The following is a 55209-nucleotide window of genomic DNA, read 5'->3' as shown; positions in this document are numbered from 1 at the left end:
CCGCAGCTTCGATCCGTGCCGAGCTGAGCTCGCAACTGGCGATGCTGAAGAAGTTCGACAACGAAGCGCTGCTCAAGCGCCGTTATGATCGACTGATGAGCTACGGTCTCTAAGTCGAAGCGCAATACCCATGTGGGAGCGAGCCTGCTCGCGAAAGCGGTATAACACTCGACGAATGAGTTGAATGTTAAACCGTCTTCGCGAGCAGGCTCGCTCCCACAGTTGTTTGGGGCAAAGAGAAAGGTATGAGTCAGTCCATGATTGATTTGCCCTCACGGCTTTTGCGCAACCTTGAGCCTTGGCGCGACGCCGCTCATTGGCGCATCGCGTTTTCCGGTGGTCTCGATTCCACCGTCCTGCTGCACCTGCTTGCCGATCTGGCAAAAACCGAATCACTCCCTGCGATCAGCGCCATCCATATCCATCACGGCCTCCAGGCTGCGGCTGATGCGTGGCCGGCGCATTGTCAGTCGGTCTGCGATGCGCTGGGCGTCCCATTGCAGGTCGTTCGGGTGAAGGTGCAACCCGGCGCCAGCCTGGAGCGGGCGGCGCGGGAGGCGCGTTATGCGGCGTTCACCTCGCTGATCGGGACGGGGGACCTGCTGCTGACCGGGCAGCACCGTGATGATCAGGCCGAAACCCTGCTGTTTCGCTTGATGCGCGGTGCCGGCGTTCGCGGACTTTCGGCGATGCCGACGCAGCGCCCGTTGGGGCAGGGCACGCTGCTGCGGCCATTGCTCGACGTCACGCGTGCCGAACTTCAGGCTTACGCTGGCGCGCATCAGTTGCGCTGGATCGAAGATCCGTCGAACGAAGATCGGCAGTTCTCGCGCAATTACCTGCGTCATCAGGTGCTGCCTCGGTTGGCCGAGCGCTGGCCGCAGGCGCAGACGAGCATGGCCCGTAGTGCGGCGCATCTGCGCGAGGCGCAAGGCCTGCTCGACGAGCTGGCGCAAATCGATCTGGCGCAAGCCGCCACGCCTGGCGAGTTCCAATGGCTCGGCCTGCCGTCACTGGAACTGGCGCCGCTGGCCACCCTGTCCGCCGCTCGTCAGCGCAATGCGCTCAGCCATTGGCTCGAACCCCTGACCCGACTGCCGGACACTGACCATTGGTCGGGTTGGACAAGCGTGTGCGACGCCGCCAGCGATGCGTCCCCGGTCTGGCGTCTGGCCGATGGCGAGTTGCATCGCAGCGCCGGCCGGATATGGTGGCTGAGTGGCGACTGGCTGCACGCGCCAGCGCTCGGTGTCGAGTGGCATGACCCGTCGACAGCGCTACGCCTGCCGAATAACGGGCGTGTCATGTTCAGCGGGCAGACTCCCGTCGGGCCGTTGCAGATTCGCTATCGGCAGGGCGGCGAAGTGATGCATCTGGCAGAGCGCGGCCACCGCGATCTCAAGCGCCTGCTCAATGAGCGCGCGGTGCCGGCGTTCGTCCGTGGCAGATTGCCGCTGCTGTTTCGCGGCGCCGAATTGCTCGCCGTGGCGAACCTGCCGGGCCTTGACGGGCATGGGCCACACGCCTGGAAATTGCATTGGCAGCCAACAGACGAAGATCAAGGTTTGAGATGAAAGGGGCATTCCGGTAGACTACGCTCCCTTCTTGATACAACTTCTGTGGATTCGCCTGAATTGCAGGAGTTGCCGATTACCAAGCAGTCTTTGCTGGGCGATTCCAAAAAATGTGTAGCGAGCAACGTACCGGTGTTTCACCTGCCGGTCTGTCCCAACGCGGCGGTTTTTTTGAAAGGTGCACTGTGATTAATGCAGGTGATCGGGGGCTTCGGCCTTCCTTCGCTTTCCCCGGCGGCTCGTACCGCTTTAACGCAGACTTCTAGGGTTTTTCATGACGCGCTACATATTCGTCACGGGCGGTGTTGTTTCTTCATTGGGGAAAGGCATTGCCTCGGCTTCATTGGCGGCCATCCTGGAGGCGCGGGGGCTTAAGGTCACCATGCTTAAGCTGGATCCGTACATCAACGTCGACCCGGGCACCATGAGCCCGTTCCAGCACGGTGAAGTGTTCGTCACCCACGACGGCGCCGAGACCGACCTGGACCTGGGCCACTACGAGCGGTTCATCCGCACGACCATGACCCAGAACAACAACTTCACCACCGGCCGTGTCTACGAGCACGTGCTGCGCAAAGAGCGCCGTGGTGACTACCTGGGTGCAACCATCCAGGTGATTCCGCACATCACCGACGAAATCAAGCGTCGCATCATCAAGGGTGCCGGCGATGCCGACGTGGCCCTGGTGGAAATCGGCGGCACCGTTGGCGACATCGAATCGCAACCGTTCCTCGAAGCCATCCGCCAACTGCGTGTGGAAGTCGGTTCCAAGCGCGCGATGCTGATGCACCTGACGCTGGTTCCGTACATTGCCACCGCCGGCGAGACCAAGACCAAGCCAACCCAGCACTCGGTAAAAGAGCTGCGTTCGATCGGCCTGCAGCCAGACGTGCTGATCTGCCGCTCCGACCATCCGGTGGATGTGTCGTCGCGTCGCAAGATCGCCCTGTTCACCAACGTTGAAGAGCGTGCGGTGATCTCCCTGGAAGACGTCGACACCATCTACAAGATCCCGGCCGTGCTGCACGCTCAGGGTCTGGACGATTTCGTCGTCGAGCGTTTCGGCCTGCAATGCAACGGCGCCGACCTGTCCGAGTGGGAAAAGGTCGTCGATGCCAAGCTCAATCCAGAGCACGAAGTCACCATCGCGATGGTCGGCAAGTACATGGAGCTGCTGGACGCCTACAAGTCGCTGATCGAAGCGATGAGTCACGCCGGCATCACCAACCGTACCAAGGTCAACCTGCGTTACATCGATTCCGAAGACATCGAGAACCAGGGCACTGCGCTGCTCGAAGGTGTCGACGCGATTCTGGTACCGGGCGGCTTCGGTCTGCGTGGCGTTGAAGGCAAGATCACGGCTGTTCAGTACGCTCGTGAAAACAAGGTGCCGTACCTGGGTATCTGCCTTGGCATGCAAGTAGCGGTCATCGAGTTCGCCCGTAACGTGCTGGGCTGGAAAGACGCCAACTCCACCGAGTTCGATCGCGCCAGCGGTCATCCGGTCGTGGGTCTGATCACCGAGTGGGAAGACGCCACCGGCGCGGTTGAAGTGCGTACCGAATCCTCCGATCTGGGTGGCACCATGCGTCTGGGCGCTCAGGAATGCCTGCTGGAAGCCGGCTCCAAGGTGCACGATTGCTACGGCAAGGATGTGATTGTCGAGCGTCACCGTCACCGCTATGAAGTGAACAACAACTTGCTGCCACAAATCATCGAAGCCGGCCTGAAGATCTCCGGTCGCTCCGCTGACGCCGCGCTGGTTGAAGTGGTCGAAGCCCCGGATCATCCATGGTTCGTCGCTTGCCAGTTCCACCCTGAGTTCACCTCGACGCCACGTGACGGTCACCCGCTGTTCAGCGGTTTCGTCAAGGCAGCGTTGGCACAACACCAGAAGAAGGCGTAATCCCCGATGGCACAGAAGATCATCCGCGTTGGCGACATCGAGATTGCCAACGACAAACCCATGGTGCTGTTCGGCGGCATGAACGTGCTGGAAAGCCGCGACATGGCCATGCAGGTTTGCGAAGAGTACGTGAAGGTCACCGAGAAACTCGGTATCCCTTACGTGTTCAAGGCCAGTTTCGACAAGGCCAACCGATCTTCTGTGACCTCCTATCGCGGTCCTGGCCTGGAAGAGGGCATGCGCATCTTCCAGGACATCAAACAGGCCTTCGGCGTGCCGATCATCACCGACGTCCACGAGCCTGACCAGGCCGCGGTCGTCGCTGAAGTCTGCGACATCATCCAGCTGCCGGCCTTCCTGTCGCGCCAGACCGACCTCGTCGTCGCGATGGCCAAGACCAACGCTGTGATCAACATCAAGAAAGCCCAGTTCCTCGCGCCTCAGGAAATGAAACACATCCTGAACAAGTGCGTGGAAGCGGGTAACGATCAACTGATCCTCTGCGAACGTGGTTCGAGCTTCGGCTACAACAACCTCGTGGTGGACATGCTCGGCTTCGGCATCATGAAGCAGTTCGAGTACCCGGTATTCTTCGACGTGACCCATTCGCTGCAAATGCCTGGCGGTCGTTCCGACTCCGCCGGCGGTCGCCGTGCACAGGTCACCGATCTGGCCAAGGCGGGCATGAGCCAGTCGCTGGCGGGTCTGTTCCTCGAAGCGCATCCGGATCCGGACAACGCCAAATGCGACGGCCCTTGCGCCTTGCGTCTGGACAAACTGGAGCCATTCCTGGCCCAGCTCAAAGCTTTGGACGAACTGGTGAAGAGTTTTCCGACGGTAGAAACCGCGTAAACCTCATTTCTCCGGTAAAGTACCGCACGATTTGTCGCACCTGCCCTCGGGCGGGTGCGTTGTCGTCTGCAAGCTGCCCGCTGCACACCACTTGCCGACGGTAAAAAGATTTCCTCTAGCTGCGTCGTTTTCGTCAACTTTGGAGTGTTTACAACAATGGCAAAAATCGTCGACATCAAAGGTCGTGAAGTTCTCGACTCCCGTGGCAATCCCACCGTGGAAGCGGACGTGCTTCTCGACAACGGCATCATCGGCAGCGCTTGCGCGCCGTCCGGTGCATCCACTGGCTCGCGTGAAGCGCTCGAGCTGCGTGATGGCGACAAGAGCCGTTACCTGGGCAAGGGCGTGCTCAAGGCGGTAGCCAACATCAACGGTCCGATCCGCGATCTGCTGCTGGGCACCGACCCAAGCGATCAGAAAGCCCTGGATCACGCGATGATCAAGCTCGACGGTACTGAAAACAAGGCAACCCTGGGCGCCAACGCCATCCTCGCGGTGTCCCTGGCTGCGGCCAAGGCGGCTGCACAGGATCAGGACCTGCCGCTGTACGCACACATCGCCAACCTGAACGGCACCCCGGGCGAGTACTCGATGCCGGTTCCGATGATGAACATCATCAACGGTGGCGAGCACGCCGATAACAACGTCGACATCCAGGAATTCATGGTGCAGCCGGTTGGCGCCAAGACCTTCTCGGAAGGTCTGCGCATGGGCACCGAGATTTTCCATCACCTCAAAGCTGTGCTGAAGGCCCGTGGCCTGAGCACCGCCGTTGGCGACGAAGGCGGTTTTGCACCGAACCTGGCGTCCAACGAAGACGCGCTGAAAGTGATCTCCGAAGCCGTGGCCAACGCCGGTTACAAGCTGGGCACCGACGTGACCCTGGCGCTGGACTGCGCAGCGAGCGAATTCTACGAAGACGGCAAATACAACCTGTCCGGCGAAGGCCAGGTGTTCACCGCTGAAGGTTTCGCCGACTATCTGAAAGGCCTGACCGAACGTTATCCGATCATCTCGATCGAAGACGGTCTGGACGAGTCCGACTGGGCTGGCTGGAAGATCCTCACCGACAAGATCGGCGAGAAGACCCAATTGGTCGGTGACGACCTGTTCGTGACCAACACCAAGATCCTGAAAGAAGGCATCGATAAAAAGATCGCCAACTCGATCCTGATCAAGTTCAACCAGATCGGCACCCTGACCGAAACCCTGGAAGCCATCCAGATGGCCAAGGCTGCCGGTTACACTGCGGTGATCTCGCACCGTTCGGGCGAAACCGAAGATTCGACCATCGCCGACCTGGCCGTGGGCACCTCGGCTGGCCAGATCAAGACCGGTTCGCTGTGCCGTTCCGACCGCGTTTCCAAGTACAACCAATTGCTGCGTATCGAAGAGCAGTTGAATGGCAAAGCCAAGTACAACGGTCGCTCCGAGTTCCGCGGTTAAGCAGTAGATGTTAAAAAGACACCGGATTGTGTCGGAAAAGTCGTGACAGCGATGGATTTGCCACTAATCTGATGCCTTACATGCACAAGCCTGGATCTTCCAGGCTTCGTGCTATCAGACGTTTCAAAGTTTTCGCGTGGCTGTCTTTTTTCACTGGATACCTGATATTCGATGCGCAGTCCTTACTGGTTGTTTCTCGTTTTGCTCTTGCTGCTGGCCGGTCTGCAGTACCGCCTGTGGGTGGGCAATGGCAGTCTGGCGCAGGTCGCCGAGCTGAAGCAGCAGATTGCTGATCAGCACGCCGAGAACGAAGGCTTGCTGGAGCGCAATCGGGTGATGGACGCTGAAGTCAGCGAGCTGAAGAAAGGCATGGAGACCGTTGAAGAACGGGCTCGTCACGAGCTGGGCATGGTCAAGGACGGTGAAACCCTTTACCAGCTGGCCCAATGATCGATTCCCTGCCGGCCTTCTGGGCCGTGATTCCTGCCGCGGGCGTTGGTGCCCGAATGGCCGCGGACCGTCCCAAGCAATACCTGCGACTGGGCGGGCGCACAATTCTCGAACACAGCCTCGGCTGTTTCCTCGATCACCCGCGCCTCAAGGGGTTGGTGGTCAGTCTGGCTGTTGATGATCCGTATTGGCCGAACCTGGCGTGCGCCAGCGATTCGCGGATTCAGCGCGTCGAGGGCGGCTCGGAGCGCTCCGGGTCGGTGCTCAACGCCTTGCTGCATCTGCATGCGCAAGGTGCCGATGACGAAGACTGGGTGCTGGTGCACGATGCGGCACGGCCCAATCTGAGTCGCGACGATCTCGATAAGCTGCTGGCTGAGCTGGCGAATGATCCGGTAGGCGGTCTGCTCGCTGTGCCGGCACGCGACACGCTCAAGCGCGTCGACAAGCACGGTCGTGTGGTCGAAACCGTAGATCGCAGCGTGATCTGGCAAGCCTATACGCCGCAGATGTTCCGCCTCGGTGCCTTGCATCGAGCGTTGGCTGACAGTCTGGTGGCGGATGCGGTAATCACTGATGAAGCTTCAGCGATGGAGTGGGCCGGTCTGGCGCCACGTCTGATCGAAGGGCGGGCGGACAACCTCAAGGTCACCCGGCCGGAAGACCTGGAGTGGTTGCGTCAACGCTGGGCTAACCGCCGCTGAATTTCTGTGGTGCCTGTTGAATCGCAATCGCGAGCAGGCTCACTCCTACATTTTGAAATGCGTTCCCCTGTAGGAGTGAACCTGCTCGCGATAGCGCATTTACAGCCAACCCAATACTCATTCCTGATACTCCGGCCGCACAGCCAACCCTTCCTTCAAAAAATCCACCAGCTTGCGCACCTTCGGCGACAAATGCCGCTGCTGTGGATACAACGCCCAGACCGCGGTGTTCGGCGGTTGATGTGCCTCCAGCAACGAAATCAACGCGCCACTGTGCAGATGTTCGAGCACGTAGTAGTCCGGCAATTGACACAAACCGACCCCTTGCAGCGCCGCATCCAATACCGCTTGCCCACTGTTGCAGCGCCAGTTGCCCTGTACGCGCTGGGAAAATTCCCGCCCGTTCTGTTCCAGTTGCCACAGGTCCGAGCTGCCGATCAGGCAATTGTGTCGACTCAGTTCCGACAAACTGTGTGGGCGACCGTACCGTTCCAGGTAGGACGGTGACGCACACAGGTACATGCGCCGGGGCGCCAGTCGCGTGGCGACCAGTCGCGAATCCTGCAGTCGGCCCAGCCGGATCGCCAGATCGAGCCCCTCATGCACCAGATCGAGCTGGCGGTTGCTCAGTTCAATGTCGACGCGCAATTGCGGATATTGCCCCATGAAACGCGTCACCAGTGGCACGATGAACCGCTCGCCATACGCCACGGCGCAGGTCATGCGCAGCATGCCTTTGGGCTCGCTGGTCAGGTCGCCGACCGCGCGCAGGGCTTCTTCGCGACCGTCCTGCAGGCGTTGGCAATGCTGCAAAAAGGTCTGTCCGGCTTCGGTCAGGGTGACGCGGCGGGTACTGCGGTAGAGCAGACGTGTCTGCAAACGCTCTTCCAGCCGTGCGATTTGTCGACTGATGTGGGAGGAAGACACCCCAAGACGTTCCGCCGCGGCGGTGAACTGGCTGCATTCGGCAACGGCGACGAATTCGTCGATACCTTCCCAGCGGTTTTCGGACATCGGGATTATCCCTGTATGGCAATAATGTTTTGCTTTTGTCCGGATTATTCATCAGAACGCGCTGTACTACACTGCCTGTCTGGTTTTTTAATCAATGGATTCACTGGAGAGTCAGCATGATCAAGTCGCGCGCCGCCGTTGCCTTCGAGGCCAAGAAGCCGCTGGAAATCGTAGAAGTCGATGTCGCCATGCCCAAGGCCGGTGAAGTGTTGCTGCGCGTGGTGGCTTCCGGGGTTTGCCACACTGACGCCTACACCCTGTCCGGTGCTGACCCGGAAGGTATCTTCCCGTCGATCCTCGGTCACGAAGGTGGGGCGATCGTTGAAGCCATCGGCGAAGGCGTGACCTCGGTCGCCGTCGGTGATCACGTGATTCCGCTGTACACCCCGGAATGCGGCCAGTGCAAATTCTGTAAGTCGGGCAAGACCAACCTGTGTCAGGCGATTCGCGCCACCCAGGGCAAAGGCCTGATGCCGGACGGCACTTCGCGCTTTTCCTACAAGGGTGAAACGATTTTCCATTACATGGGCACCTCGACCTTCTCCGAGTACACCGTGCTGCCGGAAATCTCCGTGGCGAAAATCTCCAAGGATGCGCCGCTGGAAAAGGTCTGCCTGCTCGGTTGTGGCGTAACCACCGGTATCGGTGCGGTACTCAACACTGCCAAGGTCAAGCCGGGCGATACCGTAGCGATCTTCGGTCTGGGCGGCATCGGTCTGTCTGCCGTCATCGGTGCGGTGAAAGCCAAGGCTGCGCGGATTATTGCCATCGACATCAACCCGGCCAAGTTCGAGATCGCCAAGCAACTGGGCGCTACCGACTGCGTCAACCCGAAAGACTTTGATCGTCCGATCCAGGAAGTGATCGTCGACATGACCGACGGCGGCGTCGACTTCTCCTTCGAATGCATCGGCAACGTGCAGCTGATGCGCGCCGCGCTGGAATGCTGCCACAAGGGTTGGGGCGAATCGGTGATCATCGGCGTGGCCGGTGCCGGTCAGGAAATCGCGACCCGTCCGTTCCAGTTAGTGACCGGTCGCGTCTGGCGCGGTTCGGCGTTCGGCGGCGTGCGCGGTCGCACCGAGCTGCCAAGCTACGTCGACATGGCGCAGAGCGGCGAGATTCCGCTGGATACTTTCATCACTCACACCATGGGCCTGGAAGACATCAATAAGGCTTTTGACCTGATGCACGAAGGCAAGAGCATCCGTACCGTCATTCATTTCTGATCAATCGCGACGCCACGGCTACAAGTGTTGAAAGCTTTTAGCCGTGGCCGCGTAGGAGTCTTTACATGAGCCTGGAAAACATCTCCTGTCAGAAAAGTTTCGGCGGTTGGCACAAGCGTTATCGCCATCGCTCCGAGGTGCTCGGCTGCGACATGGTGTTCGCTGTGTATCTGCCGCCGCAGGCAGAGCAGGGCGGCAAGTTGCCGGTGCTGTACTGGTTGTCGGGGCTGACCTGCACCGACGAGAACTTCATGCAGAAGGCCGGCGCCATGCGCATGGCGGCCGAGCTCGGCCTGATCATCGTGGCACCGGACACCAGTCCGCGCGGCCCGGATGTACCGGGTGACCCTGACGGGGCCTGGGATTTCGGCCTCGGTGCCGGGTTCTATCTGAATGCCACGCAGGAACCGTGGTCGCGGCACTATCGGATGCATGACTACGTCGTGCAGGAATTGCCTTCACTGGTTGAAGCGCATTTTCCGGCGTCGGACAAGCGCAGCATCAGCGGCCACTCCATGGGCGGCCACGGGGCGTTGGTCTGTGCGCTGCGCAATCCGGGGCGTTATCAGTCGGTGTCGGCGTTCTCGCCGATCAACAATCCGATGGATTGCCCGTGGGGCCAGAAAGCCTTTTCCCGTTACCTGGGCGAAGACCGTTCGAAATGGAAAGAATGGGATGCCTGCGCACTGATCGCGGAAGCCGACGAGAAACTGCCGTTGCTGGTCGATCAGGGTGATCGCGACGATTTCCTCTCCACCCAACTCAAACCTGAAGCGCTGCAACAAGCGGCAAAACAAGCTGGTCATCCGCTGACGTTGCGCCTGCAACCGGGCTACGACCACAGCTATTTCTTCATCGCGAGCTTCATAGACGACCACTTGCAGCATCACGCACGCGCTCTAGGCGCCTAATGCCTGACAAAGCGGGTAGAATCACGCCCTGACAAAAATCGGGGCGTTTTTTTTATGCGTATTGGCCACGGCTACGATGTGCACCGTTTCGCTGAAGGCGATTTCATTACTCTGGGCGGCGTGCGTATTGCACACGGCTTCGGGCTGCTCGCTCACTCCGACGGTGACGTCCTGCTGCACGCCTTGAGCGATGCCTTGCTCGGCGCCGCGGCGCTGGGCGATATCGGCAAACACTTTCCGGACACCGACCCGCAATTCAAGGGCGCCGACAGCCGTGTACTGCTGCGGCATGTGGTCGCGCTGATCCACGCCAAGGGCTGGAAAGTCGGCAACGTCGACAACACCATCGTCGCCCAGGCGCCGAAAATGGCGCCGCATATCGAATCGATGCGCGCGCTGATCGCCGCCGATCTTCAAGTTGAATTGGACCAAGTGAACGTGAAAGCTACCACCACCGAAAAGCTGGGCTTTGTCGGTCGCGAAGAAGGCATTGCCGTGCATTCCGTTGCCTTGTTGCTGCGCGCATGAACGAACTGCAATTGCTCGGCCCGCGCGCCTATGGCGAACCCCTCGGTACTGCGGTACTGAAAGCCATCGCCGAAGATTTTCAGGTCGATGAAGTGCTCGACATCCCGTTTAGCGGCGATGGCGAACACCTGTGGATCTGGGTCGAGAAGCGTGGCCTGAACACCGAAGAAGCGGCGCGGCGGATTGCCAAGGCCGCCGGCGTGTCGCTGCGTACCGTCAGTTATGCCGGGCTCAAGGATCGTCAGGCGCTGACCCGCCAGTGGTTCAGCGTGCAGCTGCCGGGCAAGGCTGATCCGGATTTGTCGGCGGCGGAAAACGACACGCTGAAGATCCTCAAGACCACGCGCCACAAGCGCAAGCTGCAGCGCGGTGCGCATTCGGCCAATGGCTTTACCTTGCGCCTGACCCAGTTCGCCGGCGACAAGGAAGCGATCGAACAGCGGCTGCAGTTGATCGCCAAACAAGGTATTCCCAATTATTTCGGCGCCCAGCGTTTCGGCCATGACGGCGGCAACGTCGTTGATGCGCGTGCCTGGGCGGCGCGCAAGGCGTTGCCGGAGCAGCGCAATGTGCGCTCGCGCTTGCTCTCGACAGCGCGCAGCTTTCTGTTCAATCAGGTCTTGGCCGCGCGGGTTGCCGACGGCACCTGGCAGCAGGCGCAGGTCGGCGATCTGCTGGCGTTCACCGACAGCCGCAGTTTTTTCCCGGCCGGTGAAGCCGAATGCAGCGATCCGCGCCTGGCGATTCTCGACCTGCACCCGACCGGACCGCAGTGGGGCGAAGGTGACTCACCGGCCGCCGGGGCTGTCCATGAACTGGAGCAGGGGATCGCCGAGCGTGAAGCGGATCTGCGCGATTGGTTGATCAATGCCGGAATGAGCCACGAACGTCGCATCCTGCGGCTGCCCATTGGCGGGTTGTCGTGGCATTATCCCCAGCCTGACATTCTGCAACTGGAATTCGTCCTCCCGGCCGGATGCTTCGCCACTGTATTGGTGCGCGAACTCGTTGATCTGGTGCCGGTGGGGCAGACGGACAGCCCATGCGTATTCTGATTTCTAACGACGATGGGGTAACCGCACCCGGTCTCGCCGCGCTTTATGCTGCGCTGGCGGATTACACCGAATGCGTGGTTATCGCCCCGGAGCAGGACAAAAGCGGCGCCAGCAGTTCGCTGACGCTCGACCGTCCGTTGCACCCGCAATACCTGGCCAACGGTTTCATCAGCCTCAACGGTACGCCGACCGACTGCGTGCACCTGGGCCTCAACGGTCTGCTGGAGCGCGAGCCGGACATGGTGGTTTCCGGGATCAACCTCGGCGCCAATCTGGGCGATGACGTGCTGTATTCCGGCACCGTGGCGGCAGCCCTTGAAGGGCGCTTCCTTGAACGTCCGTCGTTTGCGTTCTCACTGTGTTCACGGCAGGTGGACAATCTGGCGACAGCGGCCCATTTCGCGCGCAAACTGGTCGAGGCCCACGCCGGGCTGGACCTGCCGCCGCGCACGGTGCTGAACGTGAACATCCCCAATTTGCCGATCGACCACATCCGTGGCATTCAACTGACGCGTCTGGGCCATCGCGCCCGCGCGGCAGCGCCGATGAAAGTGGTCGACCCGCGTGGCAAGGCCGGTTACTGGATTGCCGCCGCCGGCGATGCTGAAGATGGTGGCCCGGGTACTGACTTTCATGCGGTTATGCAGGGCTATGTGTCGATTACGCCGTTGCTGCTTGATCGCACCTTCAACGACGCCTTCAGAAGTCTGGACGGCTGGCTGGAGGGACTGCGCTGATGGCCCGTGAACACGAAGACAGAATGCGCAGCGGCATCGGCATGACGTCGCAGCGCACGCGCGAACGTCTGATCCAGCGTCTCTATGAAGAAGGCCTGTCCAACGCCAAGGTGCTGGAAGTGATCCGCCGTACACCGCGTCATCTGTTCGTCGATGAAGCGCTGGCGCACCGTGCCTACGAAGATACTGCGCTGCCGATCGGCCACAACCAGACCATCTCCCAGCCTTATATGGTGGCGCGCATGAGCGAGCTGCTGCTGGAGGCCGGGCCTTTGGACAAGGTGCTGGAGATCGGTACCGGTTCGGGCTATCAGACGGCGGTGCTGTCGCAACTGGTTGAGCGGGTATTTTCGGTCGAGCGGATCAAGGTCTTGCAGGACCGGGCCAAGGAACGCCTGGTTGAGCTGAACCTGCGCAACGTGGTGTTCCGCTGGGGCGATGGCTGGGAAGGTTGGCCGGCACTGGCGCCTTACAACGGCATCATCGTCACGGCGGTCGCGACGGATGTGCCGCAGGCGTTGCTCGATCAACTGGCACCGGGTGGGCGGATGGTGATTCCGGTCGGCTCGGGGGAAGTGCAGCAACTGATGCTGATCGTGCGTGAAGAACATGGCTTTTCCCGTCACGTTCTGGGAGCGGTGCGCTTCGTGCCACTGCTCAATGGCCCACTGGCCTGAGCATTTGTTCAGCGGCGCTGAATTCCTTTCGCAGGACTCGGTCTTACACCGGCAGCGAGGGTTTAAACGCAACGAATTGTCCACGGGCAAACGTGTGCGTGAAGCGTTTTCGCATCTTTAACGGTAAAGCCTGTTCGGCCCGTTATACTTGCGACACTACGTGCCGCAATACGGCATTCCACATATTTCAGCCACCACAAAGGGAGCGGCGGGTGAGTCTCACAGTCATTGCGCAGCGTATGGGTAACACGAGCTTTCAGCGCCTGGTGACTGGCCTTGTATTGAGCACCTTGCTGGTCGGTTGCTCCAGCACCAAGTCGAGTAACGTGCGCGTGGTCGATCGCAACAACGCGGCGGCCCAGCGTCCGGCCGTCACGACCGGGCAGTATGTAGTCCGTCCGGGCGATACGCTGTTTTCCATCGCTTTTCGCTACGGCTGGGACTACAAAGCCCTCGCGGCGCGGAACAATATTCCTACGCCGTATACGATCCATCCGGGTCAGACAATTCGCTTCGATGGTCGTAGCGGTTCAACACCCGCAGCAGTAGCCAGCAGCAGCTCCTCGCCGTCTTCGTCGAGCAAAACCACGGTAATCCGGCGCCAGGCAAATGGCACGACGACCACCACGGTGACCGGTTCCGGTGCCGGTTCTGCGGGGGCTGCACCGTCCGTCGCCAACAAATCGACCGCGGCTCCACTGCCTCCACCGGGACCAGCCCCGACCGGCTGGGGATGGCCATCTAATGGCATTCTGATTGGAAAATTCTCTTCAAACGGTAGTTTGAATAAAGGAATTGATATCGCCGGAGATTTGGGACAGCCTGTTTTAGCTGCGTCTGATGGGACGGTGGTTTACGCCGGGAGTGGCTTAAGGGGCTACGGCGAATTAGTCATCATCAAACACAGCGAAACCTACGTCAGTGCCTACGGACATAACCGCAGGCTGTTGGTACGGGAGGGGCAGCAGGTCAAGGTCGGACAGACAATTGCCGAAATGGGGTCAACGGGTACAGACCGGGTGAAACTGCATTTTGAGATTCGCCGCCAAGGTAAACCTGTAGATCCGCTGCAGTTCCTGCCCAAACGTTGATTTGAGGCCAGCCTGTTCCGTCGCGTAGAGGGGACAGGCTCCAGCGCTGCCAAGGATAAAGGCGTCGCTTGAGCTTGGGGTCGAACTCACCAAAGGACTATAACAATGGCTCTCAGTAAAGAAGTGCCGGAGTTTGACATCGACGATGAGGTTCTCCTTATGGAGACCGGCATCGATTCGGAATCTTCGATGTCGAATGATGAAGGGGCTGCTCCACCTTCCGTTCGTTCCAAATCCAAACACTCCGCTTCACTTAAACAACACAAGTACATCGACTACACTCGGGCACTCGATGCCACGCAGCTGTACCTCAACGAAATCGGCTTTTCCCCACTGCTCTCCCCGGAGGAAGAAGTTCATTTTGCGCGTCTGTCGCAAAGTGGCGACCCTGCCGGGCGCAAGCGCATGATTGAAAGTAACCTGCGGCTGGTCGTGAAGATCGCCCGGCGTTATGTCAATCGGGGGCTGTCGCTGCTGGATCTGATCGAAGAGGGCAACCTCGGCTTGATCCGCGCGGTGGAAAAGTTCGACCCTGAGCGCGGCTTCCGTTTCTCGACCTACGCGACCTGGTGGATTCGTCAGACCATCGAGCGCGCGATCATGAATCAGACCCGGACCATCCGATTGCCGATCCATGTGGTCAAGGAGCTCAACGTGTACCTGCGGGCTGCGCGGGAGCTGACGCAAAAGCTCGATCACGAACCCTCACCCGAAGAAATCGCCAACCTGCTGGAAAAACCGGTGGGCGAGGTCAAGCGCATGCTCGGCCTGAACGAACGCGTTTCTTCGGTCGACGTCTCGCTGGGTCCGGATTCGGATAAAACCCTGTTGGACACCCTGACGGATGACCGTCCGACCGATCCATGCGAACTGCTGCAGGATGACGATCTGTCGCAGAGCATCGATCAATGGCTCTCGGAACTGACCGACAAGCAGCGCGAGGTGGTCGTACGCCGCTTCGGCCTGCGCGGCCATGAGAGCAGCACGCTGGAGGATGTAGGCCTGGAGATCGGCCTGACCCGGGAACGGGTGCGGCAGATCCAGGTGGAGGGCCTCAAGCGCCTTCGTGAAATTCTCGAGAAGAATGGCCTGTCGAGCGAGTCGCTGTTTCAGTAAGCACCTCTGACGACCGCCCATAAAAAGCCCCGACTGGTTCGGGGCTTTTTGTTGCCTGCTCGAGCACGGAATGGAATTCCTTGTGGCGAGGGAGCTCGCTCCCGCCGGGGTACGAAGTGCCCCGCTTTTATCTCGAACAGGGCCTGCTGCGCAGTCCGGCGGGAGCAAACTCCTTCGCCACAAAGTTCATTGTCGGACGTACGGTCGGCACTTCCATCGTTTGTAGTCTCGCGGTGTAAGCCTTGGCTTACTCTGTCGTAAGAATTCCCTATTTTTGCAAGACGGCAGACGTCGATTATGTTTGGCGCTGACGATTAAATAACTGATTTATAAGCTTATTTTTTAATGTGAAGTGCTTATTACAGCGTTTTTCGCCCGTCAGGGTCGATTGCTCTCGCCGGGGAACTCTTTAGTATCAGCACTGTGTCGACGGACAGACACGCCCTTCACGGAAGAGGGGAATGGACATCGCAGGACGCGATTCATCAGGACGATGAAAAGGAATACAGGGAATAGGGAAAAAATGTGGGCGGGTCAAACCGCCCCTTTTTTTTGCCCTTGAAAAGCCAAAGGCCAAAAAGCAAAAAGGCCCGCAAGGGGCCTTTTCAGAACACGCGACAGATCAGCGTTCGAGGTCTTTGATCTTGCCTTTGACGCCATCCCACTCTTCGGCGTCCGGCAGCGATTCTTTCTTCTCGGTGATGTTTGGCCAGATTTCGGCCAACTCAACGTTCAGCTGGATGAACTCCTGCATATCTTCCGGAACTTCGTCCTCGGAGAAAATGGCCACGGCCGGGCATTCTGGCTCGCACAGCGCGCAGTCGATGCACTCGTCCGGGTGAATTACCAGGAAGTTCGGGCCTTCGTAAAAGCAGTCCACCGGACACACTTCTACGCAGTCGGTGTACTTGCACTTGATGCAGTTGTCGGTGACGACGAAGGTCATTTCTAATTTTCTCCTCAGGCGGCGGCAGCGTTGCCCCTTCACGGTTGGGGTCGCCAGGTTCGGGAGCGATGTCTGCCAGCCAGGCTATTAGCCAGCAGCATCCCAAACCGCGCGAGATTCTAACAGCTTGAAGCCGTTTGCGTTATATCCGGTTCTTCGGTGCTTAGATCCGGTTCTTAAGTGCATATAACAATTCGAGCGCTCGACGCGGGGTCAGGTCATCGAGATCCACTTTCGCCAACTCATCCAGCACCGGGTGCGGCAGGCTGGCAAACATGTCGCTTTGCTGCGGGGCGGCCGGCTTGCCTTTGACGGCTGGCTTGGGCGCCTCATGCGGCAATGCGGTGTCTTCCAGTCGGCTCAGGTGCTCACGGGCACGCACGATCACTTCGCTCGGCACGCCGGCCAGTTGCGCTACAGCCAGGCCGTAACTCTGGCTGGCAGGCCCCGGCAATACATGGTGCAGGAACACGATGCGCTCGTTGTGCTCGGTGGCGTTGAGGTGCACGTTGGCCACCAGCGGCTCGGCTTCCGGCAACACGGTCAGTTCGAAGTAGTGCGTCGCGAACAAAGTATAGGCGCGCAAATGAGCCAGGCGCTCGGCGGCGGCCCACGCCAGCGACAGACCATCGAAAGTGCTGGTGCCGCGACCGACTTCGTCCATCAGCACCAGGCTGCGTTCGGTGGCGTTGTGCAGGATGTTGGCGGTTTCGCTCATCTCGACCATGAAGGTCGAGCGGCCACCGGCCAAGTCATCGCTGGAGCCGATCCGGGTAAAGATCCGGTCCACCAGCGACAGTTCGCAACTGGCTGCCGGGACGAAGCTGCCGATGTGCGCCAACAGCACGATCAACGCGGTCTGGCGCATGTAGGTGGATTTACCGCCCATGTTCGGACCGGTAATCACCAGCATCCGGGTGTTGTCATCCAGGCTCAGGTCGTTGGCCACGAACGGCGTGGTCAGCACTTGCTCGACCACCGGGTGACGACCTTGGGTGATGCGCATGCACGGCTCGCTGACGAACCGCGGGCAGTTCAGGTCAAGGTTCAGTGCACGCTCGGCAAGGTTGCTCAGCACGTCCAGCTCGGCCAGTGCCGCAGCGGTGTCCTGCAGGGGCGGCAGCTGACTGATCAGATCTTCCAACAGGGCTTCGTAGAGCATTTTCTCGCGGGCCAAGGCACGGCTCTTGGCCGACAGCGCCTTGTCTTCGAATTCTTTCAGTTCCGGCGTGATGAAGCGCTCGGCGCCCTTGAGAGTCTGGCGACGGATGTAATCGGCCGGCGCGGATTCCGCCTGCTTGCTCGGCAGTTCGATGAAGTAACCGTGAATGCGGTTGTAACCGACTTTCAGGTTGGCCAGGCCGGTGCGGGCCTTTTCCCGGGCTTCGAGGTCGATCAGGAACTGCCCGGCGTTTTCGCTCAGCGATTGCAACTCGTCGAGTTCGCTGTCGTAACCAGTCTTCAGCACGCCGCCATCGCGGATCACTGCCGGCGGGTTGTCGATGATGGCTTTTTCCAGCAGCGCCGCCAGTTCCGGGTAGGTGCTGGTGGTGGTGGCCAGGCGTTGCAGGTGCGGCGCTTCCAGGTCGGTCATTGCCACTTGCAGTTGCGGCAGGGCACTGAGCGCGTCGCGCAGGCGCGCGAGGTCACGAGGCCGCGCATTGCGCAGACCGATCCGTGCCAGAATCCGCTCGATGTCGCCGATTTCCTTGAGCTGCGGTTGCAGCTTTTCAAAGCGGTAACCGTCGAGCAGGCAAGTGATCGAGGTCTGGCGCGCCAGCAGCACGGTCAGATCGCGCAGCGGACGGTTTAGCCAACGGGTCAGCAGGCGGCTGCCCATGGCGGTCTGGCAACGATCAACCACCGATTGCAGGGTGTTGTCGCGGCCACCGGCCAGGTTGGTGTCGAGTTCGAGGTTGCGACGGCTGGCGCCGTCGAGCACCACGGTGTCATCCAGGCGTTCGTGACGCAGACTGCGCAGATGGGGCAGGGCGGTGCGCTGGGTTTCCTTGGCGTATGCCAGCAGGCAACCGGCGGCGCCGATGGCCAGGGTCAGGGTTTCGCAACCGAAGCCTTTCAGGTCTTGCGTGGAGAACTGCTGGCAGAGACTTTTCAGCGCCGAATCACGCTCGAAATCCCACGGCGCGCGACGACGCACGCCACGGCGTTTTTCCGCCGGCAGGTCTTTCGGCCAGTCGTCCGGGATCAGCAGTTCCACCGGGTTGACCCGCTCCAGTTCCGCCAGCAGATTTTCCCAGCCCTTGATCTCCAGCACGGTGAAATTGCCGCTGGTGATGTCCAGCACGGCCAGACCGAACAGGCGCTCATCGCCCAGTACCGCCGCAATCAGGTTGTCACGACGCTCATCAAGCAGCGCTTCATCGCTGACCGTGCCCGGGGTGATGATCCGCACCACCTGACGCTCCACCGGACCCTTGCTGGTAGCCGGATCGCCGACCTGCTCGCAGATCACCACCGACTCGCCGAGCTTGACCAGTTTCGCCAGGTAACCTTCCGCCGCGTGGTAGGGAATCCCGCACATCGGAATCGCCTGTCCCGCCGACTGCCCGCGCGCGGTCAGGGTGATGTCGAGCAACTTGGCAGCCTTCTTCGCATCTTCATAGAAGATCTCGTAGAAGTCGCCCATGCGATAGAACATCAGCTGATCCGGGTGCTGATTCTTCAGGCGCCAGTATTGCTGCATCATCGGAGTGTGGGAGGACAGGTCGGAGACGGCTTTATTCATCGGATTGTCAGGCAACTCGTTAAAAGATGTAGGGCAAAAGCGGGGGCAACGGCCGGGCTTTTCCGCGATGGGCGCAAGGTTACCATGGGTGGTCTGCTCGACGCAGGCACGACGGCCCGCTGACACTTTTCTGCGGTCATTTGTGATTTATGCACGTTTTATGCAAATCAGCATTTGTCTTCGGAAAAAACTTCAAGCACTATGCGCGTTATGCAAAAACGCAACGTATCCTCCGTCTTAAGAGCACTGCTCGACCAGCACGGGATCTCCCCCACGGAGCTCCACCGTCGCACCGGCGTGCCTCAATCCACGCTCTCGCGGATTCTCAGCGGGAAGATCGTCGATCCTTCGGATAAACACATTTCGAAGATTGCCGAATACTTCAATGTGAGCACCGATCAATTGCGCGGCCGCGCAGATGTCGCGACCGCGACCGGCGGCGCGCGCGATGACGTGCATGCGGAACTCAAGGACATAAGCCTGTGGGACGACGATACCCCTGTCGATGACGACGAGGTGTCGGTGCCCTTTCTTCGCGAGGTTGAATTGGCTGCTGGATCAGGAAGATTCGTCATTGAAGAGAGCGAACGCTCTAGCCTGCGCTTCGGCAAGCGCAGCCTGCGCCATAACGGTGTGCAGTTCGACCAGGCCAAATGTGTGACGGTGCGCGGCAACAGCATGTTGCCGGTGCTGCGTGACGGCGCCACCGTCGGTGTGAATGCGGGCAAGTGTGGCATCGGCGACATCATCGATGGCGACCTGTACGCGATCAATCACAACGGTCAGTTGCGCGTGAAGCAGCTCTACCGCCTGCCGACCGGGATCCGTCTGCGCAGCTTCAATCGCGATGAGCATCCGGACGAGGACTACAGCTTCCAGGATATGCAGGACGAGCAGATCGTCATCCTCGGTCACGTCTTCTGGTGGGGCATGTACGCCCGTTAACCGCAATCCAGTCAGATAAAACCCGCCGTCGGCGGGTTTTTTTTCGTCTGCGCAAAACCTCAAACCCTTGTACAACGCGGCTTTCATGCATATGCGCATTTCTTATGCATAAATAAATGCATTTACGCATTGACTGGATATGCATGCATGCATATTCTTGCCACCAAGCCGCTCGACAAAGCGGCTGGCAAGACAGCTCTTTAGTTCCACAAGAACAGGCAGCGATGAACCGGCCTCAACGGTTCAGAGGGTTGGCAACTGACCCGGGTGTGCAGCGTAAAGCACCAAGAGCAGTTATCCGGCGGGCAGGGACCGCGGTCGGAAAAACAATTTGAATGGACTCGTACCGCGCCAGTAGCGCCGAAAAGTCAGCTTCCTTCTTGAACACAGGATTTGAAGGAAGGCGAAGGAGCGCATTACTGAAAAGCCCGGTGCTCAGTGCCGGGCTTTTTGGAATGCCTGCCTTGTTCGCAATAACACCTGAGGCATTACCCATCAATCCTTTCACGGAAGAGAAACCCGAATATGTTTAAGAAATATCTTGCTCCGTTCCTGGCCAGCGCAATGTTGCTCGGTGCAGGCACGAATGTGCTGGCAGCCAACCTGTTGGTCAACGGCAGTTTTGAACAGTCGACCTGCGGTGGTGGCTGCATTCTGGACACCCCCGCCAAAACCAATGCAATCACCGGTTGGACAACCTTTCTGTCCGGTGCCGAGTACTTCAACATGCCAAATGCAATTGGCGGCTCCGTCGCAGCCGACGGCGTGATGATCGTGGATCTGGCCAATTATGTTTATGGCAATGGTGGCGGGATTCAACAGAACTTCGCCACGACCATCGGGGCGAAGTACCGACTCACCTTCAGCGCAGGCAATTCACGGTTTGCCAGCCGCTCCGGTGACGGTGTCATCCAGGTCAAAGTGGCCGGGCAAACGTCGACGTTCAATACCCCGACAGCTAAAGGTGTTGCTGTGGAGTGGAGCACCATCACTTACGAATTCACCGCCATCACAGCGCAGACAACGCTCGCGTTTTTCAACGAGCAAAACCCGTACGCCAACTTTGCCTTTATCGATAACGTCATTGTTGAACGCCTGTAGCGCCCAGAACCGAGGAGCTGCGTTGGTTGGCTTCTCACAGTTCTTTTATTCATCCGCACTCCCGGGAGGCGTGACATGACAAACGAGCAACAAGCATTGGCCGACATGCCGATCTGGCTGGTCATCCTCCTGGCTGTCGTCGGCGGGGTGTCCGGCGAAATGTGGCGCGCGGACAAGGAGGGCGCCCGCGGCTGGCCATTGCTGCGGCGTCTGGCCCTGCGCTCCGGCGCCTGCATGATCTGCGGCGTGTCGGCAATCATGCTGCTGTACGCCGCCGGCATGTCGATCTGGGCGGCTGGCGCCTTCGGCTGCCTGACCGCCATGGCCGGGGCCGATGTGGCCATCGGTCTGTACGAGCGCTGGGCCGCAAAACGCATTGGCGTTTGTGAAGTACCACCGCCGCGCGATCCACAGTAACCCCCTCACTTTCCTGCCTCGCTGCAACAGTTGCGGCGGGGCTGCGCGTGGACATTTGAAAAGGAGGTCACGCATGCCCGCACCGATCCAGCAGCCTTCGCAGATGTTCACGGCGATGGCGACAATCTTGCGCAACAGCGCCGGCCTGAATCTGCAGGTCGGCAATCACGAAGACTTCACAACACCAGGCGCTCAGGCCTGGGCGTTGATCGACTTTGATCGTAATGCACCGGGAGTACGCTCCGCTGACGGGCGTATTGCCCACGTCATGACCGTATCGCTGCAAGTCATTCCGGCCGTATCCGCCAGCGCTTTCGCCGCCTGCGACCTGATTGCTGTACTGAAAAACCTGATCACCGACAACCGTTGGAGCCTGCCGGGCGATCAATGTGATGTGCCGATGAATATTGATGGATTGCCGTCACTGTTGATTCGAGGCGACCAGCAATTCAAAGCCTGGACGCTGACCTTCACCCAGACCCTCTACCTCGGCCCGACCCTGCTCGACGACCCGCTCGGTACGCCGAAATTCGCCCGCACCTGGGAAGTCAGCGACATCGACGACCCCGACCAATACACCGCGCTGGAGGCCTGATTGATGTTTGACGCATTACTGCGCATGCAACTGGGGCCGATCATCGAGCGGCTGGCGGAAATGGAAGCGGAAATCGACGACCTGCACCGCCGCGCTGAAAGCTTCTGCCGCATCGGTATTTGCCAGACAGTCGACGCTGCGAGCAACACCTGCCAGGTCAGCCACGGCGGGTTGCTCACGCCCTCGATCAAATTCTTCAACCCGAGTGCCGGCGCCCAAAGCGAATCGCGGATTCCCACCGTGGGCGAGCAGTGTCTGCTGTTCAACTACGGCAGTGGCGAAAGCGGGGCGCAGAGTGTGGCGTTGTTCGGCCTGAACAGTGACCGCTTTCCGCCGGCGGCAACGGTGCCGACGCTGACGCGCCGGGTGCATGTCGATGGCAGTGAAAGCGGTTACGACGACGCCAGCCACACCTTGCACTGGCAGAACGGGCCGGCAGCTTTCACCGGTTCCCGCGAATCGCTGGAACTGAGCATCGGCCCGGCGCGACTGGCGATGACCCCACAGGCGATCAACCTGCAACTGGGTGCCGTCGGCCTGAGCATCGACGCCTCGGGCGTGCACTTCAGCGGCCCGTTGGTGGATCACCAGGGCCGCGTCATCAGCCCCTGAATCAAGAGCTTCCCATGATCGGAATCGATAGAGACTCCGGGGCCACGGTCGACGACTGGCTGCAGTTTGTGCAGCGCGCGACCCGGGCCCTGACCACGCCGCTGGGCACCCGTCAAAAAAGGCCCCTTTATGGCTCGCTGATCCCCTCGCTGCTGGGGCAGAACCTCGGTGACGACGTTCTGCTTCTGGCGCAAAGCCACGCGGCGCAAGCGTTTTACAACACGCAGAACGGGATCAGCGATTTTCAGCCGAGCGTGATCGTCGCCAGCCGTCAGGGTGCCGGTTTGCTGCTGCGTTTCGCCGGCACCTGGAAAAACCGTCAACAGACCTTCGAGGTAGTGACATGAGCATGTTGATCCCCGGCCAGAATCAGTTGGCCGAACCGGCGCTGATCACCGTCGACGCCTTCGAAGACCTGCTCGCCGAGTTCAAGACCTTCGTCGTCGAATACGTCGGCGCCCGAGCACCGGACAGCGCGGCAAAACTCAAGACCAGCCTGGAAAACGAGAGCGAACTGCTGACCCTGGCGCTCGAAGCTTTCTGCGTACGCCTGCAAACCCACGAACGCAAATACAACGCCCGCATCAAGCAGATGCTGGCGTGGTGGGCGACCGGCAGCAATCTCGATGCGCGGCTGGCGGACATGGGCCTGGAGCGGCAGTTGCTCGACCCGGGCGATCCGGCGGCCTTCCCGCCAGTACCACCGATTTATGAAAGCGACGACGACGCCCGGCTGCGTTATTACCTGGCGCCGCATGCCCCGGCAGCGGGCTCGCGGATGCAGTATCGCCGTGAGGTGTTCACCCTCGGCGAACGGCCGACGGTGAAGGTCGAATCCACCGACGCCGGTGTGGTGAATGTCACCTACACCTTCAACCCGGACGGCCTTGCTGCACAGGTCAAGGACGGCAATGGTCGGCGCACGGCGCCGGGTGAAGTGCAGGTCACAGTATTGTCCCGCGACGGTGATGGCACGCCATCCGCAGCATTGCTCGATGGTGTGCGCCAGCACTTCGCCCGCCCTGATGTGCGACCGGAAACCGACCTGGTCACGGTCAAGGCTGCTGAGATTCAGCGTTACAAGATTCGCGTGGTGGCGAAGATCAATTCCGGCCCCGATTCGGGTCTGACCAAAGTCGCCGCGCAACAGCAATTGCAGGCCTACGCCGACAGTTGCCATCGCCTCGAAGGGCGGGTCGATCCTAGCTGGATCGACTACACGTTGCACAGCGCCGGCGCCGTGCAGTTGCAGATTCTTGAACCGCTGGCGCCGATCGTGACCACTGCGTTTCAGGCGCCGTACTGCACGGCGGTCGAGGTCGAGGTGCTGACGCTATGAGTGAGCCAACGCATCGTCCGAGTTTGTTGCCAGCTAACAGCTCGGCACTTGAGCGCGGGCTGGATCTGGGCTTCGGCGCACTGCTTGATCGCATCGTGCCGCCGTTCCCTGAATTGATGAATCCGAGCGAGACACCGGTCGCATTCCTGCCGTATCTGGCAGCGGATCGCGGTGTAAGTGAATGGGACGCCGATGCTAGCGAGTCTGAAAAGCGTCTGACAGTTTCGCTTTCCTGGCAGATCGAGCGTCAGGCTGGTACCCGCAGAGCGCTGAGCCATGCGGTGGAATCACTGGGTTTTACGCCGAACATTTCAGCGTGGTATCAGCAGAGGCCGCTCGGCGTTCCTTACTCCTTTGATGTGCAGGCACTGATTGGTACTCGTTGGTCGAGTGGTGATCACAATCGATTGATACGACGAGTCAATGCGGCCAAAAGTGAGCGTGATGAAGCAACCATCACCATTGTTCACACGACCCACGCAGGTTTGCAATTTGCTGTCGCCGTCGATCCTGGCCTGAACATGCATGACAACAACCAGGCGACGGCTTTGCCAGAAATCAAGATGTTTGCTCTGGCTGAGTTCAACGCAGGTGCATCGTTTCCGCTTTCTGAATGTGAGTGGTCTCTAAGCTCTGCGCTTCCTGCGTGAGTAATGACGCGAGGCCAATCCGCGCTGGGAGCCCCAGCGCATCACAATTAATGATTGAAGAGCGCAGTTATGACGGATGAAATTACACGCCTGGTTCGCTTCACCTCTGTGGGATTGGGTGAAGTGTTGCAGGCAAAAAACCAGGGTTTGAAAGGCGAGATTACTCATATCGGCGCCGGTACGGCTCGATATGACCCGAGTGGGAGCGAGACAGCGCTTCGAGATGAGCGCCAGCGCGTTGCGATTGTTGATTATGAGGACCTGGGGTCGGGGCAACTCAGGATGGGCGCGCTGTTCAGCGGCCCCGATGAATATGAAATCGGAGAGTTTGGTTTCTATCTCGCCAGTGGCACCCTACTGGCAGTTTACTCGGTGGCCGGAAAGTTACTGACATATAAAGCAAGTGCTGCTCGCATATTGCAAAAATTCACCTTGGACGTTTCTCCACTGCCGACGGACAGTGTGAGCGTTACGGTGGGGACGGAGAATCTCAATATTCTATTGAGTGAAGAGTTTACGGCTTTAGCATGTGCTGATATCGATAATATGGCACGTCATGTTCAGCTTTTATTGCGCGTGATGGCGCTTGAAACCAGATAGAAAACGCGATTGCAATTGTCAGTTTTCGAATGTTTTCGTCAGTCTGTTGCGTCAGCTTATTAATAAATAGGAAATTTAACGTGAGTCTAGAAACCACTGTTGCATCGCTGGTTACGGCTGCAAATAATTTGACCAGCGTCGTGAATGGAAAAATTGGCAGCATTAATACCACTATGGCTACTGCATTGAGTCAGTTCAATGAGTGGCGAAGTCTAAAGGATGTCGAAGGCGATCCCTATGCGCTCGGTACTATCCGTCGAAACATACTGCAAGGCTTTGTTACGGGCACGGGTGGTGTTCAGACAGTGGGGGCACAGGGAGATTTTGTCGCTACTGATCTTGGCACCAGTTTGAATGTTTATATGCATTTCAAAACCCCGCTTAACATCAATGTTAATTCGGAGATGTTCTGGTTTAATATAAAAGGTTATAGCTACGGTACCGCGAAAATTATCGAAGAGACGTTGGTTGGCTATTGCTATCAGCCAGAGCGTAAGCTGCAGAATGTTTCGGCCTTTGGCAATATGGCGCCTGCTGTTTACGTCGACTCAAACGGCAATGTTGTTATGCGCATACTGCTTTCGAATATTTATTACACAACGATACGGATTGATACCATGCGAGTGGGTAACGGCCGCCTATTCAATTTAGGTGATTTGAAAACCAAGTTGTCTTTGGCTGAGACTGTTTTGTTCAATTAAGGAGTAAGTATGACCGAGCAACCAGAAAACACGACGGGCGATCTGCCCTTGGCAGTGCCCATGCCTGAAATCGAATGGGCTGCAATTCGAAACCGTCGGGATCAACTGTTGCGCGCAACTGACTTCACTCAATTGCCTGATTATCCCGTTACTGCAGAGCAACTGGAGCACATCAAGGCTTACCGGAAGGCACTTAGAGACATTCCTGAAACGGTGGAGCAACCATCGGAACTGGTCTGGCCTGAATTGCCCTCTTTTGTGAAGTAATCCCCCACACCGCGAAAGCGGTTTTTTTTCGTCCACATAAAGCCTCTTCATGGGGCTTTTGTGTTTTGCGTCTGGAGAAGTTCGCAAATGTCTGTTCGCCAAACCTACACCGTGCTCGTCCCATTCCCCACCGGCGGTGGGCACTGGTCGAGCGTCGGTCAAGACCTTGATCTGCTCGACGTCGAAGCCAACGCGCTGCACAGCGCCGGTCGACTTGAACTGAAAACACCCTCCACCCAGGCCAAAAAGGCCGCTGCCAAGAAGGCTGACTAACCATGGCTGAGGTTCTGAACTTCGAGCACAACGGCATTACCGTCAATGCCACCGAATCCCCCGAGGCCATGGGTGGCCTGGGTGACAACGTCATCGGTCTGGTCGGCACCGCGCCGAAAGCCGATCCGCTGATTCCGCGTAACGCCCCGTTCCGCATCAACAGCTTCACCACCCACGCGCTGCTCGATCCGACCGGCGCCGAAGAGGGCACGCTGTACCACGCGGTTTACCAGATCCTCAAAGTGGTCAAGGTGCCGGTCTATGTGGTCATCGTCGAAGCGGGCGCGACTCCGGCTGACACCGTCAACGCAGTGATCGGCGGCGTCGATCCAACCACCGGCCGCAAGCTCGGTCTGGCCGCACTGGGCAGCGTCCCGGAAGACCTGACCATCATCGGCGCGCCGGGCTTCACCGGCACCAAAGCGGTGGCCAGCGAGTTCGCCTCGTTCGGCAAGCGCATCAAGGCCCGTGTGGTTCTGGACGGCAAGGATGCTTCGGTCGCTGACCAAGTGACTTACAGCCAGGAACTGGGTGGCGCCGATCTCGGTTTCGACCGTTGCCTGGTGGTGCACAACATGCCCGCCGTGTACTCGAAAGCGGCGAAGAAAAACGTCTTCCTCGCGCCGTCCAGCCTGGCGATTGCCGCGCTGGCCAAGGTCAAGCAGTGGGAGAGCCCGGGCAACCAGGTGACCTACGCCGAAGACGTGTCCCGCGTCGTTGAGTACAACATCCTCGACACCTCCACCGAAGGCGATCTGCTCAACCGTTACGGCGTCAGCTACTACGCCCGCACCGTGCTCGGCGGCTTCTCGCTGCTGGGTAACCGCTCGATCACCGGCAAGTTCATCAGCTACGTCGGTCTGGAAGACGCGATCAGCCGCAAGCTGGTCAAGGCCGGCCAGAAAGCCATGGCCAAGAACCTGACCAAGTCGTTCATGGATCAGGAGGTCAAGCGCATCAACGACTGGATGCAGACCCTGGTCGCCGACGAAACCATTCCTGGCGGCAGCGTCTATCTGCACCCGGAACTCAACAGCGTCGAGAAGTACAAGAACGGCACCTGGTACGTGGTCATCGACTACGGCCGCTACGCGCCGAACGAACACATGGTTTATCAACTCAACGCCCGCGATGAAATCATCGAGCAGTTCCTGGAGGACGTTCTCTAATGTTTACCAACCGCGTAAGACAGGCCATCGCGGCCACCCTGCAAGGCCTGCCGCTGTCGGCGACCGTGGAAGAGTTCACCCCGCCGAAAATCGACTTCGACATGGAGAGCATGACGGGCGGGCGCTTCATCGTTGAGGAAATGGCCAAGAGCGCCAAGCCACTGAACGCCACGCTCAAGCTGCAAGGCACCGGTGCTGAAGTGTTGCTGGCGATGGGTGTGAAGCTGGGCGACGACATTCTGTTGAACGTGCGTGAAGCCGGTCAGGATCAGGACGGCAACACCTGGTTCACCTATCACACAGTAGGCGGCAAGCTGAAATCTCTGGCTGAGGATGCGCTGAAAATGGGTAGCAAAGCCATCACCACACTGGAGCTTTCCTGCCGCACCTACAACCGCCTGGAAAACGGCATCCCGGTGATCGACATCGACGTACGCACCCAGAAGTTCGTGCTCAACGGCGTCGACATCCTCGGTGATGCGCGTCGTGCGGTGCTGATGCCGTAACCCTCCCATCACCACAAAACCCTGTAGGAGTGAGCCTGCTCGCGATGAGGCCAGCACATTCAACATCAATGTGCCTGAAAGACCGCTATCGCGAGCAGGCTCACTCCTACAAGGGAATTGCTACACCCCTCAAGAATCACCAAGGAATTCATTCATGTCGTGGATGCCACCCCAGCATGACCTGCTGTCGCCGATCACCGGTGACGACGGTTCGCAGATCGAATCGATCCAGCTCAAGCCACTGTTCTACGCCGCGCAAAAAGAAGCGCTGGAGCGCGCCGGTGATGATGAAGACGATCAGTTCTTCGAACTGGCGCTGCTCGCCACCGGCCTGTCGGTCAAGGAACTCGACCAACTCAAGCGCCCGGACTATGTGAGCATCGCCCAGTACGTGCACGAGATGTCGACCCGTCCAGCGGCGTACTTTCTCGAGCAGGTCGAAGACGCGGAAAAGTCTGACGATCCCGACCAGGTGCAACTGCTGCAACCGCTCGCCGTGACCGGCCGCACCGTGACCTCGCTGTCGCTGGAAATGCCCGCACTGCGCGCCACCAAAGTGATGAAGAAACTGAAAACGGCCAAGGAACGCGCCGAGTTCATCACCGCCCATTGCACCGGTCTGATGATCCCCGATCTGGCCCAGTTGACTGTCCCTGACTGGACCCAATTGCAGGTGCGCATCGACGATTTTTTAAACCAGCCGGCGGCCTACTTTCGGAACGCGACATCGAAGTAATCCTCGATATCGTCCCGCTCATTTACCCGGTAAGTGAGGCGGAGATTCTGGAATGGGACGCCGAAAAGGCGTTGCGCCGCTACGACATAGCGATCACTCGCCTTGGCGTGAAACAGGAGTAGAGCGGCATGGCAGAGAGCAAGTATGCGCTCGCATACGCCGGTGAGAGCGGCAACACAAACGGCGGATTTACGTTGCCCGATAACCTCGGCAAACCGCTGCAGGATCTGAACCTGACACTGGCGTTGGCAAGCCAGGACATCCGGTTGCTGACGCAGGAGCAGATCAAGCTGCGCGAGCTGTTGGTGAGCCAGCAATCGTTGTTCAAGGTCGTCGCGGCGCCGCCAGCCGCCAATAGTGAGACGAAGTCAAAACTCAAGGCGGAAATCGAGCAGCGTCCGCCACCGAAAAAACTGCAATCGGCGATGGCTAACGAGACGGCGCTGGTTGAGCTCAATCAGTTGATTGGACTCAACAAAGACCAGCTTCAAGCGCATTCAGAGCAAACCCTCGAACTTGCGACTCAGCGGTCGGTTGCAGCCAGTGGCGCGACTGGTGCGGATCTGTTGCAAATCCAGCAGGTCGGTGCGCGATCTGGTATTGCCGACGGCGCCAAGGGTGATCAGCGGGCGACAGAGCTAAGAGCGTATTCCGGCGACGCTGCGATCAATGCCACAGCCTTCCGGATTGACGTCAAGGCCGCGGGGGAAATGCTCGCGGTCTGGCGTTCCTCCTTGAAGCTTGATCGATACCAGGGACAGGATCTGGCCGATGCGGTCAGTTACCTGGGCAGCAGCGGTCTGGATGCCAAGCCTGCCGATATCGGCGCGGTCGTTCAGCGCTCGGGCGAGAGTGCCGTTGCATCGGGAATGAAACCGGAACAGGTGGCAGCGTTTGCCACTGCGCTGTTGAACAGCGGGGCGGACAAGGACGGTGCCAGTGCGGCATTGAAGAGCTTTACGTCTGCCTTCGGCAAAGGAAACGCTGCTTCAACCGAACAGCGTTCAGCGATGACCCGGTTGCACCTGGACCCCGAATCGTTGCGTGAGAAGATGCGCACGGATGCGCCAGGTGCGATTGATTCGGTGCTCGCAGCACTCAGTAAACAATCCGTACCCGAACGTGCAGCCACGGCGAAGACGCTGTTTGGCGAGAGCAGTACAAGCATTCTCGAGTTGCTGAAGAAGCCCGACGACGTCAAGACAGCCTTCACACGAGTGTCCGACAAGCACCAATATGCAACCTCGGAACTGGGTTCTGGGGGCGGTGCCGCGACGAAAACGGCCGAAGCTTTTGGCGATACATCGCAAGGGCGCTGGAATGCGTTGGATGCCAGTCTCAATCGGCTATCCACTGCGGTTGGTTCCGCATTGGCGCCGATCACGGATGGCCTCGCGGTCGCACTTACGGCGCTGGTCAATGTAGCGAGTACAGCGGCAGAAGCATTCCCCGCCCTCACCGCAGGGTTGGTCGTGCTGGGCGCTGTCACCGTGCCATTTGTGGCGGCTGCCCTGAAGAGCGGTGCGACGGCTGTGCTCGGTGCGGTTACGACAAAGCTGTTGCGTCTGGCCACCACCCGATTGCCGCCTGAAATCGGTGATGTGATTACCGGAGATGAAGGCGGTGATCGCCCTCGAAAAAAGAACAAAACCAGTCGCTCACCGACTCGGCAAAAAACTGCCAGGGTATTGTCGCGTTCAGGCGGCGGGGGTGGTCGTTTGCGGGGCGTTACGGCAAGAGTGCTGCCCTTCATTGACAACGCGAAAATCGGCCTCGAGATGTGGGCTGATAAAATCGGCAGTTGGACGCCGCGTTCAATCGAGAAGATTGCCGCCCGACAGGTGCCGGCGGTACAGCGTCTCGGCGGCAGTTTGCTGCCCAGACTTGCCAGTGCAATGCCGGCAGTGAAGGCCGGCGCGCCGCTGGCCATCGTGAGTGCAGCCTACACTGGCCTGAAGGGCTGGCGAGAGGGTGATGACAAAGCGGTCAAAGGCGCCGCCGGCGAACTGGCCGGAACTGCAATTGGTGCCACGATCGGATCGTTGATTGCGCCTGGCATCGGTACTTTCATCGGGGGGACTTTGGGCGGCATGCTCGGTTCTTACGTCGGTGAACAACTGGCGACGCCTGCCGAGGACAAACTCGCGCCCCCCGCGCAAGTGGCCAAGGATCTGTCCAGCGCTCAGACGTCACTCCCCAATTACACCTACTCGCCGTTAGTGCAGATCAGCGGCAGTGATGCGCTCAATGCCGAAAAAATCGGCGATGTGGTTTCGCAGGTTATGCGCAACCATTTCGATACCGCATTCACACCCGCTGTGGGCACCAACGCTCTCGCCACCCGCCGTGACGCAGCCCTGACCGATGGAGTCGCCTGATGAAACAACAAATGGCGCTGGGCAGTTTCATCTTCGGCCTTTCGCGCAACTTCGCCTACAGCACACTGGCGCGAAAGTCCGACGGTGGCTGGAGCGACATACAGATCCTGACCAGCAAACCCAAGTCCAGTCAGACCGGGCAGAAAGCGGAAACGCTGACCATCAGCGGCACCTCGATGTATGCCGTGGCCATGGAGCGACTCGATGAGTTGCGCGCCCTTCAGGCGCTGCGGGTGCCGCTGCCGTTGATTGATGGTATTGGTCGCAACTGGGGCCTGTGGCGGATCAACAGCATCGATGAAAACCAGAGCGAGGTCATCGATGACGGCACCGCGATGGTGATCAAGTGGGTGGTCGGATTAACGGAGTTCAACAATGCGTAAGGTACGAAGCGTGGCCGGTGATTCGGTGAATCTGTTGCTCTACCGCGAAACCGGGCGCAGTGATGACGCCATTGAAGAAGCCCTGTGGAAACTCAATCCGACATTGGCTGAACACGGTCCGATCCTGCCCGCCGGCGTGTGGGTGGTGCTGCCGGAACTCGATTCGAAACCGGCGGCGATCAAACCGGTCACGGCCTGGGATTAAGGAGGTTGCATGGCACTGGGTTTCACGCCTGCGGTAAGACTCTACGGGGCTCATTCGGCCCTGCTCAATCAACGCCTGATCAGTTGGGAGCACATCGATGCTGCCGGTTTCGAGTCCGATCAGCTGACCTTGACGATCGATCTTGAAGGCCTCGAAGGGCTGCCGGATCTGGGCGGGAAAATCGGCCTGGAGGTCGGTTATCTGGAATCGGGAATGGTCGACAAGGGCCAGTTCAAAGTGACGCGCCTGACGCCGACGCTGTTCCCGTTTCGCCTGACCCTGGTGGCCACGGCGGCGCCGTTCAGCAAGGAGGATGAGACGGGCTTCAAGCAACGCCGCACGGCCAGTCATGGCCCGACCACCTTGGGTGCGCTGTTTGAAAAACTGGTGTCGCTCCACGGCTTTTCACCGCGCGTCGCACCCGAGGTGTCGATGATCAGGATCGAGCACGTCGACCAGTCCAACGAAACCGATATGAGCTTTCTGACGCGCCTGGCGAAAAAGTACAACGCGGTGACCAAACCCTACAACGACATGTACGTGCTGGCCCGTCCCGGCCAGGTCAAATCGTTGTCGGGCCAGGTGCTGGCGGACGTGACATTGTCGGTGACCAGCAATAACCGTCCCGGCGATCACGCGTTCGTCAGCGCCACGCAGGAGGAGTCTGCCCGCGAGCAGACCAAGGGTTGCAAGACCTGTTTCTGGGATGGCGCCGCAGGTGTATTGCGCTGGGTTGAAACGGGGCTTGCGCCGTTCAAGACCCTCCGCCAGAAACAACCCAGCGAAGCCGACGCGATCGCCGTCGGCGAGGGCGAAGTGCGCAAGATGCTCCGGCAGAAATACAAGGTGAAAATCACCTGTCCCGGCAATCCACTGCTGGCGGCCGAAGGTCTGGTGTTGCTCGATGAGACCTGGCCGGACTTCATGCGCGGGCGCTGGTCGATCGAAAAAGTCACCGCCAGTGGTAATCGCGAGAACAGCTATCGCTGCGTGATCGACGCCGCTTGCCTCGATCCAAAGGCTGAAGCCAAGGACTGATCTCACAGCCCACGAGTCCCCTGTAGGGGTGAGCCTGCTCGCGATAGCGGTGTGTCAGGCACATTGATTTTGAATGTGGCACCGCCTTCGCGAGCAGGCTCGCTCCCACATTGGTCCTGCGGTAACTCCCCCACACTCTGGAACACCACCATGAAGATCACCCCGATCCTCACGCAACTGCGTGGGCAATGCCCTGGCTTTGCCAATCACATTTCGGTGGGTGTCGATCTGGCGTTGCTGCAAGGCAATGCCGATCTGCCAACACCCTCGGCCCACGTGCTGCCGCTGGCCGATCTGGCCAGCAACAGCACCGCGCAAAACCTCACCACCCAACCGATCCGCGACCGCTTGGAAATCGTCCTCGCGCTTGACGCAACCGACGCTACAAAAGCGCTGGATCTGTTGCACGACCTTCGCGCCGAACTGTGGCGCGCACTGGTGGGGTTCAAGCCGGGCACCGACTACAGCGCCATCGTCTACGACGGCGGCGAAATGGTCTCGATCAACAGCAGCCGGGCCTTCTATCGGCTGCGCTTTTTTGCCGAGTTCCAGCTCGGCCGCAATCTGCCGAGTCAGCCTGCGGAGAGTTGGTACGAACGTGAACTGGACGGTTTGTCGTCCTTTACCGGGGTCACCGTGCGGGTCGATGCAATCGACCCGGCCGACCCCAACCTGAAACACCCGGGCCCTGACGGGCGCGTGGAACTGACTTTCTCTGGAGACGTAACCCCATGAGCAATCGCATCACCGTACTGCCGGCCGCTGGCCGTGCCGTGCCAGACCCGGAAGCGGGCGATCTGCTGCCCAAGGAAGGCCGTGAAGTGCTGGACAGCGCCTGGTGGCGCCGGCGTCTGGCCGACGGCGATATCACACTCAAAACCGCAAAAGCGGCTAAACCACAGGGAGCCAAATAATGGCGATCGGATTCAGCAACATCCCCGCGGACATTCGTGTACCGCTGTTCTATGCCGAAATGGACAACTCGGCCGCCAATAGCGCGAGCTCGACCCTGCGTCGTTTGATCGTGGCTCAGGTCAACGACAACATTGCCCCGACCGAAGTCGGCAAACTGGTGCTGGTTTCCAGCGTTGCGCTGGCAAAAAGCATCGGTGGTCAGGGCTCGATGCTCGCCTCGATGTACGAGACCTTCCGCAAGTCCGACCCGATCGGCGAGATCTGGTGCCTGCCGCTGCACAACGCTGAAGGCGCCATCGCCAAAGGCGTGCTGACCCTGACCGGCACCGCGACCCAGGCTGGCGTGCTCAACCTGTACGTCGGTGGTGTGCGTGTGCAGGCCACCGTGGTCAACGGTGCCACCGCTGCTCAAGCGGCCACTGCACTGGCGCAGAAAATCAACGCCACGGCCGATCTGCCGGTCAGCGCTGCGGCAGCCGAAGGTGTGGTCACCCTGAACGCCAAATGGACCGGCGACAGCGGTAACGACATCAGCCTGCAGTTCAATCGCCTGGGCAAGAGCAACGGCGAAGAGACCCCGGCCGGCCTGACCACCGCCATCACCGCCATGACTGGCGGCGCCGGCGTACCGGATCAGGTCGCAGCCGTCGCGGCACTGGGTGACGAACCGTTCGAGTTCATCGCACTGCCATGGTCGGATCTGTCGACCCTCAACACCTGGCAAGCGGTCATGGATGACAGCACCGGTCGCTGGTCCTGGGCCAAGCAACTGTTCGGTCACGTCTACAGCGCCAAGCGCGGCACCGTCGGCACGCTGGTCGCAGCCGGCCAGGCGCGCAATGACCAGCACATGACCATTCAGGCGCTGGAGCCGGGCGTACCGCAACCGTTCTGGGTACAAGCAGCAGCCCTGGCGGCGCGCACTGCGGTGTTCATCTCCGCCGACGCCAGCCGTCCAACCCAGAGCGGCAGCCTGCCGGGCGTTGATCCGGCGCCGGCCAGCGAGCGTTTCACCCTGACCGAGCGTCAGTCGCTGCTCAACTACGGCATCGCCACCGCTTACTACGAAGGCGGTTACGTGCGCATCCAGCGTTCGATCACCACCTACCAGAAGAACGCTTACGGTCAGGCCGACAACTCCTACCTGGACAGCGAAACCATGCACCAGTCGGCGTTCATCGTGCGTCGTCTGCAAAGCGTGATCACCAGCAAATACGGTCGCCACAAACTGGCTTCCGACGGCACGCGTTTCGGCGCCGGCCAGCCGATCGTCACCCCGGCGACCATTCGCGGTGAGCTGATCGCGCAGTACGCCAAGCTGGAACTGGAGGGCCACGTGGAAAACGCCGAGCTGTTCGCCGAGCACCTGATCGTCGAGCGCGACGTGCAGGACCCGAGCCGCGTGAACGTGCTGTTCCCGCCGGATTACATCAACGGTCTGCGAGTGTTCGCACTGCTCAACCAATTCCGTCTGCAGTACGACGACGCGGCTTGATAACCGCGTTTGACCGTAAGCATTCAGCCCACCTCGCGTGGGCTTTTTATTTGAAGGGAGTAACACCATGGGTCAAGTGATTGCAGGCACCTGCTACGTCAAAGTCGACGGTGCACAACTGACTATCAACGGCGGCTGCGAAGCCCCGCTGATGGCCGTCAAACGCGAAACCGTCGTACCGGGTTTCTACAAGGAAACCGACGTCGCGCCGTCGTTCAAAGTGACCGCGCTGCACACCGCCGACTTCCCGCTGAAAAAGCTGATCGAAGGCACCGACATCACCGTCACCTGCGAATTCAGCAACGGCAAAGTCTACGTGCTGGCCGGTGCCTACCTGGTCGAAGAGCCGGTTTCCAAGGGCGATGACGCCACCATCGAACTGAAATTCGAAGGCATCAAGGGGACCTGGCAATGAGCGGCGCCGTGAAGCTTCAGGTTGCGATCGAAGCTCACGGCGAGCCCCTGACCGAACTCGTCCTGCGCCGTCCGACGGTGCAGGAAGTGCGAGCGATCAAGGCGCTGCCGTACAAGATCGACAAGAGCGAAGAAGTCAGCCTCGACATGGACGTGGCGGCCAAATACATCGCCGTGTGCGCCGGTATTCCACCGTCGTCGGTCAACCAGCTCGATCTGGCTGACCTCAACGCGCTGAGCTGGGTCGTTGCGAGTTTTTTCATGAGTGCGGCGTCGGAGCCATCACCGACCTGATCGCAGTCGCCTATGACCTGGCCTGGTTCTGGAAGGTTGACCCCGAACAGATGATGGCCAGGCCACTGGATGTGCTCCGCGAATCGCTGGAGCACGCGCAACGGATCAATGCGATGCAGCAGGTGCAGTGATGGCAGACGAAGAAAAGAAAGTGAAAGCGCCGGTGCTGATCACGGGCATCGATGAACTGTCGCCCAAACTCGGCGCCCTGCGAGTAAAGGTCGAGAGCTTCAAGAAAAATCTCGAACAGACCGGACTCGGCAAACTGGACATCAGCGGTCTGTTCAAGGGCGGCAGCGTGATCACGCCGTTCGTGGAAGGGATCAAATCGGCGGCGGCATTTCAGGGCAAGTTGACTGAAGTCAGCGAGACGGCGAAAACCGTCGACCTGCCCGCCGCACCGAAAGTCGCTGCGCAGAACATGAACGTGTTCAGTGCATCGATGGAGAAGGTCTCCAATGCGGTGAATGCCGCATTGGTGCCGGCGGTCGGTGCTGTGGTCGTTGGGCTTGAGCCGATGCTGACTCAGTTCGGCAGCCTGCTTGCCGACAACCCGAAACTGGTGGAAGGCCTGGCTGCGGGGGCAATTGCCTTCTCGGCGATGCAAACCGCTGTCACCGGCGCCACGCAAGTGTTCGATGTAATGAGCATGGTGCTCAAGACCAATCCGATCATGCTGATCGCCATGGGCATCGCGGTGGCGGCCGGTTTGATCTATGCCAACTGGACACCAATCAGCGCGTTCTTCACCGGCATGTGGGAAAGCGTGAAAAGCGCCGGGGCGAGTACCATGGCGATCTTGCGCTCGGTGCTCGACTGGCAACCGCTCGATACGCTGGCGGCGCTTTGGCAACCCGTCACGGGCTTCTTCTCGGGGATCTGGGACAAGGTCAAAGCGGTCACCCGCCCGGTAGTCGACTTTTTCAAAACGGTTTTCTCCTGGACACCGTACGGCATGATCCTCGACAACTGGGGGCCGCTGACCGGACTGTTTTCGGCGATATGGGAACTGCTCAAGGCCTTGAGTGTGCCGGTGATGACGTTCCTCAGAAACCTGTTCGATTTCTCGCCGATGCAGATGATCAACAGTGCGTGGGGCGGTGTTGTCAGGTTTTTCGAACCGATGTTCAGCGGCCTGCGAAAAGTCGCGCAGCCGGCTAAAGAGTTTCTGGTGTCGTTGTTCGATTTCTCACCCATGCAGATGATCACCAGCGCGTGGGGCGGTGTTGTTGCGTACTTGCAGCCGGTGTTGACGACGCTGCAATCGGCTGTGCAAAGCACCCGGGATACATTGCGGGCACTGTTCGATTATTTCCCGATGGAAATGATCACCAGCGCATGGGGTAGTGTCGTCGGGTACTTCGAACCAATCTGGACGGCACTGCAAACGTCAGTGCAGCGGGTCAAAGGCTTTTTCACCAGCCTGTTCGAGTGGTCGCCGCTGGAGCAGATTGCTCAGTACTGGCAGCCGATCGGCGAAGTCTTTTCGGCGCTGTGGGATGTTGTGCTGGCAGCGTCTGCGCCGGTCGTGGACTTTCTGCACACCCTGTTCGAATGGAAACCTCTGGACCAGATCATCGAGAGCTGGGGGCCGATTGTCGGGTGGTTCGGCGAATTGTGGCAAAAGCTGCAAACCGTCATCGCGCCGATCAAGGAGCTGTTCGACGGAGGTTTCGCCGGGTTGATCGCCAAGGTCACCGGCAAGGTCGAAACTCTGACCCAGGCGCAGCGCCAGACCAATGCCGAAGGCAAGGGTGAGCTGGCGCCGGCATTCTTTGGCGCGAGTACCGTACGTGCTGGAAACGGAGCGCTGCAAGGCGGATCGCTGCCGCAATCCTCCAGTGCCCTGATCCAGCAAAGCGCCGCCAACAACCGTACGCAACTCGAAGGCGGCCTGACCGTGCGCTTCGAAAATGCGCCGGCAGGGCTGCGTACCGATCAACCGCAAACCAATCAACCCGGGCTGGCGCTGTCTTCGCGCATCGGCTATCGCTCGCTGTCGGCAGGAGGTTCCAATGAACTGGCGTGACCGTTTGTTGCCGGCATCGTTTCGCGGTGTCGGGTTCTGGATCGATCAGGCGAAAACCCCGGTCGGTCGCAAAGGTCAGTTGCACGAATACCCGCAGCGCGACCTGCCGTATTTCGAGGATCTGGGCCAGCAGGCCAAAACCCACGATCTGACGGCGTTCATCATCGGCGCCGATTGCCTGGAGCAGCGCGACAAGCTGCTCAAGGCGCTGGAGCAGGGCAGTGGCGAGCTGGTGCACCCGTGGCTGGGACGCTTGCAAGTCAAGGTCGGTGAGTGCGACATGACCCACACCCGCCAGGACGGCGGGCTGGTGACGTTCAATCTGAAGTTCTACCCCGACCGGCCGTTGCCGTTCCCGACCGCCACCGTCAGTACGCAAAAAGTCCTGTTGGCCAAGGCTGACACTTTGTTGGGTTCTGCGGTGGCGCGCTTCGAGCAGGCGATGACGTTGATCAAGGCCGCGCGGATCGGCATCGCCAATCTGCGCAACAGCCTGACCGGGGTCTATGAGGTGATCAAAGAGCAGCTCAAACCGCTGATCGAGCAGTACAAGCAAATCACTGAACTGGTCAAAGCCGTCAAGGAATTGCCCAAGGAAGTAGCGGCGGAGTTCAAGGGTTTGCTCGGCGATATCAAGGAGCTCAAGGAGTTCGCGAAGGAGGGCTACCGTGGCGTGATTGCCGACGTGTCCCAACAACTCGAAGCCATCCGCAAGGCTGACGCGCCGAAGATCACCACCGGCAAGGACACCAACGCCGCGGCGCAAGCCATGGCCGATCTGGTGCAGGACACGATACTGGTCAAAGTCGCGCAGTGGGTGGCGTCGATGCCAGTGGCGACCACGCCGGTGAAACTGCAGTCGACAACCACGGTCGGGCAGCAGGCGACAAGCCCGGTGACCCGTCAGGAAGTCCCGGTCAGTGACGACATGCAGGCATTGCGTGACGCCGTGGCAGTGGCGATCAATCCGATGCTGGACAAGGCCGATCCTGCGCACTACCAGGCCATCAGCGATGTGAAAGAGGCGCTGATTGCGCATCTCAAAGCCGTGGCGTCGTCCGGTGTGCGGCAGGTCAGCAAGTCGTTCCAGGAAAGCTTTCCGGCGCTGGTCGTGGCCTACAAGCAATTTGGCGATGCGACACGGGTGACCGAAGTGGTTCAGCGAAATGCGATGAACCATCCGGGGTTCTCACCCAACGATGTGAAAGTGTCGGGGGAGTAAGCCATGAGCGAGATGGATAACCGCGTCACGCTGACCGTCGACAACATGGAATACGGCGGCTGGAAAAGCGTGGAAATCACCGCTGATCTGGAGCGCCAGTTCCGCACCTTCAAACTCGACATCACCTGGCAATGGCCGGGGCAGACGGTGGACAAACCGATCAAGCCCGGCGACCCGTGCGAGGTGAAAATCGGCAACGATCTGGTGCTCACCGGCTACGTATTCAAGGCACCGATCAGCTATGACGGACGGCAGATCAGCCTGAGCATCGAAGGCAGTTCCAAGACTCAGGATCTGGTCGATTGCGCGGCCACCAACCGGCCGAATCAATGGCATGACCAACCGCTGTCGAGCATCGTCCTGGCGCTGGTGCAGGAGTACTCGCAATCGGTGGTCAATGAGATCCCCGAGACAACGCGACTGACCCGGCACACGATCGTGCCGGGTGAAACGGTGTTTCAGTCGATCGACCGTCTGCTCTCGTTGTTGCGGGTGTTTTCCACCGATGACGAGCAGGGCCGGCTGGTGCTGGCCAAACCCGGCAGCGGTGGACGCGCCAGCGATGCGCTGGAACTGGGCAAGAACATCCTGTCGGCCAACGCGCCAATGGATTACAGCCAGGTGTTCTCCGAGTACCGGGTGATCGGCCAGCAAAAAGGTTCGGACAAGAAGAGCGGGGCGGCGGTCAGCGAGGTTGAATCCAGCGCGGCCGACCTGTCCTTCAAACGCCGCCGGACCACAGTGATCAACGAAGGCACGCAACTGACCTTCGAGCTGGCCCAGCAACGCGCCCAATGGGAGAGCGCCACCCGTATGGGGCGGGCGCTGACCACCACTTATCAGGTACAGGGCTGGCGCCAGTCCAACGGCGATCTGTGGCGGCACAACACGCTGGTCAAGGTCAAGGACCCGGTGCTCGGCTTCGACGGTGACATGCTGATCTCCAAAGTGACGTATTCGCTGTCGGCGCAAGGCTCGGTGACCACTCTGCAAGTGGCGCCGCCGCATACCTTCGATCCTGATCCGATGCCCCCGAAAAAATCTTCGGCCTGACACCGCCCCTGTAGGAGTGAGCCTGCTCGCGAAAGCGGTAGACCGGCCACTGAAAGGTCGACTGCACTGACGCCATCGCGAGCAGGCTCACTCCTACAGTTGACCGCGTCGTGCCCATCTTTTGAAGGACAAATTCATGAGCCTACTGACACGCCTGCTGGCGCGCGGCACTGTCGTGCTCGCCAATTCGGCATCCAAGCTGCAATCGCTGCAAATGCGCCTCACCGCCGGCGAGGTGAACGACGATATGGAGCATTTCGAACCCTACGGTTTCACCAGCAACCCGCTGGCCGGCGCCGAGGGCATCGTCACCTTTCTCGGTGGCGATCGCTCCCACGCCATCGCCCTGGTGGTCGCCGACCGCCGTTATCGCCTGCAGTCGCTGGCCGCTGGCGAAGTGGCGATCTACACCGACGAGGGCGACAAAATTCATTTCAAGCGCGGGCGGATCATCGACATCGAAACCGCCACGCTGAACATCCGCGCCAGCAGCGCGGTGAACTTCGACACGCCGGTGATCAACCAGACCGGCAAGATCGTCTCCACCGGCGATCAGCTCGCCGGCGGCATCAGCCAGATCAAACACGTGCACGTCGGCGTGCAGGCCGGTAGCGGCCAGACCGGTGCGCCGGCAGGAGGCAAATGATGCTTATCAGCCAGAACCTCCACGCCGCACTGACCCGCGCGGTGCTCATCAGCCTGTTCACCTGGCGCCGCGCCGCCGATGACGACGCCCTCGACGACGAAGAGCGCTTCGGCTGGTGGGGCGACACCTTTCCCACCGTCGCCGACGACCGCATCGGCTCGCGGCTGTGGCTGTTGCGCCGGGTCAAGCTGACCCGACAGACCCAGATGGACGCCGAATTCTATGCCCGCGAAGCCTTGCAATGGCTGATCGACGACGGCCACTGCAGCGCCATCGACATCATCAGCGAACGCCTCGACGCCCAGCGCCTGAACCTGCGCACGGTCCTGACCCTGGCCGACGGCGAACGTCTGGACATCAACCCCGATAACAGTTGGCAGGTGATCTATGCCGTTTGAAACCCCTTCGCTGCCGGTGCTGATCAAGCGCACCCAAAGCGACCTGGCCGGCGATTCGCTGCGCCAGTCCGATGCGCAAGTGCTGGCCCGTACTCTCGGCGGCGCCGCTTATGGCCTGTACGGTTATCTCGACTGGATTGCCGAACAGATTCTGCCGGACAAGGCCGACGAATCGACCCTTGAACGCATCGCCGCCCTGCGTCTGAACCAGCCACGCAAACCGGCACAAGTCGCCACCGGCAGCGTCAGTTTTACCGCGACTGCCGGTGCGGTGCTGGATGTCGACACGCTGCTGCAAGCGAGCGATGGCCGGACTTACAAAGTCACCTCCGCCCGGACAACGACTAACGGCAGCAACACCACCACGATCGCGGCGCTGGATGCCGGCAGCCTCGGCAATGCCGATGCCGGTCTGGCATTGACGCCGGTGCAGCCGATTGCCGGCGTTGTCGGTAACAGTTTCGTGGTGCTGGCGCCGGGCCTCAGCGGCGGCGTAGCGCGGGAAAGTCTGGAGTCGCTGCGCTCGCGGGTGATCCGTTCCTATCGCGTGATTCCCCACGGTGGCTCGGCCAGCGACTACGAGACCTGGGCGCTGGAAGTGCCGGGCGTGACCCGCGCGTGGTGCCGTGGCGGTCTGCTCGGGCCGGGCACGGTGACGGTGTTCATCATGCGTGATGAAGACCCGCAACCGGTGCCCAACGATGAGCAATTGGCAGAGGTTCAGGACTACATCGAACCGCTGCGCCCGGTGACCGCGGAAGTGCACGTGCAGCGGCCGATTCAGGTGCCGGTGGTGTATCGCTTCAAGAGCGTCAATCCGGACACCAGCGCCGTGCGCGCCGCCGTCGAAGCGCAACTGCGCGACTTGCACAACCGCGAGGCCGATCTGGGCGTGCCGTTGCTGATCAGCCATATCCGCGAAGCCATCAGCAGCGCCGGCGGTGAGTACGACCACACGCTGACCGCGCCGGCCGCTGACGTGCCTGCCGGGAAAAGCGAACTGCTCACCTTCGGAGGTTGCGTATGGGGGGCATAAGAACCGCCGCGCAATACCAGGCGCAGCTGCGCGCGTTGCTGCCGAGCGGCCCGGCGTGGGATCCGGAGCGCGTTCCGGAGCTCGAGGATGTGCTGCAAGGCGTTGCCGTCGAACTGGCGCGCCTCGACGCCCGCGCCGCTGACCTGCTGAACGAGATGGACCCGGCCGGCGTCAGCGAACTGGTGCCGGACTGGGAACGGGTGATGGAACTGCCCGACCCGTGCCTGGGCACCACGCCGCTGTTCGACGACCGCCGCCTCGCGGTACGCCGGCGCTTGCTCGCGGTGGGCAGTCAGGCGGTCGGCTACTACCTCGACATCGCCAAAAGCCAGGGCTACCCCAACGCCAGCATCACCGAACACGAAGCCCCCCGCATGGGCCGCTCGCGTTTCGGCGCGGCGCACTGGGGCACCTGGGAAGCGCAATTCATGTGGACGCTCAACACCGGCGGCCGCCTGCTGCTCGGTCGACGCTACGGCGCGAGCTACTGGGGCGAACGCTTCGGCGTCAACCCGGGCTCGGCACTGGAGTGCCTGATCCACCGCAGTGCGCCGGCGCATACCAAGGTGCATATCAATTATGACTAGGGAGGAATGAGGGGATGGATTATCCGAAAAGCATGCCCGGTGTCGGCCTGGTCAACAGCCGTTTTGTCGATGAAAACCCGATCACCGGAACCCCCGGCTCGTTGATTCCTGCGGAGTGGGGCAACGCTCTGACCGAAGAGGTTTTGACGGTTATCAAGGCTGCCGGTATCGAACCCACCGAGGGACTCAACACGCAATTGCTTGAGGCGTTGCGCGGCAAGAAACTGTATGAGACGCCGCCGCAGTTCGATGCCAGTCAGAAGGTGGCGACGACCGAATTCGTTCAGCGCGCGCTGGGCAGTCTGGCAGGGCAGACCAACTATGTCGGGGATGTGGCGTTGACGGTCGCTGATGTTGGCAAGCTCTCGATCTTCACTGGAGCGAGCACCGCAACACTGCCGGAATGGTCGAGTGTTCCCCCGGGTGGATTGGTGTCTCTCGTCGCTGGACCTGGTGGTTTGACCGTGAAAGTCAAAAGCGGTGAAAGCCTGGGTACGACCAATGGAACGGCGGGAGCTTCCTTGTCTTTTGCCGCCGGCAGTTACATGACCTTCCGCCGGCTGTTGCTGGGCGGTGGGTGGGGATTGGACGGCGGTGATGGAGCACTTAAGTATTCGCCTGCGTTCACCGCTTCGTTGGGTACTTCGGGTGGATATCAGCGCTTGCCCAGTGGCCTGATCCTGCAATGGGGCTTCGCCACCGGTGGTGCACTGAGTGAAACCATCACCTATCCGATTGCCTTTCCGAACTCTGTGCTTTTTCTGTCCGGTAGCGATATCTCACCGGCATTCGCGGATCTGCGTTTTTCTTTTTACAGACTCTCGCTCAGCCAATTCCAGCGCTTTTCCAATGTCGATCCCGGCGGCTGGAACTGGTTCGCCATGGGCTTTTGAAAGGTGAACACGATGAAATACATTGATTTCGATGCCCAGGGCGAACTTCTTGGGCGCTACGACTCGGCCATCCACCTGCAGATCCCTGTCAGCGCTGTGGAGATCTCCGAAGAACTGTTCCTGCGCACGATTGAGGAGCGCGACGGCATCTGGCGATACACCGATGGCAAGGTCACCAAGCATGCGCTGCCGAACACTTCGCAGATGATTGATGGCGAGCGGCGCGCGGCCGCCCTCGCTCGCCGCGATGAGCTGTTGGCTGAGGCAGATCAGCAAACCGTCGGCATGGCGGACGCTTATATCGCGGGGTTGCTTGAGGCAGACGATATGCAGCGATTCAAGGCATTTGCCACCTACAAACTGGCTCTGAACAAGATCGACAAGCAACCGGGGTATCCACACGACGTGGTCTGGCCCGATCTGCCCGCCTGAGATCCTTTCTGGCCCGAAGCCTGAAATAGATTCTTGTAAACCATCACTCTAATTAGCGGGAGGTCCCTCCATGGATTATCCGAACAGTGTGCCCAGCGCCGGATTGGTGAATGGGAAGTTTGTTGATGAAAACCCGTTGACCGGCACGCCGGGATCGCTGATCCCCGCGGACTGGGGCAACGGGGTCACGCAGGAAATTCTCAACGTGATCAAGGCCGGGGATCTGACACCGGACGAAAAGAAATACGATCAGCTGTTGCAGGCGATCCAGAGCGTTTCGGCCAAGGGCTGGAATCTGGATTCGGCGTCGCCGATCGGGTCTTTGCCGGCTGCCACGGTCGCAACGCCGGATGGTCGTCTGGCGATCACGCCAGCAGCGGTTGCCACCAGTGGCGGGCGGGTTTCGATTCCGGCCGGCGTGCTGATCAGCCTCGGCCAAGAAGTGATAGCGGGGCAGTTGGGACGCTCGCGTACGTTCACTACACAGTTGTGGAGCAGTCCCGATTTGCTGCCAAGTACCGGCTACTTCCTCCGGGCGCAGGTGATTGCGGGCGTGCTGACCTTTTACATGCAGCGCGGCACGATCTATGACGCTACTCCGGAAGGTTTGAAGGGCACGGTCAATGGTGCGGCGGGCGGTGGTTTTCAGTCGACACCACTGGATATCTGCCTGGCGTGGGTCGTCACGGCAGGACCGGGTTCGATTCCCACTGTCAGAGCGATCTACAACCGTAGTCGCTTGTCCTGGACGCAGACGGTCAATGGCAATGGGGTGGTTTATCTGCCACTTGATCCGCATGCCCGAGCGGCGAGATTGGTGGTGGGTAACCCCACGCCGCATCCGACCGGTATTACCACGGTGGCCTTTGCTCCGGGAGGATGGCTGGGGGGCAACTATTCTTACCTTAATCCGACGGTTACTACTTCCAGCAACTGGGATGGCTGGAGCACCGTCGGTGCTTCGGTAGGAATCTTCACGAGTAACGTTGTCAACGACACGACGGTTTCCACACTATCGGCCAGTTTCGACCATGCAGAGTTGCGTTCGCTTTGGCAGGTCTTTCAAAGCGAACACACCCTCGGCTCGGGGAATGCCTCAAGTGATGAGTTGTTATTTGGTATGGGAATCAAGAGTTTTTCTCAAGCCGATTACTCCAACGGTATTGCGATCAACTTTGCCTCAGCCATCAATGTGCATTTGTCCTGGGAGTTGATCCGATGATCATCATTCAAGAACTGCATCAGTTCGAGGAAGGCTTGCGCCCGGCCCAGCCGTCCAGTGCCCATGACTGGGATGGAGAAAAATGGCAGGTGAACGCATCCAGAGTCGCCGAACTGCAACTGCAGGAAGCCGAGCAGCTGTGTTCCAAGGTCGACGCGGCGGCCGACAGTGCTCGCGCCGTTTTGGCCGGTGATCCGCTCAAAGCCATCGAATACGCCCAGGCTGCCGCCGACGCCCAAGCCTATCAGGACGCCGGTTACCCGAAAAAAGAGGTGCCGCTCTCGGTTGCGGCGTGGGTAGTCAAAGGCCGTACTGCCAAACAGGCAGCCGAGCAGATCCTGAGCAAGGCCGACCAACTCACCGACCATTTGCTGACCCTGCGCACCTTGCGCCTGAAGGCCAAAAATCAGATCCGTGCGCACGCCACCAAAGGCGACCTCAATCTGGCGCGCAGTGCTGGCGATGAGGCGTTGGTGGCGATTCGCGAACTGCTCGGCAGCCAAAACGTCTAGGCGCAAATCCTTCCTTCTGCTTCGCCCAAGCCCACTTCACCGTGGGCTTTTTTATTTTCAGAAAACAGACCGCCGCAGGCTCGCACCAGCGATCGCCCCGACGCGGTTCATTTGTTATTTCAGAGGAACGAAAGACCTATGGATTATCCAAAAAGCGGCCCCAGCGTCGGTCTGGTCGATGGCCGCTTCGTCGATGAAAACCCGGTGGCGGGAACGCCAGGGTCGCTGATTCCGGCGGTGTGGGGGAATGCCGTCACCGAGGAAATACTCAACGTTGTCAGCGGAGCGGGGCTGGCCCCCGCTGAAGGTGATAACCGGCAATTGCTCAAAGCCTTGCAAGTGCTGTTGGCATTGGCCAGCCCAATGGCAACGACCGTGACCAGTGTGTCGACCTCCAAAGCGTTGGCGGCAAATGAACTCGGGCTGGTGCTCGTCAATGCGAGCAGTGGTGCGACCACCATCAGCCTACCGCCGGCGGACCATACGTTGGGGGTTCGCGACGTCATAGTACGTCGGCTCGACAACTCGACTTCGCGCTTGGCAGTGCGCGCGTCGGGCACCGACAACATCAGATTTCATACCCATCTTGCCTCAGCCGGGTATCCCTTTTTTGTACTGATGGGTTCGGGTGACTGGTGGCATCTGCGCAGTGATGGGGCAGGCAACTGGTGGCCCATCGGACGGTTCGATGGCACGCCGTTGGGCCGGACTGTCTTCGAGACTACGGCATTGCTTAACCCCGGAGGATACGGTCCGCTTAACGGGGCAGTGTTCAGTCGCAGCGAATGGCCGTGGTTGTGGGATCACGCGCAGCAGTCTGGCGCCTTGACCACTGAAGCCACGAGAGTCGGGGCCGAAGGCGGCTGGACCAGCGGAGATGGCTCGCTGACCTTTCGCGGGCCCGAGGGTCGAGGTGAGTTCATCAGAGTGTGCGATGAGGGGCGTGGAGTTGATGCAGGTCGCTCAATTGGTAGTTGGCAGGTCGACATGTTCCGCTCTCATCGACACGAACTCAAAAGCGACATGTTGGGCGTTCCGTTGGTGTCGGCACCGAATGCGGCGCCTGACGCCTTGTTTAATCAGGCCAACATCAGTCTCGGGTTTACCGAGAACACGGGCGGTGTCGAAACCCGTCCGCGCAACATGGCCTATCCCGGCAGGATCAAACTCATCTGACACCGCTGCTCTCTAGCGTTTCTCAGCCGCCAAAGGAAGTGAACAATGACTTACTACTATGTTGTAAATGAAACGACCCAAGAATTGACCGGGCCTATCGATTTGCCGATTACGCCTGGAATAGGCGTTCAGGTTCCCGGCAATGTGATTGAGTTGGCGGAACAATTGCCAGTCGCCGAGCCAGGGTATGTCTGGGTTCGGCGCAATGGCCTAACAGCGCAGTTGATCGATTTGCGCAACCGGTTCGTCTATCGCAAGGACGATGGCAATTATGTCTACTGGACCGAACTGGGACCACTGCCTGATGACCTGACGCCCAAGCCACGTCCCAATGCGTATTATTTCTGGAAGGACGATGACTGGGTGCTGAACTTCGAAGCTGAACGTGCCGGTCTTGCAGCGCAGGCGGATGTCGAGCGCGACAGTCGTCTGCGTGAAGTGCTCATTCGCGTCGCGCCACTGCAATACGCGTATGACCTGGGGGAAGCCACCAGTGATCAATTGGCTTCGCTGCAGGCTTGGAAACGATACGCCCTGAACCTGGCTCGAATTGAATTGCAAGCAGATTACCCATCGATCATCGAGTGGCCGAGCGCACCAGCCCGACTCTTGGTTTCGCCCACCGTTTAACTCGCAAGTCATTCATTAAAAACTACCGGCGGCATTGTGCTTCCAGCATTCGGCTGCCTGTAAAACTGAAAGGTTCTGACGTGGATTATCCAAAAAGTATTCCCGGGGTCGGGCTGGTCAACGGCGGCTTCGTCGATGAAAACCCGATCGCCGGTTCGCCCGGCTCGTTGATCCCCGCCGCCTGGGGCAACAGCGTCACGCAGGAAATTCTCAATGCGATCAAGGCAGCCGGGCTGACGCCCGATGAAGCCAGAACCGACCAGTTGGCAACGGCCATCGGTGCACTGGTCGATTTCACCAAACTGAAAAACACCCCGACCACGTTGGCCGGTTACGGCATCACCGATGCAGTGGGGCGTTTGCTGGCGGTCAGGCAGATCGAGACGGTCGGGATCACGGTTTACAAGCCCAATCCCAGGGCCAAACGGATTCGCGTGCGGTTGGTGGGGGCGGGTGGTTCGGGTGGTGGTTGTGAGCCTGTGCCGGCAGGTAGCCAGATGCTTGGTGGCGGTGGTGGTTCCGGTGCTTACGCGGAAAGCCTGTATGACGTTACCGCCCAAATGCTGGCTGGCGTACCGGTCTCGTTGGGCGCGGGCGGTGTAGTCAGCAACACCACAGGTCTAGCGGGTGGTGGTGCTTCTTTTGGCGCCTACATGAGCGTTTCGGGAGGCGGCGGTGGGCAAAAACTGGCGATCGTGACTTCGGCTACATCGTCCGGATTCATTCAGGGCGGGGTCGGCGGGACGGTAACTGGAGGCAACTTGTGCAGCGCCCGCGGCATCACGGGGGGATTCGGGATGAGTAACGCCAATTGGGGGCTGCTCTCAGGTTGCGGGGCTCCGAGTCCGTTCGACGGCGGGGCATCTTTTACCGGGTCCAACACAGCTGGCAACGCAGGTATCCGTGGTTCGGGCGGCAGCGGTTCGTGCTCGGTCAATGCTTCGGCTTCGGTCGTCAGTGGTGCTGGCGGCAACGCCTTCTGTGAAATCTGGGAGTACGAATAATGGCCCGTTATGCACGAGTGGAAAACGGTGTCGCGGTCGAGGTGATCGACACCGGTGACTACGCGATCACCCAACTGTTTGCTCCCGCTTTCGTCGAGGCAATGGTGCCGGTGCCGGAGGGCATGCAGATTGAAATCGGTGCACCCATCGGCGAACTGCGCCAGGAGATTGCGCCGCTGCCTGTAACGATCAGTCCGGTCGTTACCCCTGAAATCGTTGCCGAGCAGCAAGAACCTTTGGTGGCAGCGCGCGCTTGGCGCCAGTCCAGCCTGTCGGCCACGGAATGGTGGGTGACGCGACATCGAGACGAGCAGGAACTGGGGCGCGGGACGACGCTCAAGGCCGCGCAGTATCTGGAGTTGCTGGAATACCGTCAGGCGCTGCGGGACTGGCCTGATTCAAGTCGTTTTCCATCGGAAGTTTCCCGGCCTTTGGTCCCCACGTGGCTCGCCGCTGATGTTGGCTAACGCCATCAAGTTGTATGTGTTTTCAGATCAGGAGATGAGCAATGGATTATCCAAAAAGTGTTCCCAGTGCAGGTCTGGTGGACGGTAAGTTTGTCGATGAGGACCCGGTAGCGGGCAAACCGGGATCGTTGATTCCGGCGAGTTGGGGGAACGGCGTCACGCAGGAGTTGCTGAAGGTTATCCAAAGTGCAGGTCTTACGCCGACAGAGTCCGCCAATGATCAACTGCTGGGGGCTTTACGCAGCAACAAGTTGTTCGTGACTGCGCCGCAATTCGACAGTGGCAAATCGGTCGCAACTACTGAGTTCGTAACCCGAGCAGGTTTGCAGTTTTCAGGTTTCGTGTCCTACGGCACTAGTACAGTTCTGGGCGCCGCCAATATTGGTGGAGTCGCCAGCTTTGCGAGTAACTCTCCAATCACTGCGACGTTGCCTTCAATCAACGGAGTTGCCCACGCCAGTACCCTTCAAGTGATCAATGCGGGCACCGGTATTTTGACTATCAATCCGGCGGCTAATGAACTGATCGAAACCTGTAATGGCACATTCGGACCGCTGAAGCTGGATCTTGGTGATTCCGCTTGCCTGATCAAACTGAGCAATCAATGGCGGTTGTATGGGGGATCGATCAGCGACAGGTATGCCACAGCTCATTCCGGTGTCGTAGGTAACGTCGGTTATCAGCGCTATCCCAGCGGAAACATCGACCAGTGGGGGGTTGGCGCCACGGATGCCAAAGGCGACGTTAATATCAGCTTTCCCATCTCTTTTCCCAACGCGTTTTCATCGATCGTGGCCATCCACTCGGGGGGCGACGGCGCGATGGTCGTTATGTACTCCAACTCTGCGACGAAACAGGGTTGCCGGCTGAAGGTCCGAAGCTACACCGGTGACGTCAATGCGAATTGGGGTGTTTTTTACCTTGCAAAGGGCTACTGAATGAATCCGTTCAATGTATTGTTCAGCGCCAGCACCCGGGGCGCGTATGTGCCGGGTATCAATTCGACGGACATTCCCGACGACGTTATCGAAATTCCCCAGGGCTACTGGATCTCGCTGCTGCAGCAGATGGCGGTCACCCCGAAAGTGATTGGCGTGCGTGCTGACAACGGCTATCCGATTCTGGTCGATCCACCGCCGCCTTCGCCGGATGAAGCAGCGGACATCGAGCGCTCATGGCGTACGGCGCAACTGGCCGCCACTGACGGTCTGGTGGCCCGTGACCGCGATGAACTCGAGGACGGCGGCGGCACCACGTTGACCACCGAGCAATACGCCCAATTGCAAACCTATCGCCGTGAGCTGCGGGACTGGCCACAGGGTTCTTTTTTTCCGTTCAGCGAGCATCGGCCGGTAGCGCCGAAGTGGTTGGCTGCAGCGCTTTGATTCTTCAGGGATGTTGAAATGGATTATCCAAAAAGCGTTCCCAGCGTCGGGCTGGTGAACGGCAAGTTCGTCAATGAAGACGCCGTCGCCGGCCTGCCCGGATCGCTGATCCCGGCCACCTGGGGTAACAGCGTTACCGATGAACTGTTGAACGTCGTCAAATCTGCAGGTCTTGAACCCAGCGAAACCGATGCGACGCAGCTGTTGCAGGCGTTGAAAAAAATCAGTCAGGCCGGTGAAGACAAGCATGCTGCGGACATCGGTGCGGCCAATCTGTACATGGCCAACTACGTGCCAGCCATTGCTACGTTGAAGGACGGTCTGGCGCTGCGCTTTACCGCTGGCAACGCCAACACCGGGGCGAGTACGTTTGCTCCGAACGGCTTGCTGCCCAAGCCGCTGGTGAGTCTGGCGCTGAGTGCGTTGCGGCCTGCCGAGATTGTCGCCGGCAGTGTGTGTTCGGTGGTGTACAGCGCGGCGCTGGACAGTTGGGTGCTGGTGTATGCCAGCGGTGGCGGTGCGGCGAGTGGGCGCTTATTGGGAGTGAAGACGTTTACCTCGTCTGGCACTTATGTGCCGACGGTGGGGATGAAGAATGTGCTGGTCAAGGTAGTGGGTGGTGGTGGCGGGAGTGCGGGAGTTGCCGCAACCAGCGGCAGCGAGATCGGAGTTTCGGGTGGTGGGGCTTCCGGCAGCTATGCCGAAGCCTGGATTCCATCTTCAAGCATAGGTAGTAGCCAGATCGTTACAGTAGGGGCGGCAGGTATCGCGGGTGCTATCGGGGGGAGTGCAGGGCCCGGGGGGACCAGTTCAATTGGATCTCTTGTCTCTGCGCCTGGCGGTAGCGGAGCGATGAACGTCGGGGTCGTTGGCGTTTCACAATTCGGACTGTTTGTCGGCGGCGTGCCTGGCATTGCGGCCACTGGCGCCAACATTGTCAGTAGCGCAGGGGCAGCCGGCAGTCCTGGAATTTGCGTCAACGGTTCGATTCTTCCTGGACATGGTGCGTCTTCACCCTTGGGGGCTGGGGGCGCTGGTACCAGTGCCAGCGGAGCTGTCGCTGCACCCGGCTCGGGCTATGGTTCCGGTGCTGGCGGCATCGCCAATGCCATGAATCAACCGGGCAGACCAGGCGCCGCCGGTGCCCGTGGCGCTGTGATCATCTACGAGTACGCCTGATGAAAACCTACGCACGCATCGTCAATAACACCGTGGTCGAGCTGTTTTCGACTGAAGGCAACATGGTCGAGATGTTCCACCCCGATCTGCAATGGGCCGACATCACCGATGTGACACCGGCACCGCAAATCGACTGGAACGCCAACTTCGGCACTCTCGGCTGGGTGTTCGCGGCCCCCGAGGTCGCGGTACCGAACAACATCCTGACAACTCTGGCAAAAAAATGGCTGGGGGGCGTTGTCCGCCAACCATGATTCAATCGGAGCATCCAGGGAGGATTACGCATTATGCAAATAACTGAAGACAACCTTAAAACCATCATGCCCAACGCCCGCTCCCAAGCGGGCGTTTTTGTTTCTGCACTTAATAACGCAATGACTCGGCGCCATATCGACTCGCCAAAACGCATCGCTGCGTTCCTCGCGCAAATCGGTCACGAGTCGGGGCAGTTGCAATACGTGCGGGAACTGGGCAACAACCAGTACCTGAGCAAATACGACACCGGCACGCTGGCGCTGCGCCTGGGCAACACGCCCGAGGCCGATGGCGACGGGCAGAAGTACCGCGGTCGCGGGCTGATCCAGATCACCGGTCGCAGCAACTATCGCCAGTGCAGCCTGGGCCTGTTCGGTGACGAACGCTTGCTGTCCTTGCCGGAGTTGCTGGAGCAACCGCAATGGGCGGCCGAGTCCGCCGCCTGGTTCTGGGAACAGAACGGCTTGAACGGTCTGGCCGATCGCGACCAGTTCAACAGCATCACTCGCCGAATCAACGGCGGGTTGAATGGCCTGCAGGATCGTCTCGACATCTGGGCGCGGGCGAGGGCGGTGTTATGTCCATCTCCTGGCGCGTGATCGGCTTTTTGGTGCTGGCAGCCGTGGCGGCCGCTCTGGCCTGGCAGTTTCAGGACTGGCGCTACGGGCGGCAACTGGCCGAGCAGGCGCGGCTGCACGCCGACACCCTCAATCAGCTGACCTCGGCCGCGGCCACCGCGCAGCAGGCCGAGCAGGACAAGCGTCTGGCCCTCGAGCAACGCCTAGCGGCCAGTGAGCAAACCCACTATCGAGCACTCAGTGATGCCCAACGTGATCAGGATCGCCTGCGCGATCGTCTTGCCACTGCTGATCTGCGCCTGTCAGTCCTCATCGACGCAGGCGACGCTGCCCAAGGCTGCGGGGTGCCAGCCACCACCGGCACCGGCAACGTGGATCATGCAACCGTACGCGCCCGACTTGACCCGGCGCATGCTCAACGAATTATCGCCATCACCGACACCGGCGACCGCGGACTGATTGCCCTGCAGGCCTGTCAGGCGTATGTCAGAGCGTTGGCGCCCGAACATTTTGAATGAGTCTGTGTATTGAAAGCGCAACCGGGTCGTGTACGGTGGTGTCATTCCACCCGATCCGGAGCGCACCGTGAAAGAGATCACTCAACTGGCTGCCGAGCTTGGCCGACGTCTGCAGTTGCTCAATGCCCACGTCACCACCGCCGAATCCTGTACCGGTGGTGGGATTGCCGAAGCGATCACACGGATTCCGGGGAGTTCGGCGTGGTTCGAGGCCGGTTACGTGACCTACTCCAACCGGCAGAAAACCCGGCAACTGAATGTCCCCGCCGAATTGTTCGACACGGTGGGCGCGGTCAGTCGCGAGGTGGTCGAGTCGATGGTGCGTGGCGCGCAGAAGCACAGCCTCGCGCGGTTTGCCGTGGCAGTCAGCGGCGTGGCCGGGCCCGATGGCGGTACCCCGAACAAACCGGTGGGCACGGTGTGGCTGGCGTGGGGTGTGGGCGACGCGGTGTCCAGCGAGGTTCAGCACTTTCCCGGCAACCGCGACGAAGTCCGCCGACAAACGGTGAAGGCCGCGCTAGAGGGGCTCCTGCGACTAGCGGCACGAGAAATCGAAAATCAGGGGTAGGCGATCCGCGAACGCTGTGGAATAATACTGGCTACTTATACAGGTGTTGGCCGTCAGGCCTTATTGATTACGTGAGGACTTTAATGGACGACAACAAGAAGAAAGCCTTGGCTGCGGCCCTGGGTCAGATCGAACGTCAATTCGGCAAGGGTGCCGTAATGCGTATGGGCGATCAGGACCGTCAGGCGATCCCATCCATCTCCACTGGCTCTCTGGGTCTGGACATTGCACTCGGCATCGGCGGTCTGCCAAAAGGCCGTATTGTTGAAATCTACGGTCCTGAATCCTCCGGTAAAACCACACTGACACTGTCCGTGATCGCCCAGGCTCAAAAAGCCGGCGCGACCTGCGCTTTCGTCGACGCCGAACACGCCCTCGACCCTGAGTACGCCGGCAAGCTGGGCGTCAACGTCGATGACCTGCTGGTGTCCCAGCCGGACACCGGCGAACAGGCCCTGGAAATCACCGACATGCTGGTGCGCTCCAACGCCGTCGACGTGATCATCGTCGACTCCGTGGCCGCGCTGGTACCGAAGGCTGAAATCGAAGGCGAAATGGGTGACATGCACGTGGGCCTGCAAGCCCGTCTGATGTCCCAGGCGCTGCGTAAAATCACCGGTAACATCAAGAACGCCAACTGCCTGGTGATCTTCATCAACCAGATCCGCATGAAGATCGGCGTGATGTTTGGCAGCCCGGAAACCACCACCGGTGGTAACGCGCTCAAGTTCTATGCTTCGGTTCGTCTCGACATCCGCCGTACCGGCGCGGTGAAGGAAGGCGACGAAGTTGTCGGTAGCGAAACCCGCGTCAAGGTTGTGAAGAACAAGGTCGCTTCGCCGTTCCGTCAGGCCGAGTTCCAGATTCTCTACGGCAAGGGTATCTACCTCAATGGCGAGATGATCGACCTGGGCGTACTGCACGGTTTCGTCGAGAAGTCCGGCGCCTGGTATGCCTACGAAGGCACCAAGATCGGTCAGGGCAAGGCCAACTCGGCCAAGTTCCTGGCAGACAACCCGGAAATCGCCGCCAAGCTCGAGAAGCAACTGCGTGACAAGCTGCTGGCACCAGCAGCAGACGTCAAGGCTTCGGCGACTCGTGACAAGGTCGACGAGATGGCCGAGGCCGACATCGACGTTTGAAGTCTTTGAATGACACTTGTACTCGATACCCTCGTCGCGGTGCGGCGAACCGCCATGGACCTGCTCGCTCGACGCGAGCACGGTCGAGTCGAACTGACGCGTAAACTGCGTCAGCGCGGCGCTGAGGCGGAAATGATCGAAACAGCCCTCGACCGTTTGACGGAAGAGGGGCTGCTTTCCGAAGCACGTTACCTTGAAAGCTTTGTTTCCTACCGTGCCCGTTCCGGCTACGGCCCTTTGCGGATTCGTGAAGAACTGGGCC

General features: G+C 59.9%; 66 protein-coding genes (2 of these 66 only partly in view). 63 read left to right on the top strand and 3 right to left on the bottom strand.

Going from position 1 to position 55209, the window contains the following annotated elements; all coding sequences use genetic code 11:
- From HBN98_RS03010 to ispD, 7 genes are all read left to right on the top strand, one after another.
- On the top strand, window positions 1-113 hold the 3' end of the coding sequence (locus HBN98_RS03010) for an acetyl-CoA carboxylase carboxyltransferase subunit alpha (RefSeq protein WP_064586192.1). The gene continues 835 nt to the left of window position 1, outside the view; 113 of the gene's 948 nt are visible here — the last part of the coding sequence; its start codon lies off the left edge, out of view; it ends in the stop codon at window positions 111-113.
- A gap of 132 nt (window positions 114-245) precedes the next feature.
- Window positions 246-1574 (top strand): tRNA lysidine(34) synthetase TilS, encoded by a 1329-nt coding sequence (gene tilS / locus HBN98_RS03005; protein WP_083366869.1) that lies wholly within the window; start codon window positions 246-248, stop codon window positions 1572-1574.
- A gap of 274 nt (window positions 1575-1848) precedes the next feature.
- A complete protein-coding gene (locus HBN98_RS03000) occupies window positions 1849-3480 on the top strand; it encodes a CTP synthase (RefSeq protein ID WP_064586194.1) in 1632 nt (543 codons plus the stop codon).
- Window positions 3481-3486: 6 nt separating this feature from the next.
- Complete coding sequence (gene kdsA / locus HBN98_RS02995; protein ID WP_007954807.1) at window positions 3487-4332, top strand: 3-deoxy-8-phosphooctulonate synthase; 846 nt, start codon at window positions 3487-3489, stop codon at window positions 4330-4332.
- Window positions 4333-4488: 156 nt separating this feature from the next.
- Window positions 4489-5778, top strand: a complete 1290-nt coding sequence (gene eno, locus HBN98_RS02990; protein WP_064586195.1) for a phosphopyruvate hydratase — start codon at window positions 4489-4491, stop codon at window positions 5776-5778.
- Window positions 5779-5949: 171 nt separating this feature from the next.
- Window positions 5950-6228: a cell division protein FtsB gene (gene ftsB, locus HBN98_RS02985; RefSeq protein ID WP_007964293.1), complete on the top strand. Its 279-nt coding sequence runs from the start codon at window positions 5950-5952 to the stop codon at window positions 6226-6228.
- The gene (gene ispD, locus HBN98_RS02980) at window positions 6225-6932 is read left to right on the top strand and encodes a 2-C-methyl-D-erythritol 4-phosphate cytidylyltransferase (protein WP_083366868.1); all 708 of its coding nucleotides are present in this window, start codon (window positions 6225-6227) and stop codon (window positions 6930-6932) included. Before ftsB ends, ispD begins: the two co-directional genes overlap by 4 nt.
- Before the next feature lie 117 nt (window positions 6933-7049).
- Here ispD and HBN98_RS02975 read toward each other — a convergent pair whose 3' ends face one another.
- Window positions 7050-7946 carry a LysR substrate-binding domain-containing protein gene (locus HBN98_RS02975; RefSeq protein ID WP_083366867.1) on the bottom strand — a complete coding sequence of 299 codons (897 nt, stop codon included), beginning with the start codon at window positions 7944-7946 and terminating at the stop codon, window positions 7050-7052.
- A 116-nt stretch (window positions 7947-8062) separates the two neighbouring features.
- On the opposite strand from HBN98_RS02975, the gene HBN98_RS02970 reads away from it, so the two are divergent.
- From HBN98_RS02970 to rpoS, 8 genes are all read left to right on the top strand, one after another.
- Entirely contained in the window at window positions 8063-9175 is a 1113-nt protein-coding gene (locus HBN98_RS02970) for an S-(hydroxymethyl)glutathione dehydrogenase/class III alcohol dehydrogenase (protein WP_007908835.1), read from the top strand.
- Window positions 9176-9240: 65 nt separating this feature from the next.
- Window positions 9241-10086 (top strand): S-formylglutathione hydrolase, encoded by an 846-nt coding sequence (fghA, locus tag HBN98_RS02965; protein WP_083366866.1) that lies wholly within the window; start codon window positions 9241-9243, stop codon window positions 10084-10086.
- A gap of 54 nt (window positions 10087-10140) precedes the next feature.
- Window positions 10141-10614 carry a 2-C-methyl-D-erythritol 2,4-cyclodiphosphate synthase gene (ispF, locus tag HBN98_RS02960; RefSeq protein ID WP_007907189.1) on the top strand — a complete coding sequence of 158 codons (474 nt, stop codon included), beginning with the start codon at window positions 10141-10143 and terminating at the stop codon, window positions 10612-10614.
- Entirely contained in the window at window positions 10611-11669 is a 1059-nt protein-coding gene (truD, locus tag HBN98_RS02955) for a tRNA pseudouridine(13) synthase TruD (RefSeq protein ID WP_083366865.1), read from the top strand. The genes ispF and truD overlap by 4 nt, the downstream gene beginning before the upstream one ends.
- A complete protein-coding gene (gene surE, locus HBN98_RS02950; protein ID WP_083366864.1) occupies window positions 11657-12406 on the top strand; it encodes a 5'/3'-nucleotidase SurE in 750 nt (249 codons plus the stop codon). The genes truD and surE overlap by 13 nt, the downstream gene beginning before the upstream one ends.
- Window positions 12407-12447: 41 nt before the next feature.
- A complete protein-coding gene (locus HBN98_RS02945; RefSeq protein ID WP_169841266.1) occupies window positions 12448-13083 on the top strand; it encodes a protein-L-isoaspartate(D-aspartate) O-methyltransferase in 636 nt (211 codons plus the stop codon).
- A 212-nt stretch (window positions 13084-13295) separates the two neighbouring features.
- Entirely contained in the window at window positions 13296-14174 is an 879-nt protein-coding gene (locus tag HBN98_RS02940) for a peptidoglycan DD-metalloendopeptidase family protein (RefSeq protein ID WP_064586201.1), read from the top strand.
- Window positions 14175-14279: 105 nt separating this feature from the next.
- A complete protein-coding gene (gene rpoS, locus HBN98_RS02935; protein WP_038357938.1) occupies window positions 14280-15290 on the top strand; it encodes an RNA polymerase sigma factor RpoS in 1011 nt (336 codons plus the stop codon).
- Window positions 15291-15912: 622 nt separating this feature from the next.
- Here rpoS and fdxA read toward each other — a convergent pair.
- Entirely contained in the window at window positions 15913-16236 is a 324-nt protein-coding gene (gene fdxA, locus HBN98_RS02930) for a ferredoxin FdxA (RefSeq protein WP_003222178.1), read from the bottom strand.
- Window positions 16237-16399: 163 nt separating this feature from the next.
- Window positions 16400-18982: a DNA mismatch repair protein MutS gene (gene mutS / locus HBN98_RS02925; protein WP_083366863.1), complete on the bottom strand. Its 2583-nt coding sequence runs from the start codon at window positions 18980-18982 to the stop codon at window positions 16400-16402.
- Window positions 18983-19192: 210 nt separating this feature from the next.
- Here mutS and HBN98_RS02920 point away from each other — a divergent pair, with 210 nt between their 5' ends.
- From HBN98_RS02920 to recX, 48 genes are all read left to right on the top strand, one after another.
- Complete coding sequence (locus HBN98_RS02920) at window positions 19193-19927, top strand: LexA family transcriptional regulator (protein ID WP_047291917.1); 735 nt, start codon at window positions 19193-19195, stop codon at window positions 19925-19927.
- 525 nt (window positions 19928-20452) lie between these two features.
- Window positions 20453-21028: a DUF642 domain-containing protein gene (locus tag HBN98_RS02915; RefSeq protein ID WP_083366862.1), complete on the top strand. Its 576-nt coding sequence runs from the start codon at window positions 20453-20455 to the stop codon at window positions 21026-21028.
- A gap of 75 nt (window positions 21029-21103) precedes the next feature.
- Window positions 21104-21445 (top strand): phage holin family protein, encoded by a 342-nt coding sequence (locus tag HBN98_RS02910; RefSeq protein ID WP_083366861.1) that lies wholly within the window; start codon window positions 21104-21106, stop codon window positions 21443-21445.
- A gap of 73 nt (window positions 21446-21518) precedes the next feature.
- Window positions 21519-22040 carry a hypothetical protein gene (locus HBN98_RS02905; RefSeq protein ID WP_083366860.1) on the top strand — a complete coding sequence of 174 codons (522 nt, stop codon included), beginning with the start codon at window positions 21519-21521 and terminating at the stop codon, window positions 22038-22040.
- A 3-nt stretch (window positions 22041-22043) separates the two neighbouring features.
- Complete coding sequence (locus tag HBN98_RS02900; protein ID WP_083366859.1) at window positions 22044-22652, top strand: phage baseplate assembly protein V; 609 nt, start codon at window positions 22044-22046, stop codon at window positions 22650-22652.
- A 14-nt stretch (window positions 22653-22666) separates the two neighbouring features.
- Entirely contained in the window at window positions 22667-22999 is a 333-nt protein-coding gene (locus HBN98_RS02895) for a phage baseplate protein (protein ID WP_083366858.1), read from the top strand.
- Entirely contained in the window at window positions 22996-23991 is a 996-nt protein-coding gene (locus tag HBN98_RS02890) for a baseplate J/gp47 family protein (protein WP_083366857.1), read from the top strand. The genes HBN98_RS02895 and HBN98_RS02890 overlap by 4 nt, the downstream gene beginning before the upstream one ends.
- A complete protein-coding gene (locus HBN98_RS02885; protein ID WP_083366856.1) occupies window positions 23988-24641 on the top strand; it encodes a phage tail protein I in 654 nt (217 codons plus the stop codon). The genes HBN98_RS02890 and HBN98_RS02885 overlap by 4 nt, the downstream gene beginning before the upstream one ends.
- 69 nt (window positions 24642-24710) lie before the next feature.
- Window positions 24711-25241 carry a phage tail protein gene (locus HBN98_RS02880; protein ID WP_083366855.1) on the top strand — a complete coding sequence of 177 codons (531 nt, stop codon included), beginning with the start codon at window positions 24711-24713 and terminating at the stop codon, window positions 25239-25241.
- An 80-nt stretch (window positions 25242-25321) separates the two neighbouring features.
- A complete protein-coding gene (locus tag HBN98_RS02875; RefSeq protein ID WP_083366854.1) occupies window positions 25322-25942 on the top strand; it encodes a hypothetical protein in 621 nt (206 codons plus the stop codon).
- A 9-nt stretch (window positions 25943-25951) separates the two neighbouring features.
- Complete coding sequence (locus tag HBN98_RS02870; protein ID WP_229754984.1) at window positions 25952-26209, top strand: tail fiber assembly protein; 258 nt, start codon at window positions 25952-25954, stop codon at window positions 26207-26209.
- Window positions 26210-26296: 87 nt separating this feature from the next.
- Entirely contained in the window at window positions 26297-26482 is a 186-nt protein-coding gene (locus HBN98_RS02865) for a hypothetical protein (protein WP_083366853.1), read from the top strand.
- Window positions 26483-26484: 2 nt separating this feature from the next.
- Window positions 26485-27651: a phage tail sheath protein gene (locus HBN98_RS02860; RefSeq protein ID WP_083366852.1), complete on the top strand. Its 1167-nt coding sequence runs from the start codon at window positions 26485-26487 to the stop codon at window positions 27649-27651.
- Window positions 27651-28157, top strand: a complete 507-nt coding sequence (locus HBN98_RS02855; protein WP_064586211.1) for a phage major tail tube protein — start codon at window positions 27651-27653, stop codon at window positions 28155-28157. The genes HBN98_RS02860 and HBN98_RS02855 overlap by 1 nt, the downstream gene beginning before the upstream one ends.
- Before the next feature lie 154 nt (window positions 28158-28311).
- Window positions 28312-28893 carry a phage tail assembly protein gene (locus HBN98_RS02850; protein WP_083366851.1) on the top strand — a complete coding sequence of 194 codons (582 nt, stop codon included), beginning with the start codon at window positions 28312-28314 and terminating at the stop codon, window positions 28891-28893.
- 128 nt (window positions 28894-29021) lie between these two features.
- Complete coding sequence (locus tag HBN98_RS02845) at window positions 29022-31271, top strand: phage tail tape measure protein (protein WP_083366850.1); 2250 nt, start codon at window positions 29022-29024, stop codon at window positions 31269-31271.
- Window positions 31271-31654: a phage tail protein gene (locus tag HBN98_RS02840; RefSeq protein WP_064586214.1), complete on the top strand. Its 384-nt coding sequence runs from the start codon at window positions 31271-31273 to the stop codon at window positions 31652-31654. The genes HBN98_RS02845 and HBN98_RS02840 overlap by 1 nt, the downstream gene beginning before the upstream one ends.
- The gene (locus HBN98_RS02835; RefSeq protein WP_064586215.1) at window positions 31647-31859 is read left to right on the top strand and encodes a tail protein X; all 213 of its coding nucleotides are present in this window, start codon (window positions 31647-31649) and stop codon (window positions 31857-31859) included. Before HBN98_RS02840 ends, HBN98_RS02835 begins: the two co-directional genes overlap by 8 nt.
- A gap of 9 nt (window positions 31860-31868) precedes the next feature.
- Window positions 31869-32897 (top strand): phage tail protein, encoded by a 1029-nt coding sequence (locus HBN98_RS02830; RefSeq protein WP_083366849.1) that lies wholly within the window; start codon window positions 31869-31871, stop codon window positions 32895-32897.
- Between the two features lie 150 nt (window positions 32898-33047).
- Window positions 33048-33632 carry a phage tail terminator protein gene (locus tag HBN98_RS02825; protein ID WP_083366848.1) on the top strand — a complete coding sequence of 195 codons (585 nt, stop codon included), beginning with the start codon at window positions 33048-33050 and terminating at the stop codon, window positions 33630-33632.
- Complete coding sequence (locus HBN98_RS02820; protein ID WP_041072263.1) at window positions 33629-33811, top strand: DUF2635 domain-containing protein; 183 nt, start codon at window positions 33629-33631, stop codon at window positions 33809-33811. Before HBN98_RS02825 ends, HBN98_RS02820 begins: the two co-directional genes overlap by 4 nt.
- The gene (locus tag HBN98_RS02815) at window positions 33811-35307 is read left to right on the top strand and encodes a phage tail sheath subtilisin-like domain-containing protein (protein ID WP_083366847.1); all 1497 of its coding nucleotides are present in this window, start codon (window positions 33811-33813) and stop codon (window positions 35305-35307) included. The genes HBN98_RS02820 and HBN98_RS02815 overlap by 1 nt, the downstream gene beginning before the upstream one ends.
- Window positions 35308-35374: 67 nt before the next feature.
- Window positions 35375-35722, top strand: coding sequence for a phage tail tube protein (locus tag HBN98_RS02810; protein ID WP_007964335.1), 348 nt, complete (start codon window positions 35375-35377; stop codon window positions 35720-35722).
- Window positions 35719-36015, top strand: coding sequence for a phage tail assembly protein (locus HBN98_RS02805; protein WP_083366846.1), 297 nt, complete (start codon window positions 35719-35721; stop codon window positions 36013-36015). Before HBN98_RS02810 ends, HBN98_RS02805 begins: the two co-directional genes overlap by 4 nt.
- Before the next feature lie 130 nt (window positions 36016-36145).
- Window positions 36146-38044: a phage tail family protein gene (locus tag HBN98_RS02800; RefSeq protein WP_083366845.1), complete on the top strand. Its 1899-nt coding sequence runs from the start codon at window positions 36146-36148 to the stop codon at window positions 38042-38044.
- Window positions 38031-39266: a DNA circularization protein gene (locus HBN98_RS02795; protein ID WP_083366844.1), complete on the top strand. Its 1236-nt coding sequence runs from the start codon at window positions 38031-38033 to the stop codon at window positions 39264-39266. Before HBN98_RS02800 ends, HBN98_RS02795 begins: the two co-directional genes overlap by 14 nt.
- Window positions 39267-39269: 3 nt before the next feature.
- Window positions 39270-40319: a phage baseplate assembly protein gene (locus tag HBN98_RS02790; protein WP_064586221.1), complete on the top strand. Its 1050-nt coding sequence runs from the start codon at window positions 39270-39272 to the stop codon at window positions 40317-40319.
- A 136-nt stretch (window positions 40320-40455) separates the two neighbouring features.
- Window positions 40456-40965 (top strand): phage baseplate assembly protein V, encoded by a 510-nt coding sequence (locus tag HBN98_RS02785; protein WP_083366843.1) that lies wholly within the window; start codon window positions 40456-40458, stop codon window positions 40963-40965.
- Window positions 40965-41363 carry a phage GP46 family protein gene (locus HBN98_RS02780; protein WP_054047083.1) on the top strand — a complete coding sequence of 133 codons (399 nt, stop codon included), beginning with the start codon at window positions 40965-40967 and terminating at the stop codon, window positions 41361-41363. The genes HBN98_RS02785 and HBN98_RS02780 overlap by 1 nt, the downstream gene beginning before the upstream one ends.
- Window positions 41353-42399, top strand: a complete 1047-nt coding sequence (locus HBN98_RS02775) for a baseplate J/gp47 family protein (protein ID WP_083366842.1) — start codon at window positions 41353-41355, stop codon at window positions 42397-42399. The genes HBN98_RS02780 and HBN98_RS02775 overlap by 11 nt, the downstream gene beginning before the upstream one ends.
- On the top strand, window positions 42387-42986 hold the full coding sequence (locus HBN98_RS02770; RefSeq protein WP_083366841.1) for a YmfQ family protein: 600 nt from the start codon (window positions 42387-42389) through the stop codon (window positions 42984-42986). The genes HBN98_RS02775 and HBN98_RS02770 overlap by 13 nt, the downstream gene beginning before the upstream one ends.
- 14 nt (window positions 42987-43000) lie before the next feature.
- Window positions 43001-43879, top strand: a complete 879-nt coding sequence (locus HBN98_RS02765; protein WP_064586225.1) for a gp53-like domain-containing protein — start codon at window positions 43001-43003, stop codon at window positions 43877-43879.
- Window positions 43880-43891: 12 nt separating this feature from the next.
- On the top strand, window positions 43892-44311 hold the full coding sequence (locus tag HBN98_RS02760) for a tail fiber assembly protein (protein WP_064586226.1): 420 nt from the start codon (window positions 43892-43894) through the stop codon (window positions 44309-44311).
- 70 nt (window positions 44312-44381) lie between these two features.
- The gene (locus HBN98_RS02755; protein ID WP_083366840.1) at window positions 44382-45533 is read left to right on the top strand and encodes a phage tail protein; all 1152 of its coding nucleotides are present in this window, start codon (window positions 44382-44384) and stop codon (window positions 45531-45533) included.
- Window positions 45530-46045 (top strand): phage tail protein, encoded by a 516-nt coding sequence (locus HBN98_RS02750; RefSeq protein ID WP_083366839.1) that lies wholly within the window; start codon window positions 45530-45532, stop codon window positions 46043-46045. Before HBN98_RS02755 ends, HBN98_RS02750 begins: the two co-directional genes overlap by 4 nt.
- A 138-nt stretch (window positions 46046-46183) precedes the next feature.
- Window positions 46184-47221 (top strand): phage tail protein, encoded by a 1038-nt coding sequence (locus HBN98_RS02745; RefSeq protein WP_083366838.1) that lies wholly within the window; start codon window positions 46184-46186, stop codon window positions 47219-47221.
- Window positions 47222-47266: 45 nt separating this feature from the next.
- The gene (locus HBN98_RS02740; RefSeq protein ID WP_083366837.1) at window positions 47267-47851 is read left to right on the top strand and encodes a tail fiber assembly protein; all 585 of its coding nucleotides are present in this window, start codon (window positions 47267-47269) and stop codon (window positions 47849-47851) included.
- Between the two features lie 80 nt (window positions 47852-47931).
- The gene (locus HBN98_RS02735; RefSeq protein ID WP_064586231.1) at window positions 47932-48855 is read left to right on the top strand and encodes a glycine-rich domain-containing protein; all 924 of its coding nucleotides are present in this window, start codon (window positions 47932-47934) and stop codon (window positions 48853-48855) included.
- Window positions 48855-49322 carry a phage tail assembly chaperone gene (locus HBN98_RS02730; RefSeq protein WP_064586232.1) on the top strand — a complete coding sequence of 156 codons (468 nt, stop codon included), beginning with the start codon at window positions 48855-48857 and terminating at the stop codon, window positions 49320-49322. The genes HBN98_RS02735 and HBN98_RS02730 overlap by 1 nt, the downstream gene beginning before the upstream one ends.
- A gap of 41 nt (window positions 49323-49363) precedes the next feature.
- Window positions 49364-50260, top strand: coding sequence for a gp53-like domain-containing protein (locus HBN98_RS02725; protein WP_064586233.1), 897 nt, complete (start codon window positions 49364-49366; stop codon window positions 50258-50260).
- On the top strand, window positions 50261-50707 hold the full coding sequence (locus HBN98_RS02720) for a tail fiber assembly protein (protein ID WP_064586235.1): 447 nt from the start codon (window positions 50261-50263) through the stop codon (window positions 50705-50707).
- Between the two features lie 18 nt (window positions 50708-50725).
- Window positions 50726-51886, top strand: coding sequence for a hypothetical protein (locus tag HBN98_RS02715; RefSeq protein WP_083366836.1), 1161 nt, complete (start codon window positions 50726-50728; stop codon window positions 51884-51886).
- Entirely contained in the window at window positions 51886-52140 is a 255-nt protein-coding gene (locus HBN98_RS02710) for a hypothetical protein (RefSeq protein ID WP_064586239.1), read from the top strand. Before HBN98_RS02715 ends, HBN98_RS02710 begins: the two co-directional genes overlap by 1 nt.
- Window positions 52141-52173: 33 nt before the next feature.
- The gene (locus tag HBN98_RS02705) at window positions 52174-52740 is read left to right on the top strand and encodes a glycoside hydrolase family 19 protein (RefSeq protein WP_064586240.1); all 567 of its coding nucleotides are present in this window, start codon (window positions 52174-52176) and stop codon (window positions 52738-52740) included.
- The gene (locus HBN98_RS02700; protein ID WP_083366835.1) at window positions 52719-53237 is read left to right on the top strand and encodes a lysis system i-spanin subunit Rz; all 519 of its coding nucleotides are present in this window, start codon (window positions 52719-52721) and stop codon (window positions 53235-53237) included. Before HBN98_RS02705 ends, HBN98_RS02700 begins: the two co-directional genes overlap by 22 nt.
- A gap of 67 nt (window positions 53238-53304) precedes the next feature.
- Window positions 53305-53805 (top strand): CinA family protein, encoded by a 501-nt coding sequence (locus HBN98_RS02695; protein ID WP_064589962.1) that lies wholly within the window; start codon window positions 53305-53307, stop codon window positions 53803-53805.
- 83 nt (window positions 53806-53888) lie between these two features.
- A complete protein-coding gene (recA, locus tag HBN98_RS02690; RefSeq protein WP_064586244.1) occupies window positions 53889-54947 on the top strand; it encodes a recombinase RecA in 1059 nt (352 codons plus the stop codon).
- Between the two features lie 9 nt (window positions 54948-54956).
- Window positions 54957-55209: the 5' portion of a recombination regulator RecX gene (gene recX, locus HBN98_RS02685; RefSeq protein ID WP_064586245.1), read on the top strand. 215 nt of this gene lie beyond the right edge of the window; the window shows 253 of its 468 coding nt (coding positions 1-253); it begins with the start codon at window positions 54957-54959; its stop codon lies beyond the right edge, outside the window.

The organism is Pseudomonas koreensis (genome assembly GCF_012986595.1).
GTDB classification, from domain to species: domain Bacteria; phylum Pseudomonadota; class Gammaproteobacteria; order Pseudomonadales; family Pseudomonadaceae; genus Aquipseudomonas; species Aquipseudomonas koreensis.
Note: the sequence above shows the minus strand (reverse complement) of the source record. Positions and strands in the feature narration are given on the sequence as shown.

Excerpts from the sequence above, each read along its gene's own strand:
- truD (WP_083366865.1), top strand. The coding sequence starts at position 10,611 with ATGAACGAACTGCAATTGCTCGGCCCGCGCGCCTATGGCGAACCCCTC.
- HBN98_RS02795 (WP_083366844.1), top strand. The coding sequence starts at position 38,031 with ATGAACTGGCGTGACCGTTTGTTGCCGGCATCGTTTCGCGGTGTCGGG.
- HBN98_RS02730 (WP_064586232.1), top strand. The coding sequence starts at position 48,855 with ATGGCCCGTTATGCACGAGTGGAAAACGGTGTCGCGGTCGAGGTGATC.
- surE (WP_083366864.1), top strand. The coding sequence starts at position 11,657 with ATGCGTATTCTGATTTCTAACGACGATGGGGTAACCGCACCCGGTCTC.
- HBN98_RS03000 (WP_064586194.1), top strand. The coding sequence starts at position 1,849 with ATGACGCGCTACATATTCGTCACGGGCGGTGTTGTTTCTTCATTGGGG.
- HBN98_RS02845 (WP_083366850.1), top strand. The coding sequence starts at position 29,022 with ATGGCAGAGAGCAAGTATGCGCTCGCATACGCCGGTGAGAGCGGCAAC.
- HBN98_RS02760 (WP_064586226.1), top strand. The coding sequence starts at position 43,892 with ATGAAATACATTGATTTCGATGCCCAGGGCGAACTTCTTGGGCGCTAC.
- HBN98_RS02910 (WP_083366861.1), top strand. The coding sequence starts at position 21,104 with ATGACAAACGAGCAACAAGCATTGGCCGACATGCCGATCTGGCTGGTC.
- HBN98_RS02720 (WP_064586235.1), top strand. The coding sequence starts at position 50,261 with ATGAATCCGTTCAATGTATTGTTCAGCGCCAGCACCCGGGGCGCGTAT.
- HBN98_RS02740 (WP_083366837.1), top strand. The coding sequence starts at position 47,267 with ATGACTTACTACTATGTTGTAAATGAAACGACCCAAGAATTGACCGGG.
- HBN98_RS02750 (WP_083366839.1), top strand. The coding sequence starts at position 45,530 with ATGATCATCATTCAAGAACTGCATCAGTTCGAGGAAGGCTTGCGCCCG.
- HBN98_RS02920 (WP_047291917.1), top strand. The coding sequence starts at position 19,193 with ATGCAAAAACGCAACGTATCCTCCGTCTTAAGAGCACTGCTCGACCAG.
- HBN98_RS02810 (WP_007964335.1), top strand. The coding sequence starts at position 35,375 with ATGGGTCAAGTGATTGCAGGCACCTGCTACGTCAAAGTCGACGGTGCA.
- eno (WP_064586195.1), top strand. The coding sequence starts at position 4,489 with ATGGCAAAAATCGTCGACATCAAAGGTCGTGAAGTTCTCGACTCCCGT.
- HBN98_RS02805 (WP_083366846.1), top strand. The coding sequence starts at position 35,719 with ATGAGCGGCGCCGTGAAGCTTCAGGTTGCGATCGAAGCTCACGGCGAG.
- tilS (WP_083366869.1), top strand. The coding sequence starts at position 246 with ATGAGTCAGTCCATGATTGATTTGCCCTCACGGCTTTTGCGCAACCTT.
- kdsA (WP_007954807.1), top strand. The coding sequence starts at position 3,487 with ATGGCACAGAAGATCATCCGCGTTGGCGACATCGAGATTGCCAACGAC.
- HBN98_RS02975 (WP_083366867.1), bottom strand. The coding sequence starts at position 7,946 with ATGTCCGAAAACCGCTGGGAAGGTATCGACGAATTCGTCGCCGTTGCC.
- HBN98_RS02815 (WP_083366847.1), top strand. The coding sequence starts at position 33,811 with ATGGCGATCGGATTCAGCAACATCCCCGCGGACATTCGTGTACCGCTG.
- HBN98_RS02870 (WP_229754984.1), top strand. The coding sequence starts at position 25,952 with ATGACCGAGCAACCAGAAAACACGACGGGCGATCTGCCCTTGGCAGTG.
- HBN98_RS02945 (WP_169841266.1), top strand. The coding sequence starts at position 12,448 with ATGACGTCGCAGCGCACGCGCGAACGTCTGATCCAGCGTCTCTATGAA.
- HBN98_RS02970 (WP_007908835.1), top strand. The coding sequence starts at position 8,063 with ATGATCAAGTCGCGCGCCGCCGTTGCCTTCGAGGCCAAGAAGCCGCTG.
- HBN98_RS02830 (WP_083366849.1), top strand. The coding sequence starts at position 31,869 with ATGGCACTGGGTTTCACGCCTGCGGTAAGACTCTACGGGGCTCATTCG.
- HBN98_RS02770 (WP_083366841.1), top strand. The coding sequence starts at position 42,387 with ATGGGGGGCATAAGAACCGCCGCGCAATACCAGGCGCAGCTGCGCGCG.
- ispD (WP_083366868.1), top strand. The coding sequence starts at position 6,225 with ATGATCGATTCCCTGCCGGCCTTCTGGGCCGTGATTCCTGCCGCGGGC.
- HBN98_RS02820 (WP_041072263.1), top strand. The coding sequence starts at position 33,629 with ATGAGCAATCGCATCACCGTACTGCCGGCCGCTGGCCGTGCCGTGCCA.
- recA (WP_064586244.1), top strand. The coding sequence starts at position 53,889 with ATGGACGACAACAAGAAGAAAGCCTTGGCTGCGGCCCTGGGTCAGATC.
- HBN98_RS02715 (WP_083366836.1), top strand. The coding sequence starts at position 50,726 with ATGGATTATCCAAAAAGCGTTCCCAGCGTCGGGCTGGTGAACGGCAAG.
- HBN98_RS02890 (WP_083366857.1), top strand. The coding sequence starts at position 22,996 with ATGAGCATGTTGATCCCCGGCCAGAATCAGTTGGCCGAACCGGCGCTG.
- ftsB (WP_007964293.1), top strand. The coding sequence starts at position 5,950 with ATGCGCAGTCCTTACTGGTTGTTTCTCGTTTTGCTCTTGCTGCTGGCC.
- HBN98_RS02895 (WP_083366858.1), top strand. The coding sequence starts at position 22,667 with ATGATCGGAATCGATAGAGACTCCGGGGCCACGGTCGACGACTGGCTG.
- HBN98_RS02825 (WP_083366848.1), top strand. The coding sequence starts at position 33,048 with ATGAAGATCACCCCGATCCTCACGCAACTGCGTGGGCAATGCCCTGGC.
- rpoS (WP_038357938.1), top strand. The coding sequence starts at position 14,280 with ATGGCTCTCAGTAAAGAAGTGCCGGAGTTTGACATCGACGATGAGGTT.
- HBN98_RS02865 (WP_083366853.1), top strand. The coding sequence starts at position 26,297 with ATGTCTGTTCGCCAAACCTACACCGTGCTCGTCCCATTCCCCACCGGC.
- HBN98_RS02860 (WP_083366852.1), top strand. The coding sequence starts at position 26,485 with ATGGCTGAGGTTCTGAACTTCGAGCACAACGGCATTACCGTCAATGCC.
- mutS (WP_083366863.1), bottom strand. The coding sequence starts at position 18,982 with ATGAATAAAGCCGTCTCCGACCTGTCCTCCCACACTCCGATGATGCAG.
- HBN98_RS02710 (WP_064586239.1), top strand. The coding sequence starts at position 51,886 with ATGAAAACCTACGCACGCATCGTCAATAACACCGTGGTCGAGCTGTTT.
- HBN98_RS02785 (WP_083366843.1), top strand. The coding sequence starts at position 40,456 with ATGAGCCTACTGACACGCCTGCTGGCGCGCGGCACTGTCGTGCTCGCC.
- HBN98_RS02850 (WP_083366851.1), top strand. The coding sequence starts at position 28,312 with ATGTCGTGGATGCCACCCCAGCATGACCTGCTGTCGCCGATCACCGGT.
- HBN98_RS02855 (WP_064586211.1), top strand. The coding sequence starts at position 27,651 with ATGTTTACCAACCGCGTAAGACAGGCCATCGCGGCCACCCTGCAAGGC.
- HBN98_RS02800 (WP_083366845.1), top strand. The coding sequence starts at position 36,146 with ATGGCAGACGAAGAAAAGAAAGTGAAAGCGCCGGTGCTGATCACGGGC.
- HBN98_RS02835 (WP_064586215.1), top strand. The coding sequence starts at position 31,647 with ATGCGTAAGGTACGAAGCGTGGCCGGTGATTCGGTGAATCTGTTGCTC.
- HBN98_RS02900 (WP_083366859.1), top strand. The coding sequence starts at position 22,044 with ATGTTTGACGCATTACTGCGCATGCAACTGGGGCCGATCATCGAGCGG.
- HBN98_RS02725 (WP_064586233.1), top strand. The coding sequence starts at position 49,364 with ATGGATTATCCAAAAAGTGTTCCCAGTGCAGGTCTGGTGGACGGTAAG.
- HBN98_RS02765 (WP_064586225.1), top strand. The coding sequence starts at position 43,001 with ATGGATTATCCGAAAAGCATGCCCGGTGTCGGCCTGGTCAACAGCCGT.
- fghA (WP_083366866.1), top strand. The coding sequence starts at position 9,241 with ATGAGCCTGGAAAACATCTCCTGTCAGAAAAGTTTCGGCGGTTGGCAC.
- HBN98_RS02905 (WP_083366860.1), top strand. The coding sequence starts at position 21,519 with ATGCCCGCACCGATCCAGCAGCCTTCGCAGATGTTCACGGCGATGGCG.
- HBN98_RS02705 (WP_064586240.1), top strand. The coding sequence starts at position 52,174 with ATGCAAATAACTGAAGACAACCTTAAAACCATCATGCCCAACGCCCGC.
- HBN98_RS02915 (WP_083366862.1), top strand. The coding sequence starts at position 20,453 with ATGTTTAAGAAATATCTTGCTCCGTTCCTGGCCAGCGCAATGTTGCTC.
- HBN98_RS02790 (WP_064586221.1), top strand. The coding sequence starts at position 39,270 with ATGAGCGAGATGGATAACCGCGTCACGCTGACCGTCGACAACATGGAA.
- HBN98_RS02745 (WP_083366838.1), top strand. The coding sequence starts at position 46,184 with ATGGATTATCCAAAAAGCGGCCCCAGCGTCGGTCTGGTCGATGGCCGC.
- ispF (WP_007907189.1), top strand. The coding sequence starts at position 10,141 with ATGCGTATTGGCCACGGCTACGATGTGCACCGTTTCGCTGAAGGCGAT.
- HBN98_RS02780 (WP_054047083.1), top strand. The coding sequence starts at position 40,965 with ATGCTTATCAGCCAGAACCTCCACGCCGCACTGACCCGCGCGGTGCTC.
- HBN98_RS02775 (WP_083366842.1), top strand. The coding sequence starts at position 41,353 with ATGCCGTTTGAAACCCCTTCGCTGCCGGTGCTGATCAAGCGCACCCAA.
- HBN98_RS02755 (WP_083366840.1), top strand. The coding sequence starts at position 44,382 with ATGGATTATCCGAACAGTGTGCCCAGCGCCGGATTGGTGAATGGGAAG.
- HBN98_RS02700 (WP_083366835.1), top strand. The coding sequence starts at position 52,719 with ATGTCCATCTCCTGGCGCGTGATCGGCTTTTTGGTGCTGGCAGCCGTG.
- HBN98_RS02840 (WP_064586214.1), top strand. The coding sequence starts at position 31,271 with ATGAAACAACAAATGGCGCTGGGCAGTTTCATCTTCGGCCTTTCGCGC.
- HBN98_RS02885 (WP_083366856.1), top strand. The coding sequence starts at position 23,988 with ATGAGTGAGCCAACGCATCGTCCGAGTTTGTTGCCAGCTAACAGCTCG.
- fdxA (WP_003222178.1), bottom strand. The coding sequence starts at position 16,236 with ATGACCTTCGTCGTCACCGACAACTGCATCAAGTGCAAGTACACCGAC.
- HBN98_RS02880 (WP_083366855.1), top strand. The coding sequence starts at position 24,711 with ATGACGGATGAAATTACACGCCTGGTTCGCTTCACCTCTGTGGGATTG.